The organism is Granulicella sp. L60 (genome assembly GCF_009765825.1).
Classification (GTDB): Bacteria; Acidobacteriota; Terriglobia; order Terriglobales; family Acidobacteriaceae; genus Edaphobacter.
In genome coordinates this window covers 1868633-1925301 of sequence record NZ_LMUR01000018.1, presented here as the reverse complement: position 1 = coordinate 1925301, position 56669 = coordinate 1868633, and the positions used below count along the sequence as shown (strand labels likewise).

The following is a 56669-nucleotide window of genomic DNA, read 5'->3' as shown; positions in this document are numbered from 1 at the left end:
TCCGCGGAAGATGCGGGGGCTGGAGTCGCATGGGATGCTGCTGGCGGCGAGCCACGGAGAGAACGGCAAGCCGGTGCTGGCGACCTTCGGCGAAGAGATTGCTTTGGGCTCTCGGTTGCGTTAAAAGATTCTGTCCTGCCGGACGGGCCCACTGCTCGTGGAGAGGTCACTTCGTGACTTATGTACGCCTTCGGGTGGGCCTCCCGTTGGTCGGCTTTAGATTCCGACCAGGGGGAGGAGTAGGGTGCTCGTGCTGCCACGGCAAGGTATACACGTCACGAAGTGACCTCGCGCCGAGCAGGCGGCTCGTCCGGCAGGACAGGATCGTTACCCTTCTTTTAGTTGCCGCCCTACGGACACGACGATGTAGTTCGCAGGGGTGTCGCCTACGTTCTTTAGGCCGTGCATGATATTCGACGCGCTGAAGATAACGCTGCCCTTGCTGGCGGGGATGGGCGTGCCGTTGTCGAGGTACTCGAGCTTGCCGTCCTGGATGAAGAGGATCTCGGTGTTGGGATGCTTGTGGGGCGGGTGCGGCATCTTTCCGGCGGGCAGCATGGTCTCGTGGATCTCGATGAACTCGCCGGTGGGGAGGACGCCGGACATGACGCGGCGCATGGTGCCGCCGTTGGGCATCTGGATGACCTTGAGCTCGTCGTAGGGAATGACGCGGGAGGTTCCGAGGACGGTGTCTCCGGGGTCGGCGCTGCTGCCCTCGGCTTCTGCGGATGAGATGACAGTGCCCATCGCGGCGAGGGCGGAGAGGGCGACACAGAGATCACGGCGGTTGAAGTTTTTCATGCGGACATATTACGCGACTCGAACTATATCTCGCTACGGGGATGTTGGGGCCTGTGTTGACGAGGCTTCGGTATACTCAGGTAGAGAATCCGGAGGCCACTATGGCAACTTCCACAGGATCGCTCCATACCCTTGGAACGGTTGAACCACTCCCCCAGGCATCCCCTTCTACACGCGCTGCGGCTTCGACGCGTGCGGCCTCTGTGCCCTGGTATATCTGGTGCGGCGTGGTGGCGGTTACGTCGGCTGCGATCGGCGGGGCGTGGGACGTGTCGTGGCACCGCTCGATTGGGCGCGACAGCTTCTGGACGCCGGCGCATATGGCAATCTATGCCTGCGGATTGATTGCGGCGGTGGTGTGCGGGTATCTGATTCTGGCGACGACGTTTGGGCGGTCGGCTGCGCTGAAGGACGCCTCTGTGAATGTTCTGGGGTTCCGGGCGCCGATTGGGGCGTTTATTGCGGCGTGGGGAGGCATCGCGATGATGACCTCGGCGCCGTTCGATAACTGGTGGCATGCGGCGTATGGGTTGGACGTGAAGATCATCAGCCCGCCGCATACGCTGTTGATTCTGGGTATGCGCGGCGTGTCGGTGGGGGTTCTGTTTTTGATTCTGGCGGCGATGAATCGCGCGGAGCCTATGGCGGGTGAGGAGTCGAACGCGACCTTCCGGACGCTGCAGCGGATGTTTTTGTACGTCGGCGGACTGGTGGTGTCGGGCCAGATGTTCTTCCTGCTGGAGAAGACGTGGGATGTGTATCTGCATGGGGCCGGGGCGTACATGGCGATGGGGATCGCGATTCCGCTGGTGTTTGCGATGCTGTCGCGGGCGTCGCGCCATCGCTGGGCGGCGACCTATACGTCGTCTGTGTACATGCTGTTTGCGATTGCGGAGATTCTGATTCTGCCGCTGTTTCCGGCGCAGCCTAAGCTGGGTCCGGTCTACTATCCGGTGACGCACTTTGTTCCGGCGAGCTTTCCGATTCTGCTGATCGTTCCGGCGGTGGCGCTGGATCTGCTGTGGCAGCGGACGCGGGCGTGGAAGTTCTGGCAGATTGCGCTGGTGTCGGGTGCGGTGTTTATGGCGGTTCTGCTGTTGGTGGAGTGGAACTTTGCTACGTTCCTGATGTCGAATGCGGCGCAGAATCGGTTCTTCGGGACGATCTACTTCGACTACAACACCAGGCCCGGGAGCTACGATCTGCTTCGACTCTTCGTCAGACCGGAGCACGGGATGGTGCTGGCGACGGGGCTGGCGTGGGCGGCGGTGTACAGCGTTGCGGGGACGTGGGTCGGGCTGCGCTTCGGCAACTGGATGAAGAGCGTGCGGCGGTAGGATGAAAACTCTTCGATGTCTGCTGCTGATTCTGCTGGCCGTAGTTGTGGTGCCGAGTGCGCGCGCCCATGTGGGCAGCAAGGATGTGTTCGAGACGGTGTCGTCGGGGCAGTACAAGCTGTTCGTGACGATCCGGATGCCGACGGTGATTCCGGGGGTGGCGGTGGTCGAGGTGCGGTCGACGGGCGCGCCGGTGACGGGGCTGCACATTACGCCGATGCCGATGACGGGTGAGGCGGCGAAGCATCCGCCGACCTCGGATGCGATGCAGCGCTCGACGACCGATCCTGCGTTCTTTACGGGAAGCATCTGGATGATGGCGTCGGGTTCGTGGGAGGTGCGGTTCGACATTGCGGGCGCTGCGGGTGAAGGTAAGGCTTCGGTTCCTGTGCCGGCTGTGGCGGTGACAACGTTGAAGATGCAGCGTGGGATGGGCGTGGTGTTGGGTTTGCTGGGACTGTTTCTGGTGATCAGCATGGCGGGCATTATTGCGGCGGCGGTTCGCGAGGCTCGGCTGCAGCCCGGCCAGACGGCTCCGGCGAGCCGACGACGCAGGGCGTTGATTGCGATGGCGACCAGCCTGGCGGTGATGGGTCTGATGGTGTACGGCGGGGCGAAGTGGTGGGATGCGGAGGCGGCGGGTTATGCGGAGGGCGTGTACCGGCCGCTTGAGGCGCATGCTGGTTTGAAGGGCGATGTGCTCGATCTGCAGCTCAAGTCGTTTCGCCCGTCGGATGAAGAGGCTAAGCTGAGCCGGTCGAATAACGATCTGCTGCCGGATCATGGGCATCTGATGCATCTGTATGCGATTCGCCAGCCGGAGATGGATGCGGTGTTCCATCTGCATCCTGAGCTTGTGGGGCCGGGGGACTTTCGTATGACGCTGCCTGCGATGCCGGAAGGGCGCTACACGCTTTATGGCGACATCGTTCACGCGAATGGATTTCCGGAGACGATTGTGGCGGCGCTGGATGTGCCTGCGAGTATGACGGGGGGTACGCCGGGACCGGATGATGCTATCGCGCATCCTGCGCCGCTGAGTCAGGGGATGCTCGGCACGACTTATAAGCTGCCTGACGGATACACGATGGTCTGGGATCGGCCTGCGGGGCTGACTGCGAGTACAGCTTACGAGTTCCACTTCCGCCTGCTGGCTCCTGATGGTTCGCCTGCTACCGACGTGCAGCCTTACATGGGGATGGCCGGACATGCGGCGTTCGTCAAGACGGACGGGACTGTGTTTGCGCATACGCATCCGGAGGGCTCGGCGGCGATGGCGGCGATGACGCTCGCCAATGGAGACGGCGGGGCGGGTGGGCCTTCGGACGGCGCCATGGATGCGATGCCCGGCATGCAGATGGCTTCGTCGCAGCCGCTATCGAACGCGGTCGACTTTCCCTATGGCTTCCCTACTTCCGGCCGCTATCGCATCTTTATTCAGATGAAGCATGGCACGACCATCGAGACCGGTTCGTTCGATACGAACGTCCAATAACCTATGACGTTTTCTCAATCTTGCAGCTCTTTGCGTAGAATCTCAGACAGTCCTGAGCGACTGATCTGGACAACAGGCAGATAACCGCTCCGAATGGTTGAGGAAAATACTTTGGACCCGCGGCTGTATAACAGGCTTCTTCTTCGGCTCATTGGAATACCGATTGCTTCTCTGGCATTGCTCGCCCTGGCTCTTGGTTATGGACTGCAACGTGTCCAGCAGAGTGCGCATGCGGTGGACCGCGCCGATGTTGTTATCTCACGGGCCAACAATCTCATCAAGCTGATGGTGGATGAGGAGACTGGTCTGCGAGGATATCTGCTTACCCGCGACCCCGCGTTCCTGCAGCCTATGCGGGATGCGAATCGGGACTTCGGGCCTGCGTTCCAGGCGCTCAGCGGTCTCATCTCGCGGCCCGATCAGGCCGGTCGCCTGCAACGCCTGAACGCGGAGCACGAGGTCTGGGAGCAGGAGGCGCACCGGGAGATTAACCTGCCTCCGCTTGATTCCGCGACGCTGGAGCAGCACATGGTCGAGCGCAGGAAGGAGATGGACAGCCTGCGCGCCATCGTGGATGAGTTTCTAGTAGTTGCCAGCGGAAGGCGCGCCGAACACTCCGCCGACAGCAGGGTGGTCAACCGTTATGTTCTGGCTGGCCTTATCCTGCTCGCTGCCCTCGTCGCCGCCCTGCTGGTGTGGGAGACGAGGCGCATCTTCCGGGAGCTTACGGCTGCGTACAACCGCCAGATCGAGGAGATCCACCGGCGCAGCGAAGACGTCTACGCCCGCGAGCAGTGGTTGAGCACGACGCTCTTCAGCATCGGCGATGCAGTGATTGCGTGCGACACCGAGGGCCGCGTCGACTTCATGAATCTCATCGCGGAACAGTTGACGGGATGGACGAAAGAAGAAGCCAAGGGCGTCGTGCTGCACGAGGTCTTTCGAATCTTCAACGAAGAGACCCGCACCGTGGTTGAGAATCCGGTGGACAAGGTGCGACGCCTGGGCACCATCGTGGGACTTGCCAACCATACTTTCCTGGTCTCGAAGGATGGGCGCGAGATCTGCATCGACGACAGCGGTGCGCCGATTCGCGACAGCTCCGGCAAGATGATCGGCGTGGTGCTGGTCTTCCGCGACATCACCGACCGCCGCGTCTCCGAGGGCGCGCTGATGCGGGCGGAGAAGCTGGCGGCTGCCGGACGTCTTGCAGCTTCGGTGGCGCACGAGGTGAACAATCCGCTGGAAGGACTTACGAACCTCGTCTACATCGCGCGCCACTCCGAGGATCTGGGTGAGGTACGCCAGATGCTGATGCAGGCCGAGGGGGAGCTTGGCCGGATCGCTCATCTCACGCGCCAGTCGCTTGGCTTCTATCGCGAGACATCCGTTCCGGCCTACTTCAAACCGGCCGCGATCGTGCGTGAGGTTGCCGAGTTCTACCAGCCGCGCGCTTCGTCGCTTGGGATCTCGGTCCACATTGAGGCCAGTACAAGCGTGGAGGTTCTCGGGTCCCCCGGCGAGCTGCGGCAGATCGTCTCCAACCTGCTGGCCAATAGTCTCGACGCGTGCCCCAGGGGTGCCTCTGTCCGCATTACGGCGAGCTCCGCCAGCGATCCGCGCAACCTGAGCAGCCCGGGGATTCGCATCACGGTCGCAGACTCGGGCCTCGGCATTCCTCACGCGAATCTCAAGAGCATCTTCGAGCCATTCTTCACCACCAAGAAGGACACCGGAACGGGCCTCGGCCTTTGGGTCTCTCGTGAACTGGTGGAGAAACACGGCGGCAGTATGCACGTTCGTTCGAGAACGACGAAGCCGCGGTGCGGCACCATCTTCTCGATCTTTCTGCCGCAAAGAGGCAATCCGCAGCCTGCCGATTTGATTGCGGGGACCGACGGTATTGGACCCGCCCATAACGGCGACGCTCATAGTACGTCAAACTGGAACGCCGCGAACTAAGTTGCATCGCGATCGCGACATGGAAGGAGCCATACTGTGGCCGACAAATTGAACGAAGCCTCACCCGCGAGCTCTGCCGTCTTTGATACGCATGCGATCGCGGCAAACTTTCCAGCCTCCGCCGCGACCATGCTCATCGACACGCGCCTGACTGATGAGACGCATGCGAGCTCTCGCGTCTTTCGCGTCTATACGCCTGTGCCCGCGCACTTTCACTCGACCTGCGACGAGTACCTGCTCGTCCTCTCGGGGCGCGCCACGTTCTTTCTTGGCGAGGAGCCGCCGTTCGAGGTTGGGCCGGGCAAGCTTATCTTCTTCAAGCAAGGTACGGTCCATGGGACGCCGGAGCTGGTCGAGGAGCCGTTCGTCGTGCTCGCTGTGGATACGCCAAGGCGTGATCCGAGCGACATCACCTTCGTGAACCCGGCGGATGGGACTGCGGAGACTTTTATTAAGTCGGAGATTCTTTACTAGAAACTTAAGTACGCGCCTGCGCGGCGGGCGGTCGCTTCGTGACCTTCATACCGCTTTGCGTGGGCCTCCCGTTGGTCGGCGGATAGATCTTCTCTGGCGACCAACGGAGCAGCGACCGGAGGGGTATATAAGTCACTAAGTGACCGCACGCCGCGTAGGCGCCCTAAGGGACCTTCCTCTATCATGGGTGTAGACCAAATGCTTTCGGGCGGAGAGAAGCCACATCACACATGATCGCTGAAATCATCGCTGTCGGCTCCGAGATGCTAACGCCTTACCGGCAGGACACCAACTCCCTTCTACTGACGGACGGTCTCAACGACCTTGGCGTGCAGGTTGCGTTCAAGACGATCGTCGGTGACAACCTCGGCCATCTCACGAGCGCAGCCGCCATCGCTATTGCGCGCGCGGATGTCGTGATCTTCTCCGGCGGTCTGGGGCCGACCGAAGACGACCTGACCCGCGAGGCCGTTGCTGCCGCGCTCAACATCGAACTCCAGCCCGACAACGCAATTCTCACCTCGCTCTATAAGCGCTTCGCTGCGCGCAAGATGGTGATGCCGCCGAACAATGCGAGTCAGGCCGATGTACTTGATGGGGCCACGATTCTTGAGAACAAGAACGGCAGCGCTCCGGGGCAGTATCTCGATACGACCGTTATTGGTCCGGATGGTGGGGCCGTGCGCAAGATTGTGGTTCTGCTTCCGGGGCCGCCGAAGGAGTTGAAGCCGCTCTTCGATGAGGCGGTGAAGCCTCTGTTGGCGGCTTCCCTGCCGCCGCGTTATCTGGCCAAACGGCTGCTTCGCATGGCGCTGATCCCGGAGTCGCACGTCGATGCTCGCACGGCACCGATCTATACGACGTACGCCGATGTTGAGACCACGATTCTGGCGGGGTCGGCTGAGATTCAGCTTCACTTTCTGTGCGCGAAGGCGACGCTCGCCGAGGCGCAGGAGCGGGTCGATGAGCTGGCCGAGAAGATCGAAGCCGAGATGGAGGACGCCGTCTTTTCGTCGCATGGCGAGTCGCTTGAGGAGGTTGTGCTGCTGCATCTTGGTCTGCGCGACCTTACGCTGGCCACTGCGGAGAGCTGCACCGGCGGGCTGGTCGCACAGCGTCTTACGGCGATCGCGGGTAGCTCACGGTATTTTCTTGGAGGAGCGGTGGTCTACAGCGATGCGCTCAAGACGAACTTCGCCGGGGTTCCTGCGGAGCTGGTTGCGGAAAAAGGCCCAGTGTCCGCTGAGGTTGCGCGTGCCCTGGCGGAGGGTATTCGCGCACGCACTGGAGCGTCGCTGGGCATCTCCGTCACAGGCATCGCGGGTCCTGGTCCGGGCGCTCCTGGGCCCGATGCCGATAAACCCATCGGCCTGGTCTATATCGCGCTCGCCGGGGCGGGCCATACCGAGGTGAAAGAGCTGAACCTGATGGGAGACCGCGAGCGCATTCGGTTCTGGGCCAGCCAGCACGCTCTCGAAGTGATTCGCCGCCATATCCTGTAGCGCTAATTCCGCACGCAAACGCTTTCGTTTACTTCACTACAAAATGACGGTGGAGACGGGCGGAGATGTTTATCCGGACAAAAGCATCTCACCTTGTTGAGACCATCCTTATCTGCACTTGCTAAACTCAACCAGACGACAATGAACCCGTGGCTCCTCTCCATCTCGATTGCTTATCTCCTGGGTTCGATCCCGTTTGGCTACCTGCTGGTAAAGATCTTTCGCAAGCAGGACATCCGCGCCATGGGCAGCGGCAACATCGGCGCTACCAACGTGGCCCGCTCCGGAGCCAAGGGTCTCGGCATCGTTACGCTGCTGCTGGACTGCGGCAAGGCCTTTCTTGCGGTCAAGATCGCACAACACATTGCGCCCGGCAACTATGACCTTGCCGTCGTGGCCGCAGTCGCCGCGATCCTCGGCCATGTGTTCCCTATCTGGCTCGGCTTCCGCGGTGGTAAGGGAGTGGCGAGCGCGCTCGGCGTCTTTCTGGCGCTGACCCCTGCGGCGGCGGCCTGCACCTTCGCGGTATTTCTGGTGGTTGTGATCTTTACACGCTACGTCTCGCTCGCCTCCATCATCGGCTCGGCGACCTTCCCGCTCTTCGGGCTGTACTTCGTGCACCCCCATACCTCCATCGTGATCGATGGCTTCTTCTTTATTCCTCTGCTTATCATCGTTAAACATCGCGAGAACATCCGCCGACTGGCCAACGGCTCCGAGGGCCGCTTCGGCAAGAAAAAGGTGGTCGCATGAGTCGCATTGCCGTACTGGGAGCCGGTGCCTGGGGCACTGCGCTAACCCTCTCGCTCGCCCGCCGGGAGGGCCATCAGATTACGCTGTGGTCGCACTCGCCGGTGCTCGCCGAGCAGCTTACCGTGGCCGGAGATAACCTCCTTTATCTTCCCGGCTTTACCATTCCCGCCGACGTCCACATCACCTCCGACCTGCCGCGTGCTATCTTCGAGGCCGACATCCTGCTCTGCGTCACGCCCTCGCAGCACCTGCGCGAGATCATCACCGACATCGCCCCGATGCTGACCCGCGGCCAGATCATTCTCTCGGCGAGCAAGGGCATCGAGGAGGGCACGCACCTCCGCATGTCGCAGGTGGTTGCCTCGGTGACGCCGAATCCATTTGCTGTGATCAGCGGGCCTTCGTTTGCGCAGGAGGTTGCCGCCGGCATGCCCACCGCCATCGTCGTCGCATCCGAGAATCCAGTCATCGCACAGTTGATTCAGCGCGACTTCACCTCGCCCAGCCTCCGCGTCTACACGAACGACGACGTTACCGGTGTGGAGCTTGGCGGTGCGCTGAAGAACGTCGTTGCCCTTGCCGCCGGCGTCGTTCACGGATTGAACCTTGGCTACAACTCCTCTGCCGCGCTGCTGACACGCGGCATCGCCGAGATGACCCGCCTCGCGGTCGCGTGCGGAGGACGACGCCAGACGTTGGCGGGACTCTCCGGCATCGGCGACCTGGTGCTGACCTGCACCGGCTCGCTCTCGCGCAACCGCGCCGTCGGCATTGAGCTTGGACGCGGACGCCAGCTGCCGGAGATCATCGCCAACCTGAACGGAAAGGTCGCCGAGGGGGTTCGCAGCACCGCAGCCGCACTTGGCCTCGCCGCACGCTACGCCGTCGAGATGCCCATTACGCAGCAGATGGACGCCATCCTGCACCATGGCAAGAGCCCGAACGAGGCCATCCGCGATCTGATGTCACGACCGGGCCGCGACGAATAGACGACGATAGAAATCGATCTTCTTGATCTTTCGGGCGATGCGTGCAGGTCTCCGTGCATCATAGTTTGTATGAGCGAGCCTATTCCGTCCAACAACGACCCCACGCCTGAGAAACGTGAAAGCGACTCGTCTTTTCTTCCCGTCGTGATAGCGTTTGCCGTGACTATCCTTGTCATCCTCATCGCCGCCATCATCTTCCTCCGGGTCAGGCAGACCAAGGCAATCCCGGACCCCAAACAGCCACATCCCACCTCGCAGATCTACTATCCGGCGCAGCCGCGGACAGACCTCGCCGGATAGACAGTCTGTCTTAACTCAGCACACTGAACTCAGCACACCGGGCTGGGCGAAGAACGGCTCTGCGGTCCGGTATGTTTTTAAAAGCCGCACGAGATCACTTTTACAACTAAGCTGGTGTGCATGCACGAACGCGATCACGAACAAGAGCACAAACACGAAGGCCACCTGCCGCCTGCCGACATGCCCCAGCACAAGACCTACATGGGCTTCCGCCCTCACATCTTCATCGGCGGGCTCGTCTTGATTGCGATCCTCTTCCTGTATCTGCTCCTGCTGGTTCGCCCAGGAATTTACTCTCCGGCACCCGCACCGCAACAGCCGAAGGCGACTCCCACGTCAAGCTACACGCCTCCACCAACCTCCGCTGCAACGTAGGCATTCCGAGTTCAATCTTCGACTCTTTGGCGATGCGGGCCGCATCTTAAGGGTGTAGCTCGCAAGTTGCTGTTTAGGAGGAGATACTGTGAAGATTCTTGTGGTTGGCGCTGGTGCCGTGGGCGGCTACTTTGGAGCGAGACTCGCGCAGGCTGGCCGTGACGTTACCTTTCTCGTCAGGCCCCAGCGGTTCGAGCAACTGCAGCGCGACGGTCTCCGCATCGTTAGTCCGCACGGCGACCTTACCATCAAGCCGAAGACGGTCACCGCCGACAAAGTTTCTGCGCCGTTCGACGTCGTCTTCCTCAGCGTGAAGGCGCAGGCGCTCGATCAGGCCGTCAACGACATGGCCGCGGCTGTGGGTCCGGACACGATGATCTATCCCGTCCTCAACGGCATGCGCCACATGGGTACACTCGCAAGCCGGTTCGGCGAACGTGCCGTGCTGGGAGGCGTCTGCATGGTCGCGACCGACCTCGACGCGGAGGGCCGCATCGTACAGCTCGCCCCGATGCAGAAGCTTGTGTATGGAGAGATCGATGGACAGATCTCCGACCGTGTCCGCGCCCTCGATGCCGAGTTCACCGGCGCCGGTTTCGACACTCAGTTATCCGCGACCATCCAGCAGGATATGTGGAACAAATGGGTCTTCATCGCGACACTTGGGCTGGTTACGTGTTTGCTGGATGGGCCGATAGGCGAAATCAACTCTGCCACCGACGGCACCGCCATCGCACTTCGGGCGGTCGAGGAGTGCGCCTCTGTCGCTGCGGCCCGCGGCTACTCCATCCCTGCACCTTTTCTCGAAAACCTGCGCAAACAGGTCAGCGACAAGAGTTCGCCTCAGACCTCTTCGATGTACCGCGATCTTGAAAAAGGGAAGAGCGTGGAGGTAGAGACGATTCTGGGAGACCTGCTCAGCCACGCCGGTGAGCATAAGCTTGAGACTGCTGTGCTCCAGGCGGCGTGCGTTCGCCTGCGGGTCTATCAAAAGGCACGCTTGTCCAAAAAAGCCAAGTAGCTGACAGGCCAGCTGGATAGGGCCATTCTGCCGCGCTCCGCAGACATCCGCTAGACTAAAGACAGCATGGCTTTCTCTCTCTTCGGCAAACGCGACAAGTCCGACCAGCAACCCGATCAACCCAAACCCTCCGCCGAGCAGCCGCTGGAGAAGGTCAGCCTCTTCGACCGAATGAAGCAGGCGGTGAGCCGCACCCGCGACTCGTTCACCGACTCCATCAGCTCCGTGATCGCGCTTACCCGCGAGGTCGATGAGTCTACGCTCATCAGCCTGGAGCCGATCCTTCTTGCCGCCGATCTCGGTGCTCCGACTACCGCTCTTGTGCTGGAGAATCTTCGCCAGCGTGCGCTGCGCACCGGCATCCAAGGCGGCTCCGAACTGAAGCAGCTTCTCAAGGCCGAGCTTCGCCAGATCCTGAACAACGTCGCACGTCCTGTCGCGCATCCGTTCAGCCCGCCTGAGGTCATCATGATGGTCGGGGTCAACGGTACCGGTAAGACTACGACGACTGGCAAACTCGCTGCGTACTTTACGGGCCGTGGCCGCACCGTGCTGCTGTGCGCCGCCGATACCTTCCGCGCCGCTGCCATCGAACAGTTGGAGGTCTGGGCCCAGCGCTCGAGCGTCCAGATCATCAAGACTAAGCAGGGCGGCGACCCTTCCGCAGCGCTCTACGATGCCTGCGCCGCCGCTAAGTCTCGCGGCACGGAGATTCTGATTGTAGACACCGCGGGCCGCCTGCACACCAAGACCGACCTGATGAAGGAGCTGGACAAGATGCGCCGCACGGCAGAGAAGCTGGTGCCGGGCGCTCCGCATCAGACGCTGCTCGTGATGGATGCGACGACAGGACAGAATGGGTTGACGCAGGCACGGCTCTTCACCGAGGCTGCTCATGTGACGGGCATCGTGCTGACCAAACTCGATGGCACAGCCAAGGGCGGGATCGTCCTGGCCATCGCCACCGAGCTTAAGCTTCCGGTCGTCTATGCGGGTATCGGAGAGAAGCTCGAAGACATCATCCCCTTCGACCCCGCCACCTTCATCGATTCGCTCATCGACTAGGCGGCGAGGCCGTATGGATGCCTTACTTCCGGCTCGCCGGCGGAATGATTCCGTTCATCCGCAGATACTCCACCAGTTGTCCGTAGTGGTCGAATCCGTGCGCTACCAGACCGCCCGCGAGGCTCGCGCGCGTCTGCGTTCCGTTCACACTCTCAAATGCGTTCTGCGCGGTCAGAGAGCCAATCGCCTTGTGCGCGAAGACAAACGAAGCTTCGAGCGCGGCTACAGCCTGATCCTTGCTCTTGATATTCGCGAGCGCCTTCACATCCACATCCGGCTTCAGCCCTCTCGCGCTCAGTTGCATCGCGTAGTGATAGTTCGCTGACGCCACGTGCAGCACCATCGCGCGGAAGGTGCTGACGCCGGTGTACTCGCTTCCCTGCCCCGGCACAAAGACCGATGCGCTGGGCGCAAAGTCATACTTGTCTGCGGGCATCGCCTTCGCCAGCGGAACCATATCCTCTTCGAATGCGGTCAACATCTCGTCGAAGCTCTTCGCCGGCTCGATCATCGTGCCTGGAGCGATCTTTACTTCTTTGGGACTCATCTGCGCGTTGGCGCCTGTCATACAACAAGCCGCCAGCGCGAACGCCACTACTATTTGCTTCATCATCATCGTTCTCCAAGGTGCATAAGTTGCTGTGACCGAAGCCACAGAGCCGCGCCTAGCTTACCAGAGTTGCATCAAGCGATGTCGATCTCGCGAATCGCCGGACGCTGAATGCGATCGGCAGTCCTGCCACGACCATGTGTACGAGCAGCCCTTGAATGAGGTCGTGAAGCTCGTAAGGGCCCCGAGCGTGAAGCGCGGAGAGAGGCAGTACGACAAGATTCATAACCGTCTCTATGGCCGCGCCAAAGAAGAGGCCGCAGACCAGCGGATGCTCCGTCAAGAAGCCCAGCCTGCGGCTCGCCGCATAGTAGATGGCCGCCGCCGAGAGAGCGATGAAGAAGTGCAGGAGGACGCCAAGGACGTAGGTGGCCGCGCCTCCGTGCAGTGCACGCGGCCCCAGCAGACCGGCGGCGATCGAGAGGGGGATATCCCACCCAAACAGGATGCACGCCTGCGTCAGGTCCAGGGCCCCGGCGGTCAGTCCTCCCACTCCTATCGCCAGTAAAGCGTTTCTTCGCTGCGATGATTCGGTTACAGAGTCTTCCATCATTCGATCCTCTTTCGCCGCCGATTTGTTTGCAGTCCAACGAGTTCGACGGTACCCACGCGAGAGCCTGGAAGTCCTGAACGGCGTCCGAAACACTCTGAATAGTTCTGAAATGAGGCTGCCGACGGCGGCGGAGAGTCTCTGCAGACGCGAGACCTGCAGGAACGCCACGATATCTCCATGCGTATTGCTATGATCGGACTGCACTTTTCCGTCTGAACGAGAGGGTAGACCCAGATCCCGCATGGAACGTTCCGCCACGACAGTACTTCGCATCGGCGCCTGGTCCGTCGATCCGGCATCCGGCCAGATCACACGAGATGGAGAGACTGCCCGGTTGGAGGCGCGCGCGATGCGTCTGCTGCTGTGCCTCGCCGAACGCGCCCCTGCGGTCGTCAGTATCGACGATCTGCTCAATCAGGTGTGGTCCGGCGTCACCGTCAGTCCAGACTCCGTCTACCAGGCGGTGACGTCGCTCCGCCGCGTGCTCGGCGATGACCCGAAGCAGCCAACGTACATCGCGACGGTGCCGCGACTGGGCTATCGGATGGTCGCGACGGTCAGCCGTCAATCCGACAATGAGCCTGCCCTACACACAGACTCTTCACAGGCTTCGGAGAGCCAATCCACAACGCCGCCACACATCGATGCGCCTCGCTCACGCCTTCGAACGGCTCTGCCCTGGGCGGTCGGTGTCGCCCTCTGTCTCGCTCTCGTCATCACGGCCTTCCTGTCTCACGCGAAGGCTACGAATAACCACCCATCTGCTACCCCTGTCGTTGTTTCGCAGCCGCAGAAATCCATCGCCGTGCTGCCGTTTCTCGACCTCACCAACAAGATGACCGAGGAGCCTTTCGCCGATGGTATGACCGAAGAGCTCATCGACAAGCTCAGCAAGATTCCCGGCCTTCGCGTACCGTCTCCGACTTCATCGTTTTACTTCAAAGATAAACAGGTGCCCGTCGCCGAGATCGCCAAGGCGTTAGGCGTCGCATATGTGCTCGATGGAAGCGTTCGCAAATCGGGCGCAAGACTCCGCGTCGCCGCACGGCTGGTTCGTGCGGACAACGGGTACGTCGTCTGGACGGAGACCTACGACCGGCCGTTCGACGACATCCTGATGGTTCAGGACGACATCGCTGGCGAGGTAGCCAAGGCGATGTCGTCCTCTATCACTGGCGCTTCCGATCAGCGCTAGATCGACAGGTTCAGGATGCGGTTGAGCCGATGCACAAACGACGCTGGATCCTGCAGCGGCACGCCCTCCATCAGCAGAGCCTGATCGAAGAGCAGCCACGCAGCGTCCTCGGCGACGGAGTCGTCAGAGCGCGCAAGCAGTTTCTTCACGATCTCGTGATCGGGGTTAATCTCAAGCGTGGGCTTGAGCGCGGGAATGTCCTTCTGACCCATCGCACGCATCATCTGCTGCATCTTGATCGACGGTTCCTCTTCATCGGAGACGATGCAGGACGGGCTGTCGGCGAGCCGCACGGAGGCGCGCACATCCTTTACGCGATCGCCCAGCGTAGCCTTCAGCTTATCGAGCAGCGGCTTCAGCGCCTCGGCCTGATCGGGCTCATTCACATCCTTAAGATCTTCGCTCGTCGAGCTCTTGCTCACAGCCTTCAGATCGATCTCGCCATACTTCTCGATGCCGGAGAAGACGATCTCGTCGAAGTCGTCGTCGAGGATGAGCACCTCGAGATCTTTCTTCTTGTAGATCTCAAGCAGAGGCGAAGTGCGCAGAAGAGATTCAGCGCCGCCAGTGATGTAGTAGATGCTCTTTTGCTCCGGCTTCATGCGCGACTTCACATCGGCGAGGCTGGTGAGGCCCTCCACCTTCGTGGACTTGAAGCGAACGAGATCGAGCAGCGTCTCACGATTCGCGTAGTCGCCGTACAGGCCTTCCTTCAGCGGACGGTTGTACTCGGAGATAAACTTTAGATACAGCTCCGGCTGGTTCGTCGCGATGCTCTTCAGCTCAGACAGAATCTTCTTCACGCTCGCCGTGCGAATACTGGTAAGGACACGGTTCTGCTGCAGAATCTCGCGGCTTACGTTCAGTGGCAGGTCTTCGCTGTCGATGATGCCGCGCACGAAGCGGAGGTACTGCGGCAGAAGCTCCTTGGCATCATCCATGATGAAGACGCGCTTGACGTAGAGCTTGACCCCGACCTTGTACTCGGCGTGGTAGAGGTCCATCGGAGCCTTCGCAGGAATGTAGAAGAGCGTCGTGTACTCGAGGCTTCCTTCAGCCCGGGTGTGAAACCAGAAGAGAGGATCTTCCCAGTCGCCGGTGATGGACTTGTAGAGCTCCTTGTAGTCCTCGTCGGTGAGCTCGCTCTTCGGGCGGCGCCATAGAGCGCTGGCGACGTTCACCTGTTCGGTGGTGCGGGTCTTGATCGACTTCTTCTCTGCCTCGTTCCATTCGCTCTTGTCGTAGGTGAGGAAGATGGGGAAGGCGATGTGGTTGGAGTACTTCTTGACGATCTCCTGCAGGCGCCAGCTGTTGGCATACTGCGCGCCCTCTTCGTTGAAGTGAAGCAGGATGGTGGTGCCTGCGACGGCGCGTTCGGCGGGTTCGATATCGAAGCCGGTCTTGCCGTCGCTGATCCAGCGCCACGCCTGCTCTTCGCCAGCCTTGCGGGAGACGACTTCGACCTTGTCGGCGACCATGAAGGCGCTGTAGAAGCCGACGCCGAACTGGCCGATGAGGTTGGAGTCCTTGCGAGCGTCGCCCGAGAGCTGCGAGAGGAAGTTCTTGGTGCCGGAGCGGGCGATGGTGCCGAGGTGCGAGACGAGATCTTCTTCGCTCATGCCGATGCCGGTGTCGCTGATGGTGAGGGTCTTGTTCTCCTCGTCGAGTTCCAGGCTGATACGTGGATCGAAGGGGAGCGACTTGTAGGCATCGTCGACAAGGGTCAGGTGACGGAGCTTATCGAGCGCGTCGGAGGAGTTGGAGATGAGCTCGCGGAGGAAGATCTCCGGGTGAGAGTAGAGCGAGTGGATGATGAGCTGGAGTAGCTGGCTGACTTCGGTCTGAAATTCACGCTTCGACATATACCTTATTATCGCTAAAAATCTCGGGTAAGGCGCCCTGCGCGGGCGGCGGTCACTTCGTGACTTATATACCCCTTCGGTCGCTGCTCCCGATGGTCGCCTGAAATATCTCTCCGCCGACCAACGGGAGGCCCACGCGACGCGGTATGAAAGTCACGAAGTGACCGCCGCCCGCGCAGGGCCTCGCGTAAAATAAAGATATGCGCCGAATCTACATGGACGCCAACGCCACCACACCTCTGCTTCCCGAGGTCTTTGCGGCGATGCATCCCTTCTTCCTGGAGCACTACGGCAACGCCAGCTCCATCCACCAGCAGGGCCAGCACGCCCGCGCCGCCGTGGACCATGCGCGCGACGAGATCGCCCACCTCCTGCACTGCCGCACCTCAGAGATCGTCTTCACTTCCGGCGGCACCGAGAGCGACAACTTCGCACTCTTCGGCACCGTCACATCAGAACTCTCGGCGACCAAAGAGAAGACCCACGTCATCACCACCAGCATCGAGCACCACGCCGTTCTGCACGCCGCAGCGTCGCTCGAGCACCGCAACATCGACGTCACCTTTCTGCCCTGCACTCCGGAAGGCCTCATCGAACCGGCAAGCCTCATCGCCGCCATCCGGCCCAACACCAAGCTGGTCAGCGTGATGCTCGCGAATAACGAGACTGGCGTCGTCCAACCCATCGCCGCGCTGGCTGCAATCGCCCACGCCGCTGGCGCTCTCTTCCACACCGACGCCGTGCAGGCAGGCGGCAAGCTCGACCTCGATCTCAGCCCCAAGGGTGCGCTGAAGGATGTAGATCTTCTCACGCTCTCCGGCCACAAGCTCTATGCGCCCAAGGGCATCGGCATCCTCTTCGTTCGCCGCAGCGTCCGCCTGAACCCCATGTTTCATGGCGGCTCGCACGAGCGTCAGCGCCGCGCCGGGACTGAAAACGTGACTGGGATCGTTGGCCTCGGCAAGGCTGCCTCATTGGCCCAGACGTGGCTGACGGAAGACAGTCCTGCCGACGGGCCTACACATCTTGCAGCTCTACGTGACCGCCTCGAACAAGGGATTCTCGCGCAGGTGGAGGAGTGCGGCGTCAACGGTGGCGGCGCTCCCCGTGTCTCGAACACGTCCAGCATCTTCTTCGATCACGTCGAGGCCGAGGCGCTGGTCATCGCGCTCGACCTCAAAGGCCTCTCGGTCAGTGGAGGGTCCGCGTGCCAGTCCGGCGCGACTGAGCCATCGCATGTTTTGACCGCGATGGGCCTCTCGGCAGCCAGAGCCCGCGCCAGCATACGCTTCTCGCTATCGAGGCTCACCACAGAAGAAGAGATCAGCGAAGCTCTCGAGCTGATTCCTGCCGCGGTCGCCCGCCTGCGTGAACTCTCGCCGACATGGCATCGCCAGGAGCCCGCAGTCGTCTAAAGATCTGCCTGCTCGCACAACAAATAAGCAGTAAAAAATCTGAAGAAAAAGCGCTTATCCATGGCGCATTTTTTGCGTGGTAAACGTGGATGCTAACGGACCACGTTTACCACGCAGAGTACCACGAACTCACCAGCAAACTACCACGCAAAAGCTGCGTAATTCCTGAGATACCCCTGTAAAGACGCGGGTCTCACCACGCCTTACAAATACCACGGAATATTGACCACCACGATCCTCTGGTTGCCCTTGACCAGCAGCAGAAGCTTCAGCAACTGCACCCGCTGGTTGTGCAGCGCATTCTCCCACCAGTGCCGCACCACCAGCTCCGGCAATAGCACCGCAACCTTGCGTCCAGGATTGTCCGTCTCCAACTGCAGAATGTAGTCCATCAGCGGCGTGATGATGAATCGGTAAGACGAAGGAATCGTGACTAGTTCCGGCTCCTGCAGGCCCTCTTTCCTGATGGGCGCCATCACGTGATCGTCCCACACCTCAGCCAGCCCACCGTCTTCATCGTCGTCGGAGTGTACGTGAACGACCTTAATATCCTTCGACAGCACCAGCCCGAACCGCATCGCCTTCTCTGTAATTCGGTCCCATCGCGCCATTGGAATGACTACGATCGGCGGCTGCAGATTCACCAGGTTCAGCGGCGTCATATCCGCCATCTCGCGCTTCACCCGCGAGTAGTGGCGCTTGACTATCAGCATGAGCCCGATCAGCACAGGCACCAGCAGCGCTGTGACCCATGCGCCAGCGACGAACTTCGCCAGCAGCACAACGATGGTCGTAATGCCCGTCGCCACTGCGCCAAAGCCGTTCACGAACATGTGCCAGACTCGGCCCTTGTGCTTGTCCATCTTGTACCAGTGAATGACCATGCCGGCCTGCGACAAGGTGAACGCAAGGAACGCGCCGATAGCGTAGAGCGGGATCAACCTGTCGGTCACACCGCCGAACAGTATCAGGATCACCGCGGTAAAGCCGGTCAGCGCGTAGACTCCGTGCGAGTACAAGAGCCGCCGTCCGCGCAGGATGAATACGTGGGGCAGATAGTCATGCATTGCGATCGCTCGCGCTAGACGCGGGAAGTCAGCGAACGCGGTGTTCGCGCTCAACGACAGAGCCACCAGTACAGACGCTGACGTGAGGTAGTAGAACCATCCCCGGCCGAAGACTGCCGCGGTCAAGATACTCAACACACTTTGAAAGTGCGCCGCATCCGGTTCCATCGCCGTGATGCCGTAGGCTTTCGCAAGATACGCGATTCCAAACAGCAACACAATCAGGATCGCGATGATGATCGTCAGGGTGGCCTGCGCCTTCTTCGCGCGCGGCTCGCCAAACGCCATCACACCGTTCGAGACGGCTTCAACGCCGGTCATTGCTGCGCATCCGCTCGCGAACGTCTTCAGGAGAAGCCATAGTCCGAGGTATTTAATCGTGGCGGGGAGCGCGGGAGGCGGGGCCATTACCGGGATAGGATGGCCGTGGGTCATGATCGTCCGAAACACGCCGACGCCGATGAGAATCAGCAGCGTTCCCACGAAGAGGAAGGTCGGCGCGATGAACGCAGCGCCCGTGTCCTTCACTCCGCGCATGTTCACGATCGCCAGAATCGCCAGGATGACCAGGCAGAAGGCCAGCGTATGCGGATACAGGGAGGGTACCGCTGAGGTGAGTGCCGTCACGCCGGCAGAGATACCCACAGCTGCCGTCAAGATGTAGTCGATCATCAGCGCAGCGGCTGCGAGCAAGCCAGCACCGCTGCCCAGGTTCTCGCTCGCGACCGTGTACGATCCGCCGCCGTTTGGGTAGGCGGCGATCGTCTGGCGATAGCTGAAGAAGACGATCACCAGCAGGATGAGAATCGCGGAGATCACGGGTACGATATAGCCCGCTCCCATCAAACCTAATGGAATCAGCAGGGTCATCGCTGCTTCCGGTCCGTATGCGGCACTCGTCAGCGCATCCAGGCCGAAGATCGGGATTCCAGCAGCGACGCCGATGTGCTCGGCCCGCTCTTCACTTGTGGCTAGGGGCTTACCAATAATCGAATCAGTTAATGACATACGATTTAGATCGTACTGCCTCTGTCAACTCAGTTCATCCAAAGTGTGTATTAATGTTCGCATTTATTATATGGAATATAAAGAAGTTATAAAGATTGTGGAGATACCACCACCAGATCGCCTGGGTGCTGAAGCTTCCCATTGCAATCCCAGGTCCACACCCTCCTATAATCGACAGCATACAGACCGATACCAGGAGCGTTCATGGCCAGCACCTCACTCTACGACATCCCCGTTCACCGAATCACCGGCGAAGGCACCTCACTCGCCGACTATCGCGGGAAAGTTCTTCTCATCGTCAACGTCGCATCGAAGTGCGGCCTGACTCCCCAGTACACGGCGCTGGAAGGACTCTACAGCCGCTTCAAGACCTCCGGTCTCGCCGTCCTTGGCTTTCCTGCCAATGACTTCGCCGGCCAGGAGCCGGGCTCCAACGAAGACATCAAGGCCTTCTGCGAGCTCACCTTCAACGTCGATTTCCCGATGTTCTCGAAGATCGCAGTCACCGGCCCCGATACTCACCCGCTCTACGAGACCCTGATTACCGCAAGACCGAAGGCCACGGGACCTGGGCGCGAGGCCTTTCGCGAGAATCTCGACGGATATCTGAAGCAGCACAGCACGACCACCAACCCCGAACCCGGCATTCTCTGGAACTTCGAAAAGTTCCTCGTCGATCGCAACGGCAACGTTGTCGAACGCTTCTCTCCCGACGTTCTGCCGGATGACCCGATCGTAGTGGCCGCTATCGAGTCGGCCCTTAAGGGCTGATCCTCTCCTGAGTTGAGGACGCAGATTGGACTTCCATCGTCGAATCTGCGTCCTTCGGGGCTTCTGTTCGTCTATCTTTAGTAATATCTAAAATCTCCACTTTACTTCGAAGGATACGTCCCGCTCATGACCGTCCGCACCGCATTTCTGCCCCTGGCACTCCTGACTCTAGCCGCGCCGAGCCTCCTTCAGGCCCAAAAGACTCCTATCCAGATTACGGCGGATCTTTCTGAGGCCCCTCGCGAGATCTATCACGCGGAGATCGACATCCCTGTCACTCCCGGCCCGGTCTCGCTGACCACGCCGAAGTGGATCCCGGGCAACCACCGGCCTACAGGCCCCGTGGACGATATCACCGGTGTCGTCTTCACCGCGAATGGGAAGGTTCTTCCATGGCGTCGCGATGACGAAGATCTTTACGAGTTCCATGTGACCGTGCCCGCTGGTGTCACGACTCTGCATGCGCACCTCGACTGCATCGTCACCTCGCGTGTCAGCGACAAGATGGCGGTTCTCGAGTGGGAGAAGCTTCTTCTGTATCCGTCGCACATGCCGGTCAAGGAGATCGCGGTTCAGCCCTCCGTCAAAGTTCCCGAAGGCTGGGGCATTGGAACTGCGCTTACGCCAACCGATGGCTATGATCCACAGAATCCCAAGGGCGGGACGACACACTACGCTCCCACCACGGTGGAGCAGCTCGAAGACTCTCCTGTGATTGCGGGCCAGTACTTCCACGAGTTTGCCCTCGCTCCCGAAGTCACTCCAAAGCATTACATCGACGTGGTCTCTGACAGCCCGGAAGATTCGAAGCTGCGGCCTTCCGTCCTCGTTGAGCTGAACAACCTCGTACGCGAGACTGGCGCGGCCTACAACTCGCGCCACTATAACGCCTACCACTTCCTGCTGACGCTGTCTGATGTTGCTGGCGGCGAGGGTCTCGAGCATGGCCAGTCTTCCGACAATGGCGTGGGCGAAAAGGGATTTGCAGACGACGCTCACCAGCTCGCCGAGTCCGATCTTCTGTCTCATGAATTTACCCACTCATGGAACGGTAAGTACCGCCGCCCTTACAACCTCTATCAAGATGACTTCGAGAAGATGCAGCAGGGTTCGTTGCTGTGGGTTTACGAGGGCATGACACAGTATCTCGGCAACGTGCTCGCGGCACGGTCGGGACTGAAGTCGCAGGAGCAGTACCGCGATCTCCTTGCGCTCTCGGCTGCCAGCCTCGACTACAGACCGGGCCGCGAGTGGCGCTCGACTGAAGACACCGCTATTGCTGCGAGCATCCTGCGCGGCGGCAATCCTGCGTGGTCCAACTGGAAGCGCGGACAGGACTACTACCAGGAGGGCGAACTCTTCTGGCTCGATGCCGATACACTGATCCGCAAGCAGACCGACAACAAGAAGTCGCTCACCGACTTTCTGCACATCTTCCTCGGTAAGGGTGGCAACACAGGTCCGCTGATCGTCACCTACAACCGCGATGAGCTGATCGCCGATCTCAACCAGGTGATGAAGTATGACTGGGCGACCTTCATCCACGAGCACATCGACAACATCAATCCACGCGCCGACCTCGACGGCATTACGCGCGGCGGTTACAAGCTTGTCTTTACGGACAAGCCCACCAAATCCGAGCGCACAATGGCAGCGGCGGGCGGACGTCGCGGAGGCGGCACCAATGTCTGGTACTCGCTCGGTCTCCGGGTTAATGGCGAGGGCGTGATCGCGGACGTTCGGTGGGGCAGTCCGGCCGACAAATCGAAGCTCTATCCAGGGCAGAAGATCGTTGCGGTCAATGGAAATGTCTACTCGGGCGACGCTCTGAAGGATGCGGTCAAGGAGGCCAAGGATAAGTCCGAGCCAATCCACTTCATCCTGCAGAGCGACACGTTCGTCACGACAGCAGACATCGACTATCACGACGGCGAACGCTATCCTCGCCTGGTTCGCGTGGACGGAACTCCCGCCTACCTGGACGACATCACCAAGCCTTTGACGAAGCCGGAGGCCATCCCGGCGGAGAAGAAGGAAGACTCCAACTAACCAGCGGAGATGAACTAGAAACGGCGTGGAGCTTATGTACTCCACGCCGTTATCTCTTCCGGAGTAGCGTGAGAACAGCTACCCGCATTGCCAAGAATGTGACGACAGGAGTTACATGACCAACCGCCTCTTTCTCCTTGCCCTTCTCTCCGCCTCTATCGCCTCAGCCCAGGCTCCGCATGCCGCCACGCAGTGGCCGACCAAGGATGGCGCGTACGACATATCGAACTTCCACTTCAAGGATGGTGAGACGCTTGAGAAGCTGCATCTTCACTACCTCACTCTTGGTACGCCGCATAAGGATGCGTCGGGCCATACCGATAATGCCATCCTGCTGCTTCACGGAACTGGGGGCAGTGCGCACTCGCTGATGAGTCCTGTCTTCTCCGATGTGCTCTTCGGCCCTGGGCAGCCGTTCGACATCACGAAATACTTCATCATCCTGCCCGACGATATTGGACATGGTGAGTCCAGCAAGCCGTCCGATGGACTTCACATGCACTTCCCGCAGTATGACTACGATGACATGGTTGCGTCGCAGCACACGATGCTGGTCGAGGGTTTGCATGTCGACCATCTTCGCCTGATCCTTGGGACTTCGATGGGATGCATGCAGTCGTTCGTCTGGGGCGAGACGTATCCGCAGTTCTCCGATGCGCTGGCTCCGTTTGCCTGCCTGCCGGTTGAGCTGGCTGGACGCAACCGCATGTGGCGTTACATGGCGATGGAGTCGATCAAGCACGATCCCGCATGGAAGGACGGCGAGTACACAACCGAACCGGCCGAGGGACTGCGCGGAGCGAACGACCTGATCGTCATTGCGGGCTCTGTGCCGCTGCAGATGCAGAAGAACTTTCCTACTCGCGCGCAAGCGGAGGCGTATGTGGACCGCGTAATGACGGCGAGCATCGCGCACACGGATGCGAACGACTTTCTGTACTACGTGAACGCGTCGCGCAACTACAATCCTGCGCCGAAGCTCTCCACGATTACAGCGCCGGTGCTTTGGATCAACTCTGCGGACGACTTCATCAATCCGCCTGAGCTTGGCATCGCCGAGAAGATGGTCGGGCAGATGCCGCATGCGAAGTTCATCCTGATTCCGATCTCGGACGCTACTCGCGGTCACGGAACTCATACGCAGGCGGCGGTCTGGAAGAACTACCTGATCGACTTTATGGCTCAGACGGAGAAGAAGTAGTCTTCTCCATCTGGCGGAAGAACGGAAGCATCCTCAGTTGTCAGTTGACGGATGGAATGACGAGGTACTGTTCCAGCTTGCCGTCTGGTTCTTCGTAGGTTGTGACTCTTACGCGTTTGTCGGCGAAGGTCAGGTTGAAGACGCGGAAGGTCATGCCTCCGCGCTTCTCTTCCACTGCCTGTTTGAAGCTGTCCGGAGCGCCGAGCGGCTTGAGGCTTGAGGCGAAGTCTGCGATCGCTTCGGGCGTGAAGTAGGCGTCGCAGAGCGGGGTGAGTTGCGAGCGGTCGAGCTGTCCGTTCTGCAGCCCGGTGAAGATTTCGAGCGCTCTTTTTTCGGCGGCTGCGGTTGCACTGTTTGAGGCCGCGGCGGGGGTGGTGGACTCGAGGACGAGGGGCATGATCTTCCGCCGGATGGCACCGGCTGCGCTGGAGGCGTCCTCGTTGGTCAGGACGGTTATCGCAACTTTGTCATCGGGAAGGACTAGATTCTCCGAGACGAATCCTGAGACCTCGCCGCTGTGTTCGATGTAGCGATGGCCGTTGATCGTTCCGACCTGGACGCCCAGTCCGTATTCTGAGCCCTTGCCGTTCTTTAGTTTGACCTCGGTGAACATCTCTTCGTACGAGGCGGCACTGAGGAGCGACCGGTTCATGATACTGATGTTCCATCGGGCGAGGTCGCTGGCGGGCATGGCCAGCTCTCCGGCGGCGAACATCCAGCCCTGGCCCTCCTGCGGGGCGGGGCGCAGGGGTCCGAGGGCGTGTTGGTAGTAGCCAGTGGGGTCGTTGGGTGGGAGGCGGCTGGCGTCGGAGTTGAATACGCCGGTCATCTTGAGGGGCTGGAAGATTCTCTCCTGGAGCTGGTCGGTGAGAGGCTTGCCGCCGACGATCTCGGCGATGCGCCCGGCGACGACGTAGTTGGTGTTCGAGTACTGCCACTCGGTTCCGGGCTCGAAGTCGAGCGGTTTGCGAGCCCATCCGTCGAGGATCTTCTGGGGATCGGCGGGCTTCATCATGGAGGTCATGACGTAGTCTTCGGGCCAGAAGTCCTGATATCCGGAGGTCATGGAGAGGACCTGACGGATGGTGATGTCGTTGGCCCGGGTGAGCGTGGGCAGGTACTTGCCGACGGGATCGTCGAGCTTCAGCTTGCCGTCCTGCGTGAGGAGAAGGATGAGCGCGGCGGTGAACTGCTTGCTGACAGAGCCGATGGAGTACTGCATCTGGGGCTCGGCGGCCATTTTTGGCTCGAGCCGGGCTTCGCCGTAGGCTTTGGCGTAGGTGATTTTGCCGCCCTGCACGATGGCGAGGGAGGCGCTGGGGACTCCGGTGGTGCTGAGGACGGCGGCGGCGGCGGCATCGACCTTGGTGGCGGTCGCGACGGCGAGGGTGTTTTCCACGGTCTGAGACCTGAGCGGTGACGCGGTGATTGCTGCCGCGCAAGCTAGTCCTGCTGCCCAAACTGCCTTCATTCGTCGCTTGCTCTTGATCTCGTTCACGATCTTCATGATCGGAAGATTATCAGGCACTGTACCGAGAGGCCAGATGGGGTACCCCCACCCCTGGGGGTACCCCATCTCAAGTGCTTTATTTGCAGCGAGATGCGATTTTTGATCCTTGCAAAATATTCCAAACAAAGGGGATACGGGTAAATATTTCTAAATAAAGGAGATCGTTCCTCTGCGTATCTTGATTTGCTTATTTGATCCTTAGTTAAAGGATAGCTGATGGAGGGTAACTTCTACGCAAGGGCTATCTTGCTGTATGGGAAGGATTTAGGGTGGGGTGGGGCTTGACAGGTTTTTGGTGGGCTTTGAGTTGTGGCGGAGACGAGAAGGCATACCCCAGGGGCTAAAGCCCCTTTCTTGGCGGAGATGGTGGACACAAGGGTTGGGGCTATTTGGCTTGAGGAACAAGAACAGGCAAAGGCAGAAGCAGATCCCTACGGGATGACAAACAAAAGGACAGACAACGGCAAAGGCAATAGCAACGGCAACGGCAACAGCAACGGCAACGGCAACAGCAACAGCAACAGCAACAGCAACAGCAACAGCAACAGCAAATACAACCGCAGATCCCTGCGGGATGACAAACAAAAGGACAGGCAACGGCAACAGCAAATACAACTGCAGATCCCCTGCGGGGATGACAAACGAAAGGACTAGTGGTTTTTGGACGGTTTTAAGTGGTATTTAGGTGGTGAGGATGTGGCTGCCTGCGGTGGTTTGGGACCGCAGGCAGCGGGGCGTGGGGGTGCGGGGTTATCCGAGGAGCTTGCGGACGACTCGTCTTACGGTCTCGGTGACCATGCCGTAGACGACGTGGGTGGCCATTTCGCTGGTGCGCTCGCGGGTGGTCTGGTCGTTGGGGTCGGCGGAGAGGCCCATGGCGGGGAGGGCGGTCTCGTGGGTGAGGGAGGCGAGGGCCATGCCGAAGCCTGCTCCGTCTTTGGCGGTGGCGGCAGGATAGTACTCGGCGAGGGCGCCGTAGGCGGCGCCGGTAAGGGCGCCGAAGCCCCATTGGATGGTCTCGACGGCGGCGTCCTGCTGGGCGCCGGTGAGGTGGTGCCCGGCGAGCTTGTCGGCCAGGACGGCGGAGGGCTCGGGTTCGCCGTGGGTGCGGGGCGGGTAGATCTTTTCGGCGAAGGTCTTGACCGCAGTGGCGGCGAGGCCGCCGATGAGGCCGGCGAGGAGGCCTTTGGCCAGGGAGCGGGCGTGTGTGTTCTTTTGTGCTGTCTCTACTTCGGTCATCAAACCCACCTCAAACTGTCTGGTTTTATGTGTGCTGTCGAGCTTGGCTCTATCTTCGCTAAAGCTTGGCTATCGCCTATCTCATGGTCATCTTGCCGTAAGATGCGCTGCGGTGCCTCCGGGTCACGTGGACCGGAGGGGTGTTTTGCGTTTGGTATGCGGCGGTTGTGGCGATGAGCGGATTCGGCGGCTTATTCGTAGTAGCGGGCGAAGCTGGTGTCGGTCTCGTAGATGGTGCAGTCTTTGACGCGGACGCGACCGGAGGTCATCTCGTGAAGCTGGGCGCTGGTCTGGTGAAAGAAGTACATGGCGAGGTTTTCGGCAGAGGGATTGAGCTCTTCGTCGAAGGGCTTGAGGTCGTTGATCATCTTGTGATCGAGGTATTCGACGGTGGGGCGCATGACCTGTTTGAGGAGCTTGAAGTCGAGGAGCATGCCGGCTTCGTCGAGCTTTTCGCCCACGAGGGTGACGAAGACCTTGTAGTTGTGGCCGTGCGGGTTCTCGCACTTGCCACGGTAGTTGCGGAGGTAGTGGCCGGAGGAGAAGCCGGCTTCTACGGTTACTTCAAACATGATTCTGGGAGTCCCTTCGATTAGGAGCGTTCGATGGCCGCGTCGGAGTGGGTTTGGAGGGCTGGAGGACGTGGCGGCAGCCTGTTTCGATTGTACCGTTTTACGGCTGGGGGAGGGTGCTGGGCGGGGTGGGGTGCTGGTGGCTAGGAGCGGCGGCGTTTGGCGCGGCGGGCCTCTTCGTCGCGGCGCTCGGCCTGCTCGAAGAGGGAGGAGAGGATGCCGGCGAGGGCGATGAGGAGGCCGACGACGCCGAGGCCGAGGCCCATGGTGCGCCAGAGGGCGGCGTCGCCGGGGGAGCCGGGCTGCTGGGCGATGTTGGTGAAGGAGACGCCGACGGAGACGAGGGCCAGAAAGATGAGGGTGCCGGCGAGGATGTAGAGGTTGCGTCCCATGGGTGGTTCTATTTTAGTCGCTACTCTTTTGGTGATTTTTGGTGATTTTTTGGTGAAGAGATGCAGCCTGCCGGCTGGGCCTCCTGCACGGAGGGTGGTCACTTCGTGACTTGTATACCCCCTTTGGGTGCGGCTCCCGTTGGTCGCTTGGGGATTTTTGCTATCGACCATCGGGAGAGCGTGCTAGACGAAGAGGACGCAGGAGGCGTTGGTGACTTCGTAGTGGTTCGGTGTGGACGCGATGACTCCGGTTTGGCGGTTGCGGGTGAAGACGGCGACCTGGTTGGAGAACTGTTCGGCGACGAGGAAGAAGCCGCCGTCGGGAGAGATGGCGAAGTGGCGAGCCTCTTTGCCGTTGAGGGGCTGGCGTTCGACGAGGGTGAGATGGCCGTCGGAGCCGATGGTGTAGACGATGAGATCTTCGACGGCTCCGCGGTTGCAGGAGTAGAGGATGCGGCCGGTCTTGTCGATGACGACCTCGCCGGCGCGGTTGTTGGCTACGTCGCCGCCGACTGGTAGGGTGGGGGTGCTGGCTACCTGGGTGAGGGTGCCGGCGGAGGCGTTCCAGTGGAGGAGGGTGAGGGTGGAGTCGAGCTCGTTGACGCTGTAGGCCCACTTGCCGTTGGGGTGGAAGGCTAGGTGGCGCGGGCCAGCGCCGGGTGTGGCTTTGAAGTAGGGAGGGTCGTTGGGGGTGAGGGTGGCGGTGGAGGCGTCGAGCTTGTAGACCATGATGCGGTCGGTGCCGAGGTCGTTGATGAGGGCGAAGCGATTGTCGGGCGAGATGCAGACGCCGTGGGCGTGCGGGGATTTTTGACGGGAGGCGATGGGGCCGCTGCCGGAGAGCTGGAACTGGCTGACGGGAGCGGAGAGGTGACCGTCGGGTGCGATGGTGACGGAGAGGATCTTGCCGCTGCCGTAGCTGGCAGCGACGATGCAGCGCTGGGTGTGGTCGAGCGCGAGGTGGACCATGTCGAAGTCGGGCGTGGTGACGGTGTTGATGAGGGTGAGGTCGCCGGAGGGGGCGATGCGGAAGGAGCTGAGTGCTCCGACCTTGGGTGCGGCCTGGTGGCCTGCGAAGAGGAGGCGGGTGCCACCGATGTTGCTGGAGGCGAGGAATCCGGCGGAGATGGCGGGGCTGACGAGGCGGAGGTTGGAGAGGGTGCCGGTGTGAGAGTTCCAGAGGGCGGCGTGGATGCCGGGGCCGTTGTCCTTGTTGTCGGTGGAGCCGAGGTAGACGAGGGATTCGGTGGAGTCGGCGGCTGGGAGCTGGGTTGCGGCGAGAGTTGCGGCGGCGGTAGATAGGAAGGAGCGGCGCGTCATGGTGTGGCCCTTGGTCATTGATTTCTCCGTCGTCCATCATAGCGGATGGATCTAGTTGATCGGATGACGGCGCTGTATTGGGAGGGCTAGGTTGCTTAGGGGGCCGCTTACGGATTTGGGCTGAAGAACTTTTCGACGTCGGCGATGTCCTGGGTGAGGCGGTAGGGTGGGAGGGATTCGAGGAAGATGCGGCCGTAACGCTGGCGCTGGATGCGGGGGTCGAGGAGCATGAGGACGCCGCGGTCGTTGAGGGAGCGGATGAGGCGGCCAAAGCCCTGTTTGAGGGTGATGACGGCGTTGGGGATCTGGTAGTCGAAGAAGGGTTTGCCGCCGAGGGCTTCGATGGCCTCCATGCGGGCTTCGACGATGGGGTCGGAGGGGACGGCGAAGGGGAGGCGGTCGATGATGACGCAGGAGAGTTGTTCGCCCTGGACGTCTACTCCCTGCCAGAAGGAGGAGGTGCCGAAGAGGACGGCGTTAGGGGTGTCGCGGAACTGTTGGAGCAGGACGTTGCGGGGGGCGGTGCCGTGGAGGAGGAGTGGGTAGGGGAGTTCGGCGAGGAGGCGCTCGTAGGTGTTGCGCATCTGGAAGTAGCTGGTGAAGAGACAGAAGGCGCGGCCCTGGGTGATCTCGAGGACGCGGCGGATGCGCTCGGCGGCGCGCTCGGGGAAGTCGGGCTCGCGGGGGTCGGGCATGTTGGGCGGAAGGTAGAGGAGGGCTTGCTTTTCGTAGTTGAAGTGGGAGGGGACGACGAGTTCGCGGGCGCTGACGAGGCCGAGGCGGCGGCGGATGTGGTCGAAGCCGCCGGATACGGTTAGCGTTGCGGAGGTGAGGATGACGGAGTTGTAGGTGTCGAAGAGGGTGGAGGTGAGGAGTTCGGAGACGTCGATGGGTGTGGCTTGGAGGTGGGTGTGGAAGCTCGCGTGGGCTGCGCCTCGGGCGAGGTTGCGGACGCCTCCGGCGGAGCGGCGCTCGATCCAGAAGACGGTGTTGCGGTCGGTGGATTCGAGGAGGAAGGTGAGGTGAGCGCGGATGTCGGCGGTGCGTTTGCGCAGGCCGGAGGACTCCTCGACATTTTTGAGGTGATCGAGTTCGCCTTCGAGGCGGTTGAGGGCGTTGAGGGTGGCGGTGTAGGTGTCGCCGGACTCTTCGAGGAAGGATTCGCGATGGAGGAAGGGCATGCGACCGCCGCCGTTCTGCATGCCGGCGGGGTCGGCGGGGAGGACGGAGAAGAAGAGGCGGGCGCGGTCTTTGAGGGTGGCGCAGGCGCTCTCGATGGCGGAGGTGCTGGCTTGTTTGGCCTTGAGCATGATCTCGACGTCGCGGGTGAGCTCGTCGATGCGCTGGGTGGAGAGGCCGATGCCGAAGTAGTTGGAGGCGACGTCTTCTAGCTCGTGGGCTTCGTCGAAGATAACGACGGCGGCTTCGGGGAGGATGCCGGCGTCGGGTGCGTTGGCGGCTTGCTGCTTGATGTTGAGGTCGGCGAAGAAGAGGTGGTGGTTAACGATGACGATGTCGGACTCGAGTGCCTTGCGACGCATGGTGGTGACGAAGCAGCGCTCCCAGTCGGGGCAGGTCTGGCCGAGGCAGACTTCGGTGCGGGCGTCGAGCTTGTGCCAGAGCGCGGAGGACTCGGGGAGGTGGTCGAGTTCGGCGCGGTCGCCGGTTTCGGTGGTCTTTTCCCAGGCGGCGATGTGGTGGAACTGGTCGATCTCTTCGAGGCCGTTGAGGAGGGGGTTGTCGCGCAGGGCGTAGAGCTTATGGCGGCAGAGGTAGTTGGCGCGGCCCTTCATGTAGCAGACTTTGAGCGAGCCGAGGAGGGATTCGAGGAAGGGGATGTCTTTGAAGTAGAGCTGTTCCTGCAGGTTTTTGGTGCCGGTGGAGATGATGACGCGCTGGTTGCGTTCGCGGGCGAGGCGAAGAGCGGGCAGGAGGTAGGCGAGGGTTTTGCCGGTGCCGGTGCCGGCTTCGACGATGAGGTGACGCTTTTCTTTGAAGGCGGACTCGATGGCTCGGGCCATGTCGTACTGGCCGCGACGGTGCTCGAAGGCGAGGGAGGAGCGGGAGAGGATGCCACCGGGCGCGAAGAAGTCGTGGAGGTTGGGGAGATTCTCCGGCGGGGCGGGTGTGATCGAGATGGGGGCTGTGGAGGACAAGGTCGGAGGCTGCTGTATCCATGATAGCCGTGGGGTGGGATAGGCGCTGCGGTGCGGGTGGATGACGGGGTGGCGTGAACGTGCATCTGAGGGAGCAGAGGTGAAGCGATGAGGGTAGCGCAGGTGAAGGATCTTTACACGATGCAGGACCCGACGAAGCAGTATCCGATGCCGAAGTTCAAGCATCAGCCGCAGCGGGTTCCGGGGCTTGACCAGAAGATGACGCCGAAGGCCGACCATGGAGAGACGAGCTATCGCGGGAGTGGGCGGTTGCCGAACAGGAAGGCGCTGGTGACAGGGGGCGACTCCGGGATTGGGCGGGCGGCGGCGATTGCGTTTGCGCGCGAGGGCGCGGATGTTGCGATCAACTATCTGCCGAGCGAGGAGGCGGATGCGAAGGAGGTGATCGCGCTGATCGAGAAGGAGGGACGCAAGGCGTTTGCGCTGCCGGGCGATCTGAAGGATGAGAAGTTCTGCCGGAAGCTGGTGAAAGAGGCGCACAAGAAGCTGGGTGGGTTGGACATTCTGGCGTGCGTGGCGGGCAGGCAGCATGCGGTGGACAAGATCGCCGATGTGACGACGAAGCAGATGGAAGAGACCTATCGGGTGAATGTGTTTGCGCTGTTCTGGTTGTGCCAGGAGGCGCTGCCGTTGATGCCGAAGGGTGGGTCGATTATTACGACGGCATCGATTCAGGCGACGCATCCGAGCCCGAGCCTGCTGGACTATGCGCCGACGAAGGCTGCGATTCTGGCGTTTACGCGGGCGCTGGCGCGGCAGGTGGCGGAGGATGGGATTCGGGTGAACTGCGTGGCTCCGGGGCCGGTGTGGACTCCGCTGCAGACGAGTGGCGGACAGCCGGATAAGAAGATTCCGGCGTTTGGGTCGGAGACGCCAATGAAGCGGCCGGGACAGCCGGTGGAGATGGCTCCGCTGTATGTGCTGCTGGCTTCGCAGGAGGCTAGCTATGTGACGGGCGAGGTGTATGGGGCTACAGGAGGGCTGGAGGTTTCCTAGCGGTGAATGTGGAGCTCGCGGGCTCGGCTCTCATACAGTGGTGCAGCGGTTGAACTGGAATCGGGTTTAGGCGGCGAAGGTCTTGTGATTGGCCTGATCGCCTTGACCCGCCAACAAGCCGGAGATGGAGATGTCTTCGTCCAGCGCTTCCCAGTGGAGGCCGCGACTGCTGATTCGGAGTTGCTCGCGCTGTTCGGCGGTGCTGTGCAGGAGGCGCGGGAACCAGGCCAGAGGGACGCCGATGACGCGACCGTCGGAGAGATGAACCCACATGCTGTCCGAATCGAAGTGCACCCGGGTTGCGCTAACGGAAGAATTCTTCCATGCCCTCTCGATTCGGCCTCTTTGCCTCGATCTCCAGCAGTTCACGTAAGGTGCGGGCGTCGTAGCTACCATTTTAGGCCACTCAGGTTTTAGGGGGCGGCTCACCTCTGCAACCGCAGGTCCTTCGACTGCGTCTCTCGCGATGACACTGCGAGAGACTTCGCTCAGGATGACATGTTGTGGGGATTGGCGAAGAGAAGAAGCAAAAGCAGATTCCTCCGCTGCGCTGCGGAATGACAAACAAAAGGGTGGGCTTCACGACTTGCCCTCCACTATGCACCGTCTGCGTATATGACTGCGTCTCTATATTTGTGAGTATGGCTGCGGTCCTATATCTGTACTTCTACCTGATATCTGCTTGTATGACTGCGTTCCTGTATCTGTGCGTATACCTGCGTCCCTATAATGGATGGAGGCGCTGTGGCGTCGAGAGAAGGCACGAATAATGGCGCAACGAGACGATAGGAAACGGTTAGGCAAGAAGCACAGGCAGGCGAGCACGCGGCCGAAGAAGGGTCGCTCCCCGAAGGCTACGCCTACGACCGGGGCTGTCGATCCGAGGAAGCGAAAGATTCTTTCGACCAAGCGGGCGGCGGTGGATAAGGCCACGCGGGTGACGAAGCAGTCGCCGGATAAAGAGAAGCGGCGGGCGATTCGTCTGGATGCGCCTGCGCCGAAGAAGCCTGCGGCGGCGGTTCGTCCGAAGCAGGTGCGGCCAGCGGATGGGATTGTGGGACGGCAGACGCCGCGCTCGTCGAATATGGACGGACGCGAGGAAGACTGGCGCGATGTAGAGCTGCTGGCGTCGCAGATGGTGACCGAGACCGAGAGTGTGGATGCGCGCGAGCTGCCGCTGATTGCGGTGTGCGGACGTCCGAATGTAGGCAAGAGCACGCTGTTCAATCGGCTGACGGGATCGCGGCGGTCGATCGTTGGGGATGAGCCGGGGATTACGCGCGACCGCATCTACGGCGAGATCGAGTGGATGGGGCGCGAGGCGCGGATTGTCGATACCGGCGGCGTGGTGCCGGATGACGAGGCGCTGATTCCGGCAGAGATCTTTCGGCAGGCGAAGGTGGGGCTGGAAGAGGCGGATGCCATTGTGATGGTGGTAGACGGAAGGACCGAGCTGGCTTCGCCAGACCTGGAGTTGGCGCGGCTGTTGTTGCGTGGCGGCAAGCCGGTGTTTCTGGCGGTGAACAAGATGGACACCGACGCGATGCAGGTGCAGGCGGAGAACTTTCGGCGGTTGGGATTTAAGAATGTGCTGCCGATCTCGGCGGAGCATGGGTCGGGGATGGGCGATCTGCTGGATGCGGTGTTCGAGGTGCTGCCGGCGCCGGCTGAGATTATCGAAGAGCCGGAGGTGATGCTGACCGAGACTGACGAGGCCGAGGAGGATGAGACGGGGCCGGACTACTCGGTTGCTGCTGGGGCTGAGTTGGTTGAAGAGGAGTCAGGCGCGGAGGTGGTTGCGCCGAAGCGTCCGCGCATGCTGCGTTCGCATGGCGAGTATGAGAGCAGAGAGACGAAGGTTGCGATCATCGGACGACCGAATGTAGGTAAGAGCACGCTGCTGAATGCGCTGACGGGCAAGGAGCGGGCGATTGTTTCGCCGATTGCGGGAACGACGCGCGATGCGGTGGATGAGGTCGTCGAGCGAGGTGGGCATAACTTCCGGTTCGTCGATACGGCGGGGATTCGGCGGAAGGGCAAGACGAAGCTGATGGCGGAGAAGCTGTCGGTGATTATGGCGAGGAAGCATCTGGAGGCGGCGGATGTTTCGCTGCTGATCATCGATGCGGGCGAGGGTGTGGCTGCGCTGGATGCGAACATCGGCGGATATGCCCATGAGAGCGGACGAAGCGTGATCATCGTGGTGAACAAGTGGGACCTGATGACGCGGACGGGCAAGGATGGGATGCGGCTGTTCGATGGCAAACCGCCGGCGGACCAGAAGCTCTATGAGCAGGATGTTCGCGACAAGCTGAAGTATCTGGAGTATGCGCCGCTGCTGTTCATCTCGGCTGCGGATGGAAAGAATATCGAGTCGGTGTTCAAGAAGGTCGAGCTGGTGGCGCGAGAGAGACGGAAGCGCGTGACGACCGGGCAGATGAATAAATTTCTGGAGAAGGTGGACTTCCAGAAGGCGAGCGTGCCGATGAACCGGCGCATGCGGATCTACTACATGACGCAGGCTGCGGTTGCTCCTCCGACGTTTGTGTTGTTTACGGACAAGGACATCAAGATGCACTTCTCGTTCGAACGGTTTCTGGGGAATCAGATACGGGAGAACTTCGGGTTTATCGGGAGTCCGATCTGGTTCAAGATCAAGGCTCGGAATAAGAAGAAGACGGAGTCGTAGGCGCGTAGATCCCGCGCCAGATTGGGGTAAGCGGGATCTGCGCTGTCGCTATGCGGCTTTGGCGAATTCAGATAAAGATTGCATTTTCTTTGAATTGGTGGGTAAATGGTGTCTCCAGACTGTGGCCCTGATCTTCAGGCTGCCTGTTTGGGATTGCGGCTTCCCGGGCCCGGGATCTACTTCCGAATTTAAACTGAGGAGATTTCCATGAATGCAATGGGCATCGTTACAGACTTGATCGCTGGCGGAGTTGGGGGAAATATTGCCGGTGCAGTGCTGAAGAAGTTCGACCTTGGGCCTGTGGGCAATACGATTGCAGGTGTGGTCGGCGGCGCTGGCGGCGGTCAGCTTTTGAGCATGTTGATGTCGGGTGGCGCAGCGGCGGCAGCTACGTCGGCGGCCTCGGCTGGCGGGATGGATATGTCCTCGATTATCGGCAACGTGGCAGGCGGCGGTATTGGAGGTGCCATTGTGATGGCGATTGTGGGATTAATTAGGACGAAGATGAGTAGTACGACTACTTAGGTACAGTTGGCGGGAGATCCGAAATTTTTCGCTTCTAATTTTTTCTGCTGCTAACTTCTCCCTGCGTTCACCAGCTGACGCAGGGAGTGGTGTTTATTCTTCCTCTATTTTCTGTTTTTCTGTGGAGAGAGGCTAGAGGTTGACGGCTTCGAAGCGGTTTGTTCGTTTCGCCTGGCGGATGCGTTTGTAGCAGAGGTAGTAGAGGGTGAGCGAGGCGGTGCCGAGGAGTACGGAGAGGACGAATCGGTAGTCGGGGGCGTCCATGACGAAGGGCAGAAGGCCGACGGCGAGTGCGGGCGGCATGTGGACGTCGAAGAGGTGGAGGACGACCACCGAGCAGAGGACAGTCACCATCGCTGCCACGAAGCTGGGGTGGATGGTGCGCTCGGCGATGAGACCGATAGTGGCGGTGAGAAGGCAGACGGCGGGAAAGAGCGCGGGGCGCTTCATCCAGCCGGGGACTTCGGGGTGTCCGAAGAGCTCGTAGGCCATGACGATGAGCGGTGGGAAGAGGATGAAGCGGAGATGGGTGAGCTGCGCGGCGACGCCTAGTCCGAGGACAAACGCCATGAGGGTGACGGTCCAGAGGCGATCATGGGGTAGAGCTTCGAGAGCATCGACGAGATTGGAGTGTTCTGTCTCGCTGAGGGTGGGATGATCGTCGCGAGTGCCGTACTGCCTCCACATCAGAAGGATGAGGACGAGTAGGGTGAGGCCGCCGAAGATGGCGAGTGGGTACAGCCAGCTGCGCTCGCTGAGAACCATGGGCAGGGCGCCGGCGGAGATAGCGGGCGCGATGGTGGACTTCATCAGCTTGATGACCATGAGGCTGAGCGCGACGATGAACGCCACGCTGAGTGCGCCGTAGCTTAGATGGCGGGTGAAGTAGAGGCCGATGACCGCGGTGATCGTTGGAGTGAGGATGAGGCGCAGGGGCTGGCTGGCCCACTTGCCTCGCGGGCGCGTGATGACGTCGTGCGACAGGGCTGCGAGTTCGGGGAAGAGAAGGAGCGCGATGCCGGTAGTGTGGGCGGTGAAGGCAATAGCTCCAATAAACGCGACGACTACGGCCTCCGAGACCGATCGAGAGACGTTCTTTGAGACTGAGATTTGAGTCATGACTGATTCCCGCCAACGGCTAAGCTGTGCCGCCGGATCTGCGTGAGCGATTTGATGAGCGTGGGGACAAGCTCGGATAGTTCGCGCTCGTGATCTCGGGAGAGGAGGTGGATGAGCCGCTGGCCTTCGGTGGTGAGTTCGAGGATGACGATGCGACGGTCGGCGTCGTCGTGCGTGCGGCGGATCATGCCTGCGTTCTCGCAGCGGTTGCAGAGCTCGACGACGCTGTTGTGGCGCAAGCCGAGTCTCTCTGCGGCGTAGGATACGGTCGTCTCGACGCCGTCCGGCGCTCCGGCGATGTGCAGCAGTAGCTGATGCTGCTGGGGATGCAGACCGGCTGCGGTGGCGCGGCCTTCGCTGAAGTGAAGGAACTGACGGAGGACGTAGCGGAACTGAGCAAGCGTTTGGACTCTTTGCTGCTCGATTGTGTGTCTCGGAACTCCCATGAGGCGATTATATCGTAATACGATGTAATTTGCTGAGAGAAGGTGAAGTGCTGCAGGATCAGGTTTTTGAGGGTGCGGTGTGGTTAGATTGTAGCGCTGAGCCAGTCGTTCCAGGCGGCGAGGGCGCGGTCGCACTGGAGTTTGTGGCGTTCCTTTTTGTCGCGAATCTTTTTGCGGAGATCTTCTTCGAGGGATGGAAGGAGGTCGAAGGTGATGTTGGCTGGGGTGAATTTTTTCGTTTCGGCGTGGGTGATGTAGTGGGTGAGGGAGCCGTTGGCCGAGGCGCGTGGAGCGGTGGGAGGCGTGTTGCCGTTGGCGATGGAGGCGGCGTAGATGCCTGCGAGCATGCCGGAGGCGATGGATTCGGTGTAGCCTTCGACGCCCGAGAGCTGGCCGGCGATCATGATCTGCGGATGGGCTTTGAGCTGAAGGGTTTCGGTGAGGAGAGACGGAGCGTGGATGTAGGTGTTGCGGTGGATCTGGCCGTAGCGCAGGAAGGTGGCGTTTTCGAGGCCGGGGATGAGTTTGAGGACGCGATTCTGTTCGCCGTACTTGAGGTGATTCTGGAAGCCGACGAGGTTGTAGGAGTCGGCGCGGAGGTTTTCCTGGCGGAGCTGGACGGCGGCGTAGGGCCAGCGGCCGGTCTTGGGGTCGGTGAGGCCGACGGGCTTCATGGGGCCGAAGCGGAGGGTGTCGCGACCGCGGCGGGCGGTCTCTTCGATGGGGAGACAGCCTTCGAAGTACTGGAGGACTTGCGGATTTTTGGTTGAAAAGGTGGGCGAGGCCTGGGTGGAACTGGCTCCCTCGGGGTCCTTCGACTCCGCCGGGCGATAAGACTGCCCGGCTGCGCTCAGGATGACAGAGTTTTGTGAAGCGGTGGGAATTTGTTCCCATTCTTTGGCGGGGACGGCTTCGGCGGCGGTGAGGGCTTCGATGAAGCGTTCGTACTCTTCTTTGGTGAAGGGGCAGTTGATGTAGTCGGCGGAGCCCTTGTCGTAGCGGGCGGCGAAGTAGACCTTGTCCATGTCGATGGTGGTGGCGTCGACGATGGGGGAGATGGAGTCGTAGAAGGCGAGGTGGTCGGAGCCGGTGAGGCGCTGGAGTTCGGCGGCGAGCGCGGGCGAGGTGAGGGGGCCGCTGGCGAGGATGGTGAGGGTGTTGGGGCTGGACTCGTCGAGGGAGGTTACTTCTTCGCGATGGACGGTGATGAGAGGCTCGGCGGCGATGCGAGCGGCGACACGTTTGGAAAATTCGACGCGGTCGACGGCGAGGGCGTGGCCGGCGGGGACGGCGGTGGCATCGGCTTCGGCGAGGAGGATGCTGCCGGCGCGGCGCATCTCCTGCTTGAGAAGCCAGGGGGCGGTGCTTTCGGACTCGGACTTGAGGGAGTTGGAGCAGACGAGTTCGGCGAAGTCGGAGGTCTGGTGGGCCTCGGTGGAGCGCGTGGGGCGCATCTCGTAGAGGTCGACTTCGCAGCCTCGCTTTGCGGCCTGGAGGGCGGCTTCGGGACCGGCGAGTCCGCCGCCGATGATCTTGATGCGTTTGGTTGTCATGCCTCCCCCTTCCCTGGGATTTGCGTCAAAGTATTCAAAACAAAAAGCTTAGGCCTGGACTTGATCTGTAAATCATTGCTTTCAGACACATAACAGGCGCAAAGTCTTCTATTCATAGGACTTATCTGCCAGGTATCAGGCTGAAACGGATGATTTGTGGTCTTGCCCCCTTCTTCCATTATAAGGGGTGCGTCAAGCGCTCCGGGGGCTGCGCATGTGTCCGACGACGATGATGTGGCGAAGTTTCCATCACAGATCGGAGCCACCGAAGACACCTTTCGCGGGATAGCGATTCGAGCGCAATGGTTATTGTCGATCAGCCTGCCTACTGCTACGTGACAACTGTATGAGTCGTCTGCTGTAGCCTGCTGGAATAGGTCTTGAGGTGAGCTTGGGAAAATATTCCATTGGGCCGTTGTTCGCGGGTTTGGCCCTTCTCGTTCTATTGGCGCCCAGCACCTTTGCACAGCAAGCAAAGGCGAAGTTTATCGGGTCGGCGAGCTGCGAGCGTTGCCACGAGAGAGAGTTCAAGGGATGGAAAGACACCCCGATGGCGAATGTCGTCCGCAACCCGAAGACGCATCCTGAGGCTGTACTCGGGGACTTCACAAAGGCAGACCCGGCGCGAACGTTCGGACTGGATGAGGTTGCGTTCGTCTACGGCAGCCTGTGGAAACAGCGGTACTTTACGAGGCGCGGCGATGACTACTTTCCGCTGCCTGCACAGTGGGACATTGCGAAGAGTCGGTGGTTGCCGTATCACGCGGAGAATGGGACGGACTGGTGGTTGCCGTTCTATGGCCCCAGCAACTTTGATCGACCGACAGGGCCGACGTGCGACGGTTGCCACTCGGTCAACTATGACATTGCCACCAAAACCGTCACGGAGTGGAATGTGGGCTGTGAGAAGTGTCACGGACCGGGAAGCTTGCATGTCGCGCATCCAACAAAGCAGAACATCGTGAACCCCGAGACGTTGGACTATGTGCGCGGGAACGATACCTGTATTCAGTGTCATAGCCAGGGCCGCCCGGTAGCCGCTTCGATCGATGGCAAGGTGTATGACTGGCCGGTGGGGTATCTGCCGGGGCAGCGGCTGGCTGATGTATGGAAGCTGGAAGACCTGAGGCCTGGCGTGACCAACTTCTACCAATATGCCGATCTTACGGCGCATAAGAACCGGATGCAGGGCAATGATTTTGTACAGAGCAACATGTATCACCGCGAACTGCGGTGCTTTGATTGTCACGACGTTCACAGTAACGCGAATGTGGCGAGCCTGAAGCTGCCGGGAAGTGCACTGTGCCTGAGCTGCCATGCGGCGGAGATGCAGAATCCGGCGGGCCTGAAAGGCGGGGTGAGTGCCCATACGCATCACGCAGAGGGAAGCGCCGGGAGCGAGTGCGTGGCCTGTCACATGCCGAAGATTGAAGCAACGATCAAGGACAATTTTGTGCATGCGCATACGTTCCGCTTCATAACGCCGAACCTGACGGAGAGTTCGAATGTGCCGAACCCATGCACGAGCTGCCATACGGGAAAGTCGAATGACTGGGCCAAGAAAGAGCTGCAAAGCTGGACAACAACTTCGCCATGGCGAGTTGGACAGTAGTTCACATGATCTGTGGAGGCGCCTCTTTTCGGCAACTTCGAGACTGACTTTGCGGACAACGCTTTCTCATGGAATCGTTTGCCTGAGGCGATGGTAGTTACTACCCTGGCGATTGCACGCGCTCGTGTTACGAAAGAATTGGTAGATCTTCACGATGGCTTCGCGCCCAGCCATGCCGGACTATGGTAGGCTGGCTTCCTTCACGACTCCTGGGCCCCTAACAACTTCTATCTTCAGAGGGCAATCATGAAAATTGCATTCAGCAAAGGTACGTCTTCGTCGGCATGGACATCCGGGAGCGCGTCTTCAATACACGCAGCGTTACGCTCAAACGTTATTCTTCCTGCCCTGCTTGTGTTGGCTGGAGCTCTTGCCGGTACGCAGACGGCTCGGGCCGACTCGTACGTCTTCAATGTGAACGGCAATGGTATTACAGCGTCGGGCACGATCACGGTTGCGCCGACAGGGACTGCCGGCACCGAGGTGATCACCGGCATCAGCGGTTACTTTTCGGACGCGAACGCTGGCGCGAACTTCTCGGGCGCGATTACGGGGCTAGAGCCTACGGTTGCTCCTTCGGGACCGCCGCCGTTTCCGGCGCCTGCGTTTACGGAGGCCGGGTTCTCGTATGACAACTTGTTCTATGCGGATGGAAACTCGCCGCTGGTGTGCCCTCCCGACACGCCGGGTGGACCTCCGGGCTATCCGTTCTCGGGCGGCGTGCTGGACATCTATGGATTGGCTTTCGATATAGCCGGTGGATTCACGGCCGATCTGTGGAGCAATGGTGTGGTTCCCGGTGTCGGCCTGGACTACGAGATCAGCGATTCCTTCGGTTCGACGAAGCTGGAGCCGGATAACGAAGGCCAGGCGCTTTCGGTCTCGGTTGAGACGTCTCCGGTTCCGGAGCCGGGTTCGCTGCTGTTGCTGGGTACTGGCCTGCCTGGTTTGATCGCGGTGCTGGCGCGCAAGGGGAAGCAACGCTTTATGCAGTCCAACGCATAGCTGGAGTGTTCTACGAAGAGAGGCAGGGGCGAGGGTGCTCCTGCTTTTTTCGTTTAACTTCTTTTCGTTTAAATCAATTTCGGATCGAGACCCTATTTTTCTTTTGATTGAGCGCCGAGGGCGGTGAGGGCTTCGCCGGAGACTTGCATACCCTTCCACTCGGTCTTCATGACGGCGCCGAGGGAGTGGTAGAAGTCGATGGAGGGCTGGTTCCAGTCGAGGACGCTCCACTCGTAGCGGGGGCAGCCTTCGGCGACGGCGAGGGCGGCGACGCGGACGAGGAGGGCTTTGCCGATTCCCTTCCCGCGATGCTCAGGGCTGACGTAGAGGTCTTCGAGATAGATTCCGGCGTGGCCGCGCCAGGTGGAGTAGTTGTAGAAGTAGAGGGCGAAGCCGGCGGGGGTGGTGTGGGTGTCGATGGTGAGGTCGGCGATGATGCAGTGGAAGCGTTTGGTTTCGCCGAAGCCGTCGCGGAGGAGATCGGCCTCGGTGGCGAGGACTGCGTCGGGCTCGCGCTCGTAGGCGGCGAGGGCGCGGATGAAGGCGAGGATCTGGGGGACGTCGGAGGGGGTGGCGGGGCGGAGGTTGAGGTCGGTTTGCATGTTTTGGTGTGGTTACAGATTAGTCGATGTGGTTAGGAGCAGTAGATCCCTGCTAAGGACAGACGGAGGGACACGCAACGGCAAAGGCAACAGCAGATCCCTACGGGATGACAAACAAAGGGACAAGCAAAAGGGGATTATTTTGACGGGGTAGCGGGTTTGGCGGCAGGTTGGGCGGCGAGCCATTTGTCGAAGGGGATGGTGAAGGAGAAGAGTTGCTTTTTGCCGTCAAGGGTGTGGACCATCTTGACGTAGAGGGAGGCGCCTTTGAGGGCTGGGTCGTCGAGTTCGCGGACGTCGTAGAAGAGGTATCCGGCGAGCGTGCTGTGGGGGTTGACGATGGTGCTGTTGAAGCCGAAGTCTGCGTCGTCCTGGGTGACTCGCTTGTCCATGGGCTTGCCGTGCAAGGTGATGGGCGGCAGAGGCATGGGGAGTGGGATTTTTTTGCCGACGGCGGATTTGGTGGAGAAGAGGCGGCGCTGGATGTCGTCGAGGGTGGCGGCGGGGATGACGTCGTTGTTGACGGAGATGAACTGGATGCGGGCGTCGTCGAGGGAGAGAGCGGCATCGCTGTCGTTGGTGAAGACGACACGGATGGGAATGAAGCCGTGTTCGATGTAGGGGAGGCGGAAGAAGTCGCAGTCTTTGGGATCGTCGCAGGGGTCGGCGGCGACGGTGACTTGTTCTTTGGGATGGGCGTCGAAGACGGTGTACTGGTTGGCGGATTTTGCGGGTGGCGCTTTTTTGTCGGCGGCGTGTGCATAGGCCGTGAGAAGAAAGACTGTCGTTACTAGTAGAAACGAATTTCCGGAGAAGGGGTGGGACTTCATGGCCAAGTTGATTATCATCTTCGCTGGCGCACAAGGTAAAGCGAGGTCCAGACGACGTGATGATCGGGTATAGCTGGCTCCTGCTGGCGGCGCTGGTGCTGGGCTCTCCGTACTGGCTGGCGCGGATGGCGACGAGCGGGCGATATCGTGCGGGGCTGCGGGGGCGGCTGGGGGTGGTTCCGGCGGCGTTGCGGGCGGTGGTGGCGGGGAAACAGGTGGTGTGGGTTCATGCGGTGAGCGTGGGTGAGGTGCTGGCGGCTACGCGGTTAGTGGCGGAGTTGTCGGCGGCGCTGGGGGATGGGTGGGTGGTGGTGGTTTCGACGACGACTGCGACGGGGCAGGCTTTGGCTAAAGAGCGGTTTGGGATGGAGCGGGTGTTTTTTTATCCGCTGGATCTGGGCTGGGCGGTGAGGGCTTATCTGAAGGCGCTGCGGCCGAAGATGCTGGTGCTGATGGAGAGCGAGTTGTGGCCGAGGATGCTGGTGGAGTGCGAGAGGGCGGGGATTCCGGTGGCGGTGGCGAATGCGAGGGTGAGCGATCGGTCGTTTGCGCGTGGCGTGAGGGTGCGTGGGGTGTGGGGACGGATGCTGCGGCGGGTGGGGCTGTTTCTGGCGCAGAGTGAGGAGGATGCGCGGCGGCTGGTGGAGATGGGTGCTCGCGTGGAGAGGGTGCGGGCGGTGGGGAATTTGAAGTATGACGTGCGGGCGCCGAAGCAGAGTCGGGTGGCGGAGTTGATTCGGGAGGCGGTAGGCAAGCGGCGGGTGATCGTTGCGGGGAGTACGGTCGGGACGAAGAATGAGTTTGAAGAGTCGGTACTGATTCATGCATGCAGTGAGGTTGCAAGGACTGTGCCGGGCACGGTACTTGTGCTGGCTCCTCGTCATCCAGAGCGTTTCGATCTGGTTTACTCAATGAGCGAGGAGTTCGGCACGGTGCGCGCAACCGAGTTGATTGCGGGAACGGCTCAGCCTGTAAAACCGGGCGGGAATATTCTGTTGGATACGATTGGGGATCTGGCGGCGGTGTATGGGTTGGCGGATGTGGCGTTTGTGGGTGGAAGCCTGGTGGCGAAGGGTGGGCATAATCCGCTGGAGCCTGCGCAGTTTGGGGTGCCGGTGGTGATGGGTGCTTCGTATGAAAACTTTCGGGATGTGGTGGAACGGATGAGGGCTGCGGGTGGGATTCGGATCGTGAAGGATGGGGAGGATTTGGCGAGGACGTTGGTGGAGCTGTTGACGGATCGTGAGGCGGCGAAGGCGGTTGGTGAGCGCGGGCGCGGGGTGTATGAGGCGCAGGCGGGGGCTACGGAGCGGACGGTGCGGGAGCTTATGGGTTTGTTGCATGGGGCGGGGCGATGAAGGTGCGCAGGCCGTTGCTGCTTCCTCTGGCTCCGCTATATGGCGCGGTGCTGGCGGCGAAGCGTGAGATGTTTCGGCGGGGATGGCTGAAGCAGAGCAGGCTGGAGAGCCCGGTGATCAGCGTGGGCAGCGTGTCGGCCGGGGGTGCGGGAAAGACTCCGGTGGTGCTGATGCTGGCGCAGATTCTGCGGCGGCGCGGGTATGCAGTGAGGATTTTGACGCGGGGGTATAAGCGGAGCTCGGGCGCGGTGGCGAGGGTGGAGCCGTTTGACGATGCGCGGTGGCATGGAGACGAACCGGTGCTGTTGGCGCAGCGGTCGGGCGTGCCAGTGTACGTGGGGGCGGATCGCTTTCGCGCGGGAGTGATGGCGGAGCAGGGTGAGCCGAGCGAGAGGATGGTGGTGCATCTGCTGGACGATGGGTTTCAGCATAGGCGGCTGGCTCGCGATATCGATATTGTGCTGTTGACGTTGGAGGATGTGGAGGACAGGCTGCTGCCGGCGGGGAATCTGCGGGAGCCGCTGTCGGAGCTGGCAAGGGCACATGTGGTGGTGGTGCGGGAGGACGAGGCGGAGGGGCTGCGGAGCGTGGTGGCGGGATTGTTTGAAGGAACTCGCCCGCCCGCGATATGGGTGGTGCGGAGGACGTTGAGCCTGGGGGAGGGTGGTGGGGTGGCGCTGCCGACGGTGCCGCTGGCGTTTTGCGGGATTGCGAGGCCAGCGAACTTTACCGGGATGCTGGCGGCTGAGGGGTATGAGCCAGCGGCGGTGGTGAGGTTTGCGGACCATCATGTTTACAAAGATGAGGATGTGGCGCGGCTGCTGCGCGAGGCTCGGCGGGTGGGTGCGAACGGGTGGGTGACGACGGAGAAGGATGCGGTGAAGTTGACGCCGCCGATGCGGGACAAGCTGGCGACGGTAGGGCCGGTGGTGGTGGCGCGGCTGCATGTGGAGTTGGTGGAGGAGCAGGATGCGCTGGCGCAGCTGGTTTCGATGGTGGACAGGCTGGATCGACGGAGGCGGTGATAAGCGTGTCCTACCGGACGGGCCTCCTGCACGGAGGGTGGTCACTTCGTGACTTGTGTACTCCTTCGGTTGGTCCTCCCGTTGGTCGGCTTTAGATTCCGACCATCGGGAGGAATAGAGTGCGCGTGGCACCACGGCAAGGTATACACGTCACGAAGTGACCTCCCGCTGAGTAAGCGGCTCGTCCGGCAGGACATGTCTTCATGTCTTCGTGCGTGAGAAAATGAACGCTTGACCACGGAATCCAGGTTGTCACAGAGCACGGGTGAAGAGCGGGAGGGTCGTCCTCTGCGCGTTTTGATTGTGCGGATTGGCGCGATGGGAGACGTGCTCCACGCGATGCCTGCGGTGACGGCGTTGCGGGAGCGGCATCCGGAGTGGCAGATCGACTGGGCGATTGAGCCGAGGTGGAGCGAGCTGCTGGAGGCTCAGCCGGAGATTCATGATCCGGAGTGGAGGTTTTCCCAGCGCGATGAGAGAAGACCTCTGATCGACAGGTGGATCTCGGTGCCGACGCGGGAGTGGAAGAAGAGACCGCTGGCGGTGTCGACGATGGTAGATATTCGCGGGCTGCGGAAGGATCTGCGAGGGGCGCAGTATGACGTCTGCGTGGATATGCAAGGGGCGATACGGTCGGCGGTGATAGGACGGATGGCGGGAGCGGGAGTCTTTGCGGGGCTGGCGGAGCCTCGGGAGGCTGCGGCGGCGTGGCTTTATGGACTGCGGGTGAAGGTGGAGGCGGCGCATGTGGTGGAGCAGGGCTGCGAGTTGCTGGGCGGGGCTGTGGGCGAGGTGTTGCGGCCTGCGAAGGTGATGCTGCCAGTGGATGCGGCAGCGGAGCTATGGTGCGATGAGTTGGTGGAGAAGTCTGGGGATGGGTTCGCGCTGATGGCGCCGACGGCTGGATGGGGCGCGAAGCAATGGCCGGCGGAGCGATATGGTGCGGTGGCGGCGGAACTGGGGCAGGCTGGGTTTCGGACGCTGGTGAATGCAGCTTCGGCGGAGGATGAGGCGGCGCGGCGCGTGGTGGAGGCTAGTGGTGGAGCGGCGGTGGTGGTTCCCTGCTCTGTCGGGCAGATGATTGCGTTGACGCGAAGGGCGCGTGTGGTGATTGCGGGAGATACGGGACCGCTGCATCTTGCGGCGGCGTTAGGCAGGCCGGTGGTGGGGCTGTTTGGGCCGACGGATCCAGAGCGCAATGGGCCTTATGGGATGAGGGAAGACAGGGTGCGGGTGCTGCGGCACGGTTCGAGCAGGAGAGATCACTCGCGGCGGGCGGAGACGGAGCAGGGGCTGATGCAGATTAGGGTAGAAGAGGTGACGGAGGCGGCGTTCGCGCTGCTGCGTGCCGGACAGGATACGGTGAAGGCGTGAGCGAGAGAACGAGGTGGCAGAGGATCGCGAGGCGTATCCGCGTGCCGCTGGGGTTTGTGTTTGCCGCGGTCTTTCTTTGGCTGGCGCAGCCGACGTGGCGCACGATGCTGATGAGCCTGCTGCTGGTGGTTCCGGGGGTGTGGCTGCGGGCCTATGCGGCTGGATACGTTCGGAAGAATCGCGAGCTGACGCGTACGGGGCCGTATGCGTATACGCGGAATCCGCTATATCTGGGATCGATGCTGATTGCGTTCGGATTTGCGGCGGCGGCGGCGAGTTGGGTGATCCTGATTGCGCTGACGGCGCTCTTTGCGGTGATCTATCTGCCTACGATCCGAAGCGAAGAGACATACCTGCGCGAGCACTTCCCGGACTTCGATGCGTATGCCGCGAAGGTTCCACGGCTGCTGCCACGACTGACGCCTGCGGAGTTTCCCGCACATGAGAACGCGAGCGGCGGAAGGTTCTCGGCGGAGCAGTGGAGGCATCACCGCGAGTACAATGCTCTCATGGGTGCTGGCGCGATTTATGTGGCGCTGGCGGTCCGGCTTCTTCTGCATCACCACGCGGTGATGGGGAGTCTGCGCTGAAGGCGTGGGGCTGGTGCGAACGGCCCACCAAAACTTCAAACCGCTGCGAGTGCTGCCTTTGCTGAAGCTGGAACGATTTTTCCCGGGGTTGATGATTTTGCTTCTGAGTTCTTCCGGCTCGCTGGCCGCGAGAGCGCAGATACTTGGACTGGGGCCGAAGCCTGCGCCGCAGCCGGTGGTGATTCCGACGCTGCAGCCACCTCCACCGGGTTACGTGTTTCCGGCGAAGCAGACGCTGACGTTTACGGTGGACTGGCGTGTGTTCACGGCCGGAACCGCGGTGTTTCAACTGGAGCAGCAGGGAACGGTGCAGAAGATTACGGCTACGGCCGATACGATCGGCGCGGTGACGATGCTCTTTCCGGTGGTCGATCGCTTTCAGTCTGGGTTTGATATGAAGACAGGCTGCTCGACGGGCTTCAGCAAGCAGTTGCAGGAGGGCCGGCGCAAGGTCTCGAGCGAGCTGAACTTTGACTATGCGCAGGGCAAGCAGAGGCAGACGGAGAAGAACCTGGTGAAGGGGACTTCGAAGGATCTGACGGCTTCGATTCCGGCCTGCGTGACGGATTCGCTCTCGGCGATCTTCTATGCGGCGTCGCAGCCGATGGCGGTGGGACAGAGCGTCCGGTTCCCTCTTGCGGACTCGATGCGCACGGTGACGGTTGCGATGAAGGTCGAGGCAAAGGAAGAGATCAAAACGCCTGCGGGAACCTTCCAGACGATCAAGGTGGAGCCGACCGCGGATGAAGGAATTGTGAAGAACCGCGGACATATCTGGGTTTGGTATACGGATGATGCGCGGCATATGCCGGTGCAGATTCAGGCTCGGCTGTTCTGGGGGACGATTACGTTCCACCTGCAGTCGTTCGAGACGAAGTAGGACGAGTGAGCGAGCGGCGATGACAGATGTTGTGATGGATCCGGATAAGTTTGTAACCGTGGGAAAGTTTCTCGAGCCGGTGAACGCGCAGATGGCGAAGGGGATGCTCGAGTCTGCGGGCATTGAGTGCTTTTTGCAGGGAGAGAACGCGAATAGCCTGCTGGCACTGGCGTTTCGTGCGCGGCTGCTGGTTCATAAGCAGGACGAAGAGGCTGCGCGTCAGTTGCTGGGCGACGAGGGAGACGCGCTGACCGAAGAGGAACGAGACGAGTTGGGAATGGTGGACGATGAGCGTTGAGCCCGTACGTCCGCGCGCGGTGGTGAGCCTTTCGGGCGGGATGGACTCGTGCGTCTGCGCGGCCCTGGCGGCGCGGGACTACGATGTGTATGCGATTCATTTCAGCTACGGCCAGCGCACCGAGGCTCGGGAGTTGCGGTCAGCGCAGGCGGTTGCGGATATCGTTGGAGCGCGGGAGCTGATGCACCTGAAGATCGACCTCTTTCGGAAGATCGGAGGCTCGGCGTTGACGGATCACACGATCGACGTGCCGGACGCTCCGGCGAATGATGAAGCGATTGGGAGCGAAGTTCCGGTGACGTATGTTCCCTTTCGCAACGCGCATTTTCTCTCCGCAGCGGTGAGTTGGGCGGAGGTGCTGGGCGCGAAGACGGTGTTTATCGGGGCGGTGGAGCAGGACAGCTCGGGTTACCCGGACTGTCGGCCAGCGTACTATGAGGCGTTCAATCAGCTTATCCGGATGGGCACGAAAGAGGGCGATATCCGCATCGAAACGCCACTGATCCGGATGCGCAAGAGCGAGATCGTGGGGCTGGGAGTTGAATTGGGCGCTCCGTTCCATGTAAGTTGGTCTTGCTATTCCGGTGAGACTGAGGCGTGCGGCGTATGCGAGAGCTGCGTTCTGCGGTTGCGCGCGTTTCGGGAGGCCGGTGCGGTCGATCCTATACCGTATGCGATCGCGCGAGGTTGATTTTAAGCATCGAAATTTGAGCAGGCAGTGCTTGAGTGAGTTGTTTGCAGCAAAGAGATATGCCCGCATGGATGGGCCAGGAGAGAAGAACAGCATGAAACGAATTGGATTGAAGGTAAGCAGCACTCTGGCAGTGGCTTTGCTGGTCGTCCTGGCGATGGCCCAACCCGCACGCTTGATGGCGCAGGGAACGGCGAGCATTCACGGCCATGTGAGCAATGCGATCGGACAGCCGCTCACCAAGGGCGAGGTCAGACTGACGACGGATCGCTCTTCGGAGGCGAAGGATCGCAAGTATCCGTTTGTATTTCAGATCGACCAGAACGGCGACTATAAGGGCGCGGGAATTGCGCCGGGCAACTACGTCGCAATCGTCTTCCAGGATGACAAGAGCCTGGACTTCGTCGATAGCGTGGTCCTGGCAACGGGCGACGACAAGGCTGTGAACTTCGATATGTCTCGCAAGGAGTATCTCGACAAGATGACTCCGGAAGAACGGAAGCAGCTTGAAGAGTACAAGAAGAAGAACGCCGATGTGGCGGCGGCCAACTCCAAGATTCAGAATCTGAATGGCCAGCTGACGCAGGCGAGGGCGGACATCAAGGCCGGCAACTTCGACTCGGCGATCTCCACGATGCAGCAGGCGACTACCACGAAGCCAGACGAGAGCATCTTGTGGGTGACGCTGGGCGACGCGCAGCTTGGCGGGGCGGACGCTGCAGCAAAGGCTGCGAAGACGGCTGGAACATCGCCGAGCGATCCGGCGATTGTGCAGAAGTACAACGATGCGATTACCTCGTATAAGAAGGGCATCGATCTGAACTCTGCGTCGAAGAAGCCGAACCCGGAGGTTACTGCGGCGGCTTATAACCAGCTCGGCAGTGCGGAGGCCAAGAGCGGCAACGTCAAGGATGCGGCCGATGCGTATGAGAATGCGGCCAAGACGGTGCCGACCAACGCCGGGATGTACTACTTCAACGAAGCGGCCACACTGTATAACGCAGGCAAGCTGGTTGAGGCGGGCGCAGCGGCGGACAAGGCGATCGCTGCCGATCCGAAGAAGTCCGATGCGTACTACATCAAGGGGCAGGCTCTGATTCCGCAGGCGACGGTGGACCCGAAGACACAGAAGATTGTGGCTCCTCCGGGATGCGTCGAGGCTTATCAGCAGTACCTTGAACTTGCGCCGGATGGCCCGCACGCTGCCGACGTCAAGGGAATCCTCGAGGGTATCGGCGCGCCGGTGAAGTCGAGCTATAAGGCAGGAAAGAAATAGACGCTGGATGAAGTCAGACGGCCCCGGGCAGAGTGCTCGGGGCTTTTCTGTTTGTGAAGGGTGATGAGGATGACTGTAGCGAATGTGGTTGGGTTCGATGAGGCGCTTCAGATTGTGCTGGGTTATGCCGCAGAGTTTGCGATAGAGGCAAGGAAGCCTGCTTGTGAGACGAAGGATTTGCTGGAGTGCTTTGGGCGGGTGTTGGCGGAGGAGGTGAAGGCGGATCGGGATCAGCCTCCGTTTGATCGTTCGACGCGGGACGGATTTGCGGTGCGGGCGGTGGATTCGACGGGGACAGCGCTGCGTGTGGTGGGGTTGGTACGGGCGGGAGAGCGGTGGAATGGAGGGGCGCTGGAGCAGGGGGCGGCGGTGGAGATTATGACGGGGGCGCCGATGCCGGAGGGTGCGGACGCCGTGGTGATGGTCGAGCATGTGGAGCGGGATGGGGATGCGATTCGGCTGATGGATGGGCGGGCGATTCGGCGGGGTGAGAACGTCGTTCCGCGTGGAAGTGAGGCCAGGGCGAGCGAGGCTGTGTTGGCGGCGGGAACGGTGGTTGGAGGAGCGGAGATCGCGCTGGCGGCGGCTTGCGGCTATGCAGAGCTGCCGGCGTTTTGCAGGCCGAGGGTGGCGATTGTGTCTACGGGGGATGAGTTGGTGGAGTTGGACGAGGTGCCTGGGGCGCAGCAGATTCGCAACTCGAATAGCTATGCGCTGAAGTCGCTGGTGGATGCCGCGAGTGGAGTGGGGGAGCGGATGGCGATTGCGCGGGATGTGAGGGAGGAGCTGCGGGATCGGGTGTCGCTTGGGCGGAGGGCTGATCTGCTGCTGTTTTCGGGTGGGGTTTCGATGGGCAAGTACGACCTGGTGGAGGAGGTGCTTGCGGAGTTTGGCGCTGAGTTTTTCTTTACTGGGGTGAAGATGCAGCCGGGAAAGCCGGTGGTCTTTGGCAGGCTACCGAAGTTCGAAGATAGCGACGGGGTGGGGCGGGAGTGCTTGTTCTTTGGGCTGCCGGGGAATCCGATCTCGGCGCAGGTGACGTTTCATTGTTTTGTGGAACCGCTGCTGCGGGCGATGGGCGGGGCCGGGGTGCAGGGTCCGCGTTTTGTGCAGGCGACCTTGGCGGAGGAGGTGGAGGGAAAGGCTGGATTGATGCGGGTTTTGCCGGCGCGGCTGACGCCGGATAGGGTGCGGCCGGAGGTGAGGCTGGTGGGGTGGCATGGGTCGGGTGATCTGACGGCGAATGCGAGAGCGAACTGCTATGCGGTGCTACCTCCGGAGAAAGAACGGTTTGGGGTGGGGGAGATTGTTACGGTGCTGCTGCGCTAGGCTTAGGCTGCTGCGTTAGGCTGTATCGCTAAGGCCGGGGATGTTGCGGTAGGCTGGTGTGATGGACGACGTGGACTATACCTCCGAACAGTTGATGGATGACGCTCCTGAGCCCTTGGGCAAGGAGGCTGGGTTTCCGCCTTTGCGGACGATTCCGCTTCATCTCTCGCACTACAACCATGCGGGCGAGGCGCACATGGTCGATGTGGGGGCCAAGGAGGCGACGCGGCGGGAGGCGGTGGCGGCGGCGTTTGTGGAGCTGTCGGATGAGGTGCTGGCTGCGCTTCCGCAGAATCCGAAGGGAAATCCGCTGGAAGTGGCACGGTTCGCGGGGATTCAGGCGGCGAAGAAGACGTCGGATCTGATCCCGATGTGTCATCAATTGGCGTTGAGTTTTGTGGACATCAAGGCGCAGGTGGTGGAGGGTGGCGTGGCGATCGAGGCTACGGCGGCGACGGTTGCGGGGACTGGGGTGGAGATGGAGGCGATGGTGGCGGCTACGGTGGCGGCGCTTACGGTGTATGACATGACTAAGGCGCTGGATAAGGGGATTCGGATTCGCGAGGTGGTTCTTCTGCGTAAGAGCGGGGGGAAGTCGGGCGAGTACAGGCGGAGTTGTTAGCGGTTTTTTTGGGTGGGTTGGTTGTGGTGTTTTGTTGGGGTTTTGGTGAAAAGCGGGTGGTACGGTGTGGTGTTTTGGTGGTGAGTTTGTGGTGAGTTGATGGTGTTTCGCTGGACGCTTTTGGGGTGGTGAAGAGTACGCCAGGTTTTTGAGATTTATTTTGGGTGGGCAGTTCTTCGGTAGGGACAGATATAAATGAAGGCATGCCCCAGGGGCTAAAGCCCCTTTTCGGTGAGGGCTGGGAGGCCCAAGGCTAAAGCCTTGGGTTACCTCAGAAGCAAAGGCCTTGGGGGTCCACATCTAAATCCACATCCAGGTGGTATCGACCTATGGAACGATGCGGGGCTGTCCCGGATGTGGTGCGAGATGAGGAGAGAGCATTGGCACGTTGAGCCAGTGGCAGGTCCTTCGACTGCGCCTCTCGCGATGAAACTGCGAGAGACTCCGCTCAGGATGACGCCTTCTATCAATCCATCAAAGATGCTCAGGCTGATACTTTCAATATCGATCCATCACTTATGTTCAGGCTAGATGTCGATACGGGCTAGATACTATGTGGGCGGTGGCGTGGAATCTGGCGCTACTTCGCGGCTTCGTAGCTGGGTGGGGACATGAGGCTGACGCGGATGCGGTCGATGCGGCGGTCGGTGCTGGCGAGGACTTCGAGGCGGAGGCCGTCTTCTTCGACGACTTCGCCGGGGAGGGGGATGTGGCCGGTGATCTCGGAGACGAGGCCGCCGAGGGTGGTGGATTCGTAGTGCTCGGGGAGGCGGAGGGCGGTGGGGTCGTCGCGGGTGTCGCGAGGCTCTCGGGATTCGCGGGTGTCGCGAGATTCGCGGCTGTCTCGGGATTCCTGATCTTCTTTGAAGGTGCGGGTGAGGTTTGATTCGGGTTGGTCGGGAGTTGAATCTTCGGGGTCGTGGGGTTCGCCGTCTTCGGCGGGGCGGCTGTTGCGGTTGGGGGATTCGAACTGGTCGGCGAAGAGGTCGCGGAGGCGTGAGAGCTCGAAGGAGCCGGTGACGACGTAGGCGCCGTCGGGCTCGCGGATGGGGGTGTCGTCGGCCTCGGGTTCGTCGTGCTCGTCGGCGATGTTGCCTACGATGGCTTCGAGGAGGTCTTCGATGGTGACGAGACCGGCGACGGAGCCGTACTCGTCGATGACGATGCGCATGTGCTGCTTTTCGCGCTGCATCTCGCGGAGGAGTTCGGCTACTTTTTTGGTCTCGGGGACGAAGGCGGCGGGGCGCTGGATGTTGGCGACGGTGAGGGAGGTGGCCTCGGTGTCGTCGATGCGGAGGAGGTCGCGGGCGAAGGCGATGCCGGTGATGTGGTCGAGCGAACCGGAGTGGACGGGGACGCGGGAGAAGGCGTGTTCGTTGACCTCGGCGGTGAACTGCTGGAGGGGGAGGGTGCCGGGGACGGCGAAGATCTCGGGGCGCGGGGTCATGACTTCGAGGACGATCTTGTCGCCGAACTCGACGACGGAGCGGACGAGTTCGCGGTCGGACTCTTCGAGGATGCCCTCTTCTTCGCCGGCTTCGAGGAGTGCGTCCATCGCCTCGGAGGGGTGGTCTTCTTCGGTGTCGTCTTCCGGTTCGGCGAGGGCGGCGATGGAGAGGAGCAGGCCGAGGAGGAGAGTGACGGGAAGGATGAGATAGAAGAGCGCCTGCAGGATGGGGCGGATGTGGTTGATCCAGAGGCCACCGGTGCGGGTGAAGAGGATCTGGGGGAGGAGGCGGTCGAAGATGAGGATGAGGAGGATGAGTTCGCAGACGGCGCGGACGACTTCGAGGGTGGTGGGGGTGCGGGCGAGCGAGGGGACGAGGGTGGTATGGGCGTAGAGGCGGAGGCCGGAGAGCAGGGCGAGGGCGGCGAGCGAGAGCTGGCGGAGGACGGAGGCGGAGAGAGCGATGGACTCGCGGCCGAGGCGGAGGCGGGGTTCCACGACTTCTTCCCAGGAGTCGATGTTGTCCTGATACCCGCGGGCGAGGAACTTACCCATCTCGGAGTAGATGCGGTCGACGTAGGCGGCCAGGGCGAGGATGGCAAGGAGGACGACGAGAGCGATGGTGTAGGCGTAGGCGGGGATCATTTGGTCCGCCTCGTTTTCTTGATTACTGGCTTGGTTATTTTCTTGGGTGCTTTTTTGGTTGCGGGCTTCTTGATTGCTCTTTTGGTTGCTGGCTTCTTGGTTTTGGGTCTTGCGGGGGCTTTGATGCTTGGTGTTTGGGTTCTTTCAATGAGGGTGTTGGGGAGGCGGAGCTCGCGGCGGAGGGTGGCTTCGCGGGCGGCCATCTGGCCGTTGTCGGTCTCGTGGTCGAGGCCGGAGAGGTGGAGGAGGCCGTGGAGGAGGAGGATGCGGACCTCGTCGCGCAGGGTGTGGCCGTAGGAGGCGGCCTGGCGGGCGGCGGTTTCGAGGGAGATGGCAAGGTCGCCGGCGTGGTGGGGTCCGGGCTGGCCTTTGAAGGGCGGAGGCGCAGGGAAGCTGAGGACGTCGGTGGCTTTGTTCTTGTTGCGGAAGGAGCGGTTGAGACGCTTGAGCTCGGCGTCGCCGGTGAGGAGGACTTCGACTTCGCCGGGGAGATCGACGGCCTGGCGGGCACGGTTGAGGAAGCGCGTGAGGCCGGACGCGGAGAGCGCGGGGATGGGGATAGTACTCGGAGGTTCGATGGTGATCATCGTAGAGAGCGGGTGCTAAATAACAACAGGGGGCTGGATTTGCCCCCTGTTGGTGATTTTATCGCAGATGGATTGAATTTATTGAGGTTTCGAGATGGGTTTGGCCGCGGAGGCGAGATTAGGGTCGGGGAGGGCTACGTCGCCGATGGGAAGCGGAAGCTGCTGCTGGGCCTTGCCGTAGCTGTCGTAGGCTCGGACGATGCGCTGGACGAGGTGATGGCGTACGACGTCTACGTCTTCGAAGTGGCAGAACTTGATGCCTTCTACGCCGTCGAGGACGTGGAGGGCTTCGAGGAGGCCGGACTTCTTGGGGTTGGGGAGATCTGTCTGGGTGAGGTCGCCGGTGATGACGGCCTTGGAGTTGTTGCCGAGACGGGTGACGAACATCTTCATCTGTTCCATGGTGGTGTTCTGGGCTTCGTCCATGATGATGAAGGCGTCGGAGAGGGTGCGGCCACGCATGAAGGCGAGGGGGGCGACCTCGATGACGTTGGACTCGAGGAGCTTATCGACCTTCATGGGGTCGAGGAGATCGTAGAGGGCGTCGTAGAGGGGACGGAGGTAGGGATCGACTTTTTCCTGAAGCGAGCCGGGGAGGAAGCCGAGGCGTTCGCCGGCTTCGACTGCGGGACGGACGAGGATGATGCGAGAGACTTTTTTGGAGACGAGGGCGGCGACGGCCATGGCGACGGCGAGGTAGGTTTTACCGGTGCCGGCGGGCCCGAGGCCGAAGGTCATGTCGGACTGTTCGATGGCTTCGACGTACTTGCGCTGGTTGGGGGAGCGGGGCTGGACCATGCGTTTGACGCCAGCGGAGCGCTGTTTGCCGGTGTCGACGAGTGATTTGAGGGTGGTGGCGGGGTCGGCGACGACGAGCTTGAGCATACCGTTGAGTTCGCCGTTGTGGAGGTTGACGCCGCATTTGCGGAGAGCGTCGAAGTCGGTGAAGATTTGTTCGACACGGGCCACGCTGGCGGTGTCGCCGGTGACGTGGATGGCGTCGGAGCGGAGATCGATCGTGACGTTGAGTTTGTCCTCGAGGAGGCGGAGGTTTTCGTCGTGGGTCCCGTACAGGGGCTCAATGCCAGGGGTGATTTCCAGGGATTTTTTGATCAATTCGTGAGCTGACCTCCGTCAGGCGAAGCTGGGTTGGGATTACGACAGGTTGACTTGGGAGTTGGCAGGGGGGTGGACAGGCAATGACGTGTAGCGCGTTGGCTGCGCTTTGTGACTGCGACCGGGTTGGCGAGAGATGCCAAAACAGTGTCGTCGATGGGCAAAGAGTAGAACGTGGGGAAGATGACGTCAAGCGGCAAATGATGAATAGATGGGTGGGGGTGAATCGGGATGGGACCGGGTCGATCCATAAGGATGGAAGATGGGATGATTTGGGCGAGACAATGGTTGACCGGAGGGCGAGGTTTCCGTAGACTTAGATATTGCAGGAGTGCGGCAGGGCAGATGTCTGTCGCTCAAGGTTGTGACTAAGATCGAGAGTCGCACTGGCCTTGGATCTGCATCCCATTTTCCCCTACAAGCGTACGGGTTGAGAGAAGAGAGTTTATGGCAAATCATGTTTCGTCGTTGAAGCGCACACGTCAGACCGTAACGAAGACCGCGGTGAACCGCGCCAACAAGAGCAAGCTGCGCGGCACGCTGCGTCTGCTGCGCGAGGCGATCGCCAAGGGCGACCACAGCGTAGCAACCACACAGTACCGCGCGACCGCGTCTCTGCTGGACAAGAGCGTTCAGAAGGGCGTTCTGCACAAGAATACCGCGAGCCGCTACAAGAGCCGGCTGAATGCGCGTGTGAAGGCTGTCGCGACGAAGAAGGCTGCTTAGTTCCCTGCCGCTGATGGCGGCGCGGAGTTAGCTGGATCGCGAAGATACGCGAAGGTTTTATTTATTTGGAAGGGCTGGCCTGCGGGAGACTGCGGCTGGCCCTTTTTTGCTTACGTTTTTGCGACTTGATTAGAGCTCGCGGGATCTCTCTTGCGGGATCTTTGGATCAGCCGGTATTTCTTTTATTGCCGGGGGTCGGCGTTTGAGGGTTCGGCGTTGGGGACTTTGTCGGTGGGCAGGGTGTAGAGGGTGGGGGGCTTGCGCGGCTGCTCGGGGAGGGCGTCTCCGGAGGCCTGGCTGGCGGGGGGTGGGG

Annotated in this window: 54 protein-coding genes (1 of these 54 cut by a window edge); 34 read left to right on the top strand and 20 right to left on the bottom strand. The window is 61.0% G+C overall.

Features of this window, described 5'->3' with window-relative positions; genetic code table 11:
* Positions 1-124, top strand: the 3' end of a protein-coding gene (metG, locus tag GSQ82_RS18270) for a methionine--tRNA ligase subunit beta (RefSeq protein WP_158793580.1). 2306 nt of this gene lie to the left of the window's left edge; 124 of the gene's 2430 nt are visible here — the last part of the coding sequence; its start codon lies off the left edge, out of view; the stop codon is at positions 122-124.
* A 203-nt stretch (positions 125-327) separates the two neighbouring features.
* On the opposite strand, the gene GSQ82_RS18265 is transcribed toward metG, so the two are convergent.
* Positions 328-801 carry a cupin domain-containing protein gene (locus tag GSQ82_RS18265; protein ID WP_158793579.1) on the bottom strand — a complete coding sequence of 158 codons (474 nt, stop codon included), beginning with the start codon at positions 799-801 and terminating at the stop codon, positions 328-330.
* Positions 802-902: 101 nt separating this feature from the next.
* On the opposite strand from GSQ82_RS18265, the gene GSQ82_RS18260 reads away from it, so the two are divergent.
* The 11 genes from GSQ82_RS18260 (at position 903) to ftsY (ending at position 12074) form a co-directional block, all read left to right on the top strand.
* Entirely contained in the window at positions 903-2138 is a 1236-nt protein-coding gene (locus GSQ82_RS18260) for a hypothetical protein (RefSeq protein ID WP_254061736.1), read from the top strand.
* A gap of 1 nt (position 2139) precedes the next feature.
* Positions 2140-3633, top strand: a complete 1494-nt coding sequence (locus GSQ82_RS18255; protein ID WP_158793578.1) for a hypothetical protein — start codon at positions 2140-2142, stop codon at positions 3631-3633.
* Positions 3634-3744: 111 nt separating this feature from the next.
* Complete coding sequence (locus tag GSQ82_RS18250) at positions 3745-5595, top strand: ATP-binding protein (RefSeq protein ID WP_158793577.1); 1851 nt, start codon at positions 3745-3747, stop codon at positions 5593-5595.
* A 36-nt stretch (positions 5596-5631) separates the two neighbouring features.
* Positions 5632-6069, top strand: a complete 438-nt coding sequence (locus GSQ82_RS18245; protein ID WP_254061735.1) for a cupin domain-containing protein — start codon at positions 5632-5634, stop codon at positions 6067-6069.
* A 230-nt stretch (positions 6070-6299) separates the two neighbouring features.
* Complete coding sequence (locus GSQ82_RS18240; RefSeq protein ID WP_158793576.1) at positions 6300-7571, top strand: competence/damage-inducible protein A; 1272 nt, start codon at positions 6300-6302, stop codon at positions 7569-7571.
* Positions 7572-7712: 141 nt separating this feature from the next.
* The gene (gene plsY, locus GSQ82_RS18235; RefSeq protein WP_158793575.1) at positions 7713-8324 is read left to right on the top strand and encodes a glycerol-3-phosphate 1-O-acyltransferase PlsY; all 612 of its coding nucleotides are present in this window, start codon (positions 7713-7715) and stop codon (positions 8322-8324) included.
* On the top strand, positions 8321-9313 hold the full coding sequence (locus GSQ82_RS18230; RefSeq protein ID WP_158793574.1) for an NAD(P)H-dependent glycerol-3-phosphate dehydrogenase: 993 nt from the start codon (positions 8321-8323) through the stop codon (positions 9311-9313). The genes plsY and GSQ82_RS18230 overlap by 4 nt, the downstream gene beginning before the upstream one ends.
* A 69-nt stretch (positions 9314-9382) precedes the next feature.
* Entirely contained in the window at positions 9383-9613 is a 231-nt protein-coding gene (locus GSQ82_RS18225) for a hypothetical protein (protein ID WP_158793573.1), read from the top strand.
* Between the two features lie 120 nt (positions 9614-9733).
* Entirely contained in the window at positions 9734-9988 is a 255-nt protein-coding gene (locus tag GSQ82_RS18220; protein ID WP_158793572.1) for a hypothetical protein, read from the top strand.
* Positions 9989-10076: 88 nt separating this feature from the next.
* Entirely contained in the window at positions 10077-11009 is a 933-nt protein-coding gene (panE, locus tag GSQ82_RS18215) for a 2-dehydropantoate 2-reductase (protein WP_158793571.1), read from the top strand.
* A gap of 66 nt (positions 11010-11075) precedes the next feature.
* Positions 11076-12074, top strand: a complete 999-nt coding sequence (gene ftsY / locus GSQ82_RS18210; RefSeq protein ID WP_158793570.1) for a signal recognition particle-docking protein FtsY — start codon at positions 11076-11078, stop codon at positions 12072-12074.
* Positions 12075-12096: 22 nt separating this feature from the next.
* Here ftsY and GSQ82_RS18205 read toward each other — a convergent pair whose 3' ends face one another.
* Positions 12097-12687, bottom strand: a complete 591-nt coding sequence (locus GSQ82_RS18205) for a DinB family protein (protein ID WP_254061734.1) — start codon at positions 12685-12687, stop codon at positions 12097-12099.
* Positions 12688-12739: 52 nt separating this feature from the next.
* Complete coding sequence (locus GSQ82_RS18200; RefSeq protein WP_254061733.1) at positions 12740-13237, bottom strand: hypothetical protein; 498 nt, start codon at positions 13235-13237, stop codon at positions 12740-12742.
* Between the two features lie 241 nt (positions 13238-13478).
* Here GSQ82_RS18200 and GSQ82_RS18195 point away from each other — a divergent pair, with 241 nt between their 5' ends.
* Entirely contained in the window at positions 13479-14432 is a 954-nt protein-coding gene (locus GSQ82_RS18195; protein WP_158793568.1) for a winged helix-turn-helix domain-containing protein, read from the top strand.
* Here GSQ82_RS18195 and htpG read toward each other — a convergent pair.
* Positions 14429-16294, bottom strand: a complete 1866-nt coding sequence (htpG, locus tag GSQ82_RS18190) for a molecular chaperone HtpG (protein WP_158793567.1) — start codon at positions 16292-16294, stop codon at positions 14429-14431. The two genes, GSQ82_RS18195 and htpG, sit on opposite strands and share 4 nt — an antisense overlap.
* Before the next feature lie 200 nt (positions 16295-16494).
* On the opposite strand from htpG, the gene GSQ82_RS18185 reads away from it, so the two are divergent.
* The gene (locus GSQ82_RS18185) at positions 16495-17709 is read left to right on the top strand and encodes a cysteine desulfurase family protein (protein ID WP_158793566.1); all 1215 of its coding nucleotides are present in this window, start codon (positions 16495-16497) and stop codon (positions 17707-17709) included.
* Positions 17710-17912: 203 nt separating this feature from the next.
* On the opposite strand, the gene GSQ82_RS18180 is transcribed toward GSQ82_RS18185, so the two are convergent.
* Positions 17913-19784 (bottom strand): APC family permease, encoded by a 1872-nt coding sequence (locus GSQ82_RS18180; RefSeq protein ID WP_158793565.1) that lies wholly within the window; start codon positions 19782-19784, stop codon positions 17913-17915.
* A gap of 204 nt (positions 19785-19988) precedes the next feature.
* Between GSQ82_RS18180 and GSQ82_RS18175 the strand changes: the two genes are divergently transcribed.
* The 3 genes from GSQ82_RS18175 to GSQ82_RS18165 all read left to right on the top strand — a co-directional run bounded on the left by GSQ82_RS18175 (position 19989) and on the right by GSQ82_RS18165 (position 23805).
* On the top strand, positions 19989-20555 hold the full coding sequence (locus GSQ82_RS18175; RefSeq protein WP_158793564.1) for a glutathione peroxidase: 567 nt from the start codon (positions 19989-19991) through the stop codon (positions 20553-20555).
* A gap of 126 nt (positions 20556-20681) precedes the next feature.
* Entirely contained in the window at positions 20682-22604 is a 1923-nt protein-coding gene (locus tag GSQ82_RS18170) for a M61 family peptidase (RefSeq protein ID WP_158793563.1), read from the top strand.
* Between the two features lie 115 nt (positions 22605-22719).
* Positions 22720-23805 (top strand): alpha/beta fold hydrolase, encoded by a 1086-nt coding sequence (locus GSQ82_RS18165; protein ID WP_158793562.1) that lies wholly within the window; start codon positions 22720-22722, stop codon positions 23803-23805.
* Between the two features lie 40 nt (positions 23806-23845).
* On the opposite strand, the gene GSQ82_RS18160 is transcribed toward GSQ82_RS18165, so the two are convergent.
* Positions 23846-25276 (bottom strand): serine hydrolase, encoded by a 1431-nt coding sequence (locus GSQ82_RS18160; RefSeq protein ID WP_158793561.1) that lies wholly within the window; start codon positions 25274-25276, stop codon positions 23846-23848.
* A gap of 393 nt (positions 25277-25669) precedes the next feature.
* On the opposite strand from GSQ82_RS18160, the gene GSQ82_RS24590 reads away from it, so the two are divergent.
* Entirely contained in the window at positions 25670-25969 is a 300-nt protein-coding gene (locus tag GSQ82_RS24590) for a hypothetical protein (protein ID WP_174243069.1), read from the top strand.
* A 96-nt stretch (positions 25970-26065) separates the two neighbouring features.
* Here the strand turns inward: GSQ82_RS24590 and GSQ82_RS18150 are convergent, their stop codons facing one another.
* The 5 genes from GSQ82_RS18150 to GSQ82_RS18130 all read right to left on the bottom strand — a co-directional run bounded on the left by GSQ82_RS18150 (position 26066) and on the right by GSQ82_RS18130 (position 30994).
* The gene (locus GSQ82_RS18150; RefSeq protein WP_158793559.1) at positions 26066-26554 is read right to left on the bottom strand and encodes a DUF1440 domain-containing protein; all 489 of its coding nucleotides are present in this window, start codon (positions 26552-26554) and stop codon (positions 26066-26068) included.
* A 191-nt stretch (positions 26555-26745) separates the two neighbouring features.
* Positions 26746-27126 carry a 6-carboxytetrahydropterin synthase QueD gene (queD, locus tag GSQ82_RS18145; RefSeq protein WP_158793558.1) on the bottom strand — a complete coding sequence of 127 codons (381 nt, stop codon included), beginning with the start codon at positions 27124-27126 and terminating at the stop codon, positions 26746-26748.
* Positions 27127-27269: 143 nt separating this feature from the next.
* Positions 27270-27518, bottom strand: coding sequence for a hypothetical protein (locus GSQ82_RS18140; protein WP_158793557.1), 249 nt, complete (start codon positions 27516-27518; stop codon positions 27270-27272).
* A 183-nt stretch (positions 27519-27701) separates the two neighbouring features.
* Positions 27702-28856: a lactonase family protein gene (locus tag GSQ82_RS18135; protein ID WP_158793556.1), complete on the bottom strand. Its 1155-nt coding sequence runs from the start codon at positions 28854-28856 to the stop codon at positions 27702-27704.
* Positions 28857-28945: 89 nt separating this feature from the next.
* Positions 28946-30994, bottom strand: coding sequence for an ATP-dependent DNA helicase (locus GSQ82_RS18130; protein ID WP_158793555.1), 2049 nt, complete (start codon positions 30992-30994; stop codon positions 28946-28948).
* Positions 30995-31102: 108 nt separating this feature from the next.
* On the opposite strand from GSQ82_RS18130, the gene GSQ82_RS18125 reads away from it, so the two are divergent.
* On the top strand, positions 31103-32011 hold the full coding sequence (locus tag GSQ82_RS18125) for an SDR family oxidoreductase (RefSeq protein ID WP_158793554.1): 909 nt from the start codon (positions 31103-31105) through the stop codon (positions 32009-32011).
* A 66-nt stretch (positions 32012-32077) separates the two neighbouring features.
* Here GSQ82_RS18125 and GSQ82_RS25175 read toward each other — a convergent pair whose 3' ends face one another.
* Entirely contained in the window at positions 32078-32305 is a 228-nt protein-coding gene (locus GSQ82_RS25175; protein WP_256370095.1) for a DUF2442 domain-containing protein, read from the bottom strand.
* Positions 32306-32780: 475 nt separating this feature from the next.
* On the opposite strand from GSQ82_RS25175, the gene der reads away from it, so the two are divergent.
* Complete coding sequence (der, locus tag GSQ82_RS18115; RefSeq protein WP_158793552.1) at positions 32781-34700, top strand: ribosome biogenesis GTPase Der; 1920 nt, start codon at positions 32781-32783, stop codon at positions 34698-34700.
* Positions 34701-34907: 207 nt separating this feature from the next.
* Positions 34908-35225: a hypothetical protein gene (locus GSQ82_RS18110; protein WP_158793551.1), complete on the top strand. Its 318-nt coding sequence runs from the start codon at positions 34908-34910 to the stop codon at positions 35223-35225.
* A 132-nt stretch (positions 35226-35357) separates the two neighbouring features.
* Here the strand turns inward: GSQ82_RS18110 and GSQ82_RS18105 are convergent, their stop codons facing one another.
* The 3 genes from GSQ82_RS18105 to trmFO all read right to left on the bottom strand — a co-directional run bounded on the left by GSQ82_RS18105 (position 35358) and on the right by trmFO (position 38343).
* The gene (locus GSQ82_RS18105) at positions 35358-36344 is read right to left on the bottom strand and encodes an HPP family protein (RefSeq protein ID WP_158793550.1); all 987 of its coding nucleotides are present in this window, start codon (positions 36342-36344) and stop codon (positions 35358-35360) included.
* Entirely contained in the window at positions 36341-36790 is a 450-nt protein-coding gene (locus GSQ82_RS18100; protein ID WP_158793549.1) for a MarR family winged helix-turn-helix transcriptional regulator, read from the bottom strand. Before GSQ82_RS18100 ends, GSQ82_RS18105 begins: the two co-directional genes overlap by 4 nt.
* 83 nt (positions 36791-36873) lie before the next feature.
* Positions 36874-38343 carry a methylenetetrahydrofolate--tRNA-(uracil(54)-C(5))-methyltransferase (FADH(2)-oxidizing) TrmFO gene (trmFO, locus tag GSQ82_RS25170; RefSeq protein WP_254061731.1) on the bottom strand — a complete coding sequence of 490 codons (1470 nt, stop codon included), beginning with the start codon at positions 38341-38343 and terminating at the stop codon, positions 36874-36876.
* A 391-nt stretch (positions 38344-38734) separates the two neighbouring features.
* Here trmFO and GSQ82_RS18085 point away from each other — a divergent pair, with 391 nt between their 5' ends.
* Positions 38735-39955, top strand: coding sequence for a cytochrome c3 family protein (locus GSQ82_RS18085; RefSeq protein WP_254061730.1), 1221 nt, complete (start codon positions 38735-38737; stop codon positions 39953-39955).
* Positions 39956-40201: 246 nt separating this feature from the next.
* Complete coding sequence (locus GSQ82_RS18080; RefSeq protein ID WP_158793548.1) at positions 40202-40960, top strand: PEP-CTERM sorting domain-containing protein; 759 nt, start codon at positions 40202-40204, stop codon at positions 40958-40960.
* Between the two features lie 92 nt (positions 40961-41052).
* Here GSQ82_RS18080 and GSQ82_RS18075 read toward each other — a convergent pair whose 3' ends face one another.
* Positions 41053-41562 carry a GNAT family N-acetyltransferase gene (locus GSQ82_RS18075; protein ID WP_158793547.1) on the bottom strand — a complete coding sequence of 170 codons (510 nt, stop codon included), beginning with the start codon at positions 41560-41562 and terminating at the stop codon, positions 41053-41055.
* A 137-nt stretch (positions 41563-41699) separates the two neighbouring features.
* A complete protein-coding gene (locus GSQ82_RS18070; protein WP_254061729.1) occupies positions 41700-42392 on the bottom strand; it encodes a hypothetical protein in 693 nt (230 codons plus the stop codon).
* 59 nt (positions 42393-42451) lie between these two features.
* Between GSQ82_RS18070 and GSQ82_RS18065 the strand changes: the two genes are divergently transcribed.
* The 10 genes from GSQ82_RS18065 (at position 42452) to moaC (ending at position 51835) form a co-directional block, all read left to right on the top strand.
* Positions 42452-43750: a 3-deoxy-D-manno-octulosonic acid transferase gene (locus GSQ82_RS18065; protein WP_158793781.1), complete on the top strand. Its 1299-nt coding sequence runs from the start codon at positions 42452-42454 to the stop codon at positions 43748-43750.
* Positions 43747-44775, top strand: coding sequence for a tetraacyldisaccharide 4'-kinase (gene lpxK / locus GSQ82_RS18060; RefSeq protein WP_158793545.1), 1029 nt, complete (start codon positions 43747-43749; stop codon positions 44773-44775). The genes GSQ82_RS18065 and lpxK overlap by 4 nt, the downstream gene beginning before the upstream one ends.
* 249 nt (positions 44776-45024) lie before the next feature.
* Entirely contained in the window at positions 45025-46149 is a 1125-nt protein-coding gene (locus GSQ82_RS18055) for a glycosyltransferase family 9 protein (protein ID WP_254061728.1), read from the top strand.
* Complete coding sequence (locus tag GSQ82_RS18050) at positions 46146-46739, top strand: isoprenylcysteine carboxylmethyltransferase family protein (protein WP_158793544.1); 594 nt, start codon at positions 46146-46148, stop codon at positions 46737-46739. Before GSQ82_RS18055 ends, GSQ82_RS18050 begins: the two co-directional genes overlap by 4 nt.
* Positions 46740-46830: 91 nt before the next feature.
* Positions 46831-47619 carry a DUF3108 domain-containing protein gene (locus tag GSQ82_RS18045; protein ID WP_158793779.1) on the top strand — a complete coding sequence of 263 codons (789 nt, stop codon included), beginning with the start codon at positions 46831-46833 and terminating at the stop codon, positions 47617-47619.
* A 19-nt stretch (positions 47620-47638) separates the two neighbouring features.
* Positions 47639-47917: a DUF2007 domain-containing protein gene (locus GSQ82_RS18040; protein WP_158793543.1), complete on the top strand. Its 279-nt coding sequence runs from the start codon at positions 47639-47641 to the stop codon at positions 47915-47917.
* Positions 47907-48608, top strand: coding sequence for a 7-cyano-7-deazaguanine synthase QueC (gene queC, locus GSQ82_RS18035; protein WP_158793542.1), 702 nt, complete (start codon positions 47907-47909; stop codon positions 48606-48608). The genes GSQ82_RS18040 and queC overlap by 11 nt, the downstream gene beginning before the upstream one ends.
* 94 nt (positions 48609-48702) lie before the next feature.
* Complete coding sequence (locus GSQ82_RS18030) at positions 48703-49884, top strand: tetratricopeptide repeat protein (protein ID WP_158793541.1); 1182 nt, start codon at positions 48703-48705, stop codon at positions 49882-49884.
* A gap of 69 nt (positions 49885-49953) precedes the next feature.
* Positions 49954-51213: a gephyrin-like molybdotransferase Glp gene (glp, locus tag GSQ82_RS18025; protein ID WP_254061727.1), complete on the top strand. Its 1260-nt coding sequence runs from the start codon at positions 49954-49956 to the stop codon at positions 51211-51213.
* A gap of 61 nt (positions 51214-51274) precedes the next feature.
* Entirely contained in the window at positions 51275-51835 is a 561-nt protein-coding gene (moaC, locus tag GSQ82_RS18020) for a cyclic pyranopterin monophosphate synthase MoaC (RefSeq protein WP_371417227.1), read from the top strand.
* 580 nt (positions 51836-52415) lie between these two features.
* Here the strand turns inward: moaC and GSQ82_RS18015 are convergent.
* The 3 genes from GSQ82_RS18015 to GSQ82_RS18005 all read right to left on the bottom strand — a co-directional run bounded on the left by GSQ82_RS18015 (position 52416) and on the right by GSQ82_RS18005 (position 55630).
* Positions 52416-53927, bottom strand: a complete 1512-nt coding sequence (locus GSQ82_RS18015; protein WP_158793539.1) for a hemolysin family protein — start codon at positions 53925-53927, stop codon at positions 52416-52418.
* Positions 53924-54514, bottom strand: coding sequence for an rRNA maturation RNase YbeY (gene ybeY / locus GSQ82_RS18010; protein ID WP_158793538.1), 591 nt, complete (start codon positions 54512-54514; stop codon positions 53924-53926). The genes GSQ82_RS18015 and ybeY overlap by 4 nt, the downstream gene beginning before the upstream one ends.
* A 78-nt stretch (positions 54515-54592) precedes the next feature.
* Positions 54593-55630: a PhoH family protein gene (locus GSQ82_RS18005; protein WP_158793537.1), complete on the bottom strand. Its 1038-nt coding sequence runs from the start codon at positions 55628-55630 to the stop codon at positions 54593-54595.
* 447 nt (positions 55631-56077) lie between these two features.
* On the opposite strand from GSQ82_RS18005, the gene rpsT reads away from it, so the two are divergent.
* Positions 56078-56356: a 30S ribosomal protein S20 gene (gene rpsT / locus GSQ82_RS18000; RefSeq protein WP_158793536.1), complete on the top strand. Its 279-nt coding sequence runs from the start codon at positions 56078-56080 to the stop codon at positions 56354-56356.
* The last annotated feature ends 313 nt before the right edge of the window (positions 56357-56669 follow it).

Bases quoted from the DNA above. Each gene is read 5' to 3' on its own strand.
- ftsY (WP_158793570.1), top strand. From the start codon at position 11,076: ATGGCTTTCTCTCTCTTCGGCAAACGCGACAAGTCCGACCAGCAACCC.
- GSQ82_RS18065 (WP_158793781.1), top strand. From the start codon at position 42,452: ATGATCGGGTATAGCTGGCTCCTGCTGGCGGCGCTGGTGCTGGGCTCT.
- GSQ82_RS18105 (WP_158793550.1), bottom strand. From the start codon at position 36,344: ATGACTCAAATCTCAGTCTCAAAGAACGTCTCTCGATCGGTCTCGGAG.
- GSQ82_RS18260 (WP_254061736.1), top strand. From the start codon at position 903: ATGGCAACTTCCACAGGATCGCTCCATACCCTTGGAACGGTTGAACCA.
- rpsT (WP_158793536.1), top strand. From the start codon at position 56,078: ATGGCAAATCATGTTTCGTCGTTGAAGCGCACACGTCAGACCGTAACG.
- GSQ82_RS18165 (WP_158793562.1), top strand. From the start codon at position 22,720: ATGACCAACCGCCTCTTTCTCCTTGCCCTTCTCTCCGCCTCTATCGCC.
- glp (WP_254061727.1), top strand. From the start codon at position 49,954: ATGACTGTAGCGAATGTGGTTGGGTTCGATGAGGCGCTTCAGATTGTG.
- GSQ82_RS18125 (WP_158793554.1), top strand. From the start codon at position 31,103: ATGAGGGTAGCGCAGGTGAAGGATCTTTACACGATGCAGGACCCGACG.
- der (WP_158793552.1), top strand. From the start codon at position 32,781: ATGGCGCAACGAGACGATAGGAAACGGTTAGGCAAGAAGCACAGGCAG.
- GSQ82_RS18100 (WP_158793549.1), bottom strand. From the start codon at position 36,790: ATGGGAGTTCCGAGACACACAATCGAGCAGCAAAGAGTCCAAACGCTT.
- GSQ82_RS18140 (WP_158793557.1), bottom strand. From the start codon at position 27,518: ATGGGACGCAACCTCTACATCCTCGCCGGCACCCTCATCTTTCTGGCC.
- GSQ82_RS18160 (WP_158793561.1), bottom strand. From the start codon at position 25,276: ATGAAGGCAGTTTGGGCAGCAGGACTAGCTTGCGCGGCAGCAATCACC.
- GSQ82_RS18040 (WP_158793543.1), top strand. From the start codon at position 47,639: ATGACAGATGTTGTGATGGATCCGGATAAGTTTGTAACCGTGGGAAAG.
- GSQ82_RS18135 (WP_158793556.1), bottom strand. From the start codon at position 28,856: ATGACCAAGGGCCACACCATGACGCGCCGCTCCTTCCTATCTACCGCC.
- GSQ82_RS18195 (WP_158793568.1), top strand. From the start codon at position 13,479: ATGGAACGTTCCGCCACGACAGTACTTCGCATCGGCGCCTGGTCCGTC.
- GSQ82_RS18240 (WP_158793576.1), top strand. From the start codon at position 6,300: ATGATCGCTGAAATCATCGCTGTCGGCTCCGAGATGCTAACGCCTTAC.
- GSQ82_RS18265 (WP_158793579.1), bottom strand. From the start codon at position 801: ATGAAAAACTTCAACCGCCGTGATCTCTGTGTCGCCCTCTCCGCCCTC.
- ybeY (WP_158793538.1), bottom strand. From the start codon at position 54,514: ATGATCACCATCGAACCTCCGAGTACTATCCCCATCCCCGCGCTCTCC.
- GSQ82_RS18200 (WP_254061733.1), bottom strand. From the start codon at position 13,237: ATGATGGAAGACTCTGTAACCGAATCATCGCAGCGAAGAAACGCTTTA.
- queD (WP_158793558.1), bottom strand. From the start codon at position 27,126: ATGTTTGAAGTAACCGTAGAAGCCGGCTTCTCCTCCGGCCACTACCTC.
- lpxK (WP_158793545.1), top strand. From the start codon at position 43,747: ATGAAGGTGCGCAGGCCGTTGCTGCTTCCTCTGGCTCCGCTATATGGC.
- htpG (WP_158793567.1), bottom strand. From the start codon at position 16,294: ATGTCGAAGCGTGAATTTCAGACCGAAGTCAGCCAGCTACTCCAGCTC.
- GSQ82_RS18220 (WP_158793572.1), top strand. From the start codon at position 9,734: ATGCACGAACGCGATCACGAACAAGAGCACAAACACGAAGGCCACCTG.
- GSQ82_RS18175 (WP_158793564.1), top strand. From the start codon at position 19,989: ATGGCCAGCACCTCACTCTACGACATCCCCGTTCACCGAATCACCGGC.
- GSQ82_RS18080 (WP_158793548.1), top strand. From the start codon at position 40,202: ATGAAAATTGCATTCAGCAAAGGTACGTCTTCGTCGGCATGGACATCC.
- plsY (WP_158793575.1), top strand. From the start codon at position 7,713: ATGAACCCGTGGCTCCTCTCCATCTCGATTGCTTATCTCCTGGGTTCG.
- GSQ82_RS18170 (WP_158793563.1), top strand. From the start codon at position 20,682: ATGACCGTCCGCACCGCATTTCTGCCCCTGGCACTCCTGACTCTAGCC.
- GSQ82_RS18205 (WP_254061734.1), bottom strand. From the start codon at position 12,687: ATGATGAAGCAAATAGTAGTGGCGTTCGCGCTGGCGGCTTGTTGTATG.
- GSQ82_RS18230 (WP_158793574.1), top strand. From the start codon at position 8,321: ATGAGTCGCATTGCCGTACTGGGAGCCGGTGCCTGGGGCACTGCGCTA.
- queC (WP_158793542.1), top strand. From the start codon at position 47,907: ATGAGCGTTGAGCCCGTACGTCCGCGCGCGGTGGTGAGCCTTTCGGGC.
- GSQ82_RS18075 (WP_158793547.1), bottom strand. From the start codon at position 41,562: ATGCAAACCGACCTCAACCTCCGCCCCGCCACCCCCTCCGACGTCCCC.
- GSQ82_RS18180 (WP_158793565.1), bottom strand. From the start codon at position 19,784: ATGTCATTAACTGATTCGATTATTGGTAAGCCCCTAGCCACAAGTGAA.
- moaC (WP_371417227.1), top strand. From the start codon at position 51,275: ATGGACGACGTGGACTATACCTCCGAACAGTTGATGGATGACGCTCCT.
- trmFO (WP_254061731.1), bottom strand. From the start codon at position 38,343: ATGACAACCAAACGCATCAAGATCATCGGCGGCGGACTCGCCGGTCCC.
- GSQ82_RS18070 (WP_254061729.1), bottom strand. From the start codon at position 42,392: ATGAAGTCCCACCCCTTCTCCGGAAATTCGTTTCTACTAGTAACGACA.
- GSQ82_RS18255 (WP_158793578.1), top strand. From the start codon at position 2,140: ATGAAAACTCTTCGATGTCTGCTGCTGATTCTGCTGGCCGTAGTTGTG.
- GSQ82_RS18110 (WP_158793551.1), top strand. From the start codon at position 34,908: ATGAATGCAATGGGCATCGTTACAGACTTGATCGCTGGCGGAGTTGGG.
- GSQ82_RS18015 (WP_158793539.1), bottom strand. From the start codon at position 53,927: ATGATCCCCGCCTACGCCTACACCATCGCTCTCGTCGTCCTCCTTGCC.
- GSQ82_RS18045 (WP_158793779.1), top strand. From the start codon at position 46,831: ATGATTTTGCTTCTGAGTTCTTCCGGCTCGCTGGCCGCGAGAGCGCAG.
- GSQ82_RS18150 (WP_158793559.1), bottom strand. From the start codon at position 26,554: ATGACCGAAGTAGAGACAGCACAAAAGAACACACACGCCCGCTCCCTG.
- GSQ82_RS18225 (WP_158793573.1), top strand. From the start codon at position 9,383: ATGAGCGAGCCTATTCCGTCCAACAACGACCCCACGCCTGAGAAACGT.
- GSQ82_RS18030 (WP_158793541.1), top strand. From the start codon at position 48,703: ATGAAACGAATTGGATTGAAGGTAAGCAGCACTCTGGCAGTGGCTTTG.
- GSQ82_RS18185 (WP_158793566.1), top strand. From the start codon at position 16,495: ATGCGCCGAATCTACATGGACGCCAACGCCACCACACCTCTGCTTCCC.